Source organism: Streptomyces sp. NPDC047000 (genome assembly GCF_040644295.1).
In the GTDB taxonomy this organism is placed as follows: Bacteria; Actinomycetota; Actinomycetes; order Streptomycetales; family Streptomycetaceae; genus Streptomyces.
The window spans coordinates 460133-517803 of the sequence record NZ_JBEYWE010000001.1; the positions used below are offsets into that span (position 1 = coordinate 460133).

General features: G+C 71.4%; 42 protein-coding genes and 1 pseudogene (2 of these 43 running past the window's edge). 18 read left to right on the forward strand and 25 right to left on the reverse strand.

From position 1 onward, the window contains the following. Window positions 1-2023 carry the 5' portion of an ATP-dependent Clp protease ATP-binding subunit gene (locus ABZ862_RS01880; protein ID WP_360950564.1) on the reverse strand. The gene continues 533 nt to the left of window position 1, outside the view, so only the first 2023 of its 2556 coding nucleotides appear in the window; its start codon is at window positions 2021-2023; the stop codon falls past the left edge of the window. 249 nt (window positions 2024-2272) lie between these two features. Continuing rightward, complete coding sequence (map, locus tag ABZ862_RS01885; protein ID WP_360950567.1) at window positions 2273-3049, reverse strand: type I methionyl aminopeptidase; 777 nt, start codon at window positions 3047-3049, stop codon at window positions 2273-2275. Between the two features lie 55 nt (window positions 3050-3104). Here map and ABZ862_RS01890 point away from each other — a divergent pair, with 55 nt between their 5' ends. The 7 genes from ABZ862_RS01890 (at window position 3105) to ABZ862_RS01920 (ending at window position 12638) form a co-directional block, all read left to right on the forward strand. Beyond that, on the forward strand, window positions 3105-3356 hold the full coding sequence (locus ABZ862_RS01890) for a helix-turn-helix transcriptional regulator (RefSeq protein ID WP_360950570.1): 252 nt from the start codon (window positions 3105-3107) through the stop codon (window positions 3354-3356). A gap of 288 nt (window positions 3357-3644) precedes the next feature. Then, window positions 3645-5411: a hypothetical protein gene (locus tag ABZ862_RS01895; protein WP_360950573.1), complete on the forward strand. Its 1767-nt coding sequence runs from the start codon at window positions 3645-3647 to the stop codon at window positions 5409-5411. Window positions 5412-6133: 722 nt separating this feature from the next. Next, entirely contained in the window at window positions 6134-6976 is an 843-nt protein-coding gene (locus tag ABZ862_RS01900) for a nitrilase-related carbon-nitrogen hydrolase (RefSeq protein WP_360950576.1), read from the forward strand. Beyond that, complete coding sequence (locus tag ABZ862_RS01905) at window positions 6973-8256, forward strand: aspartate aminotransferase family protein (RefSeq protein WP_360950579.1); 1284 nt, start codon at window positions 6973-6975, stop codon at window positions 8254-8256. Before ABZ862_RS01900 ends, ABZ862_RS01905 begins: the two co-directional genes overlap by 4 nt. Window positions 8257-8470: 214 nt before the next feature. Further along, a complete protein-coding gene (hydA, locus tag ABZ862_RS01910) occupies window positions 8471-9871 on the forward strand; it encodes a dihydropyrimidinase (protein WP_360950582.1) in 1401 nt (466 codons plus the stop codon). Window positions 9872-9890: 19 nt separating this feature from the next. After that, a complete protein-coding gene (locus tag ABZ862_RS01915; protein WP_360950585.1) occupies window positions 9891-10916 on the forward strand; it encodes a TIGR03842 family LLM class F420-dependent oxidoreductase in 1026 nt (341 codons plus the stop codon). Window positions 10917-11102: 186 nt separating this feature from the next. After that, a complete protein-coding gene (locus ABZ862_RS01920; protein WP_360950588.1) occupies window positions 11103-12638 on the forward strand; it encodes an NCS1 family nucleobase:cation symporter-1 in 1536 nt (511 codons plus the stop codon). Between the two features lie 33 nt (window positions 12639-12671). Here the strand turns inward: ABZ862_RS01920 and ABZ862_RS01925 are convergent, their stop codons facing one another. Further along, window positions 12672-13361 carry a hypothetical protein gene (locus ABZ862_RS01925; RefSeq protein WP_360950591.1) on the reverse strand — a complete coding sequence of 230 codons (690 nt, stop codon included), beginning with the start codon at window positions 13359-13361 and terminating at the stop codon, window positions 12672-12674. 235 nt (window positions 13362-13596) lie between these two features. Further along, complete coding sequence (locus tag ABZ862_RS01930) at window positions 13597-14424, reverse strand: thioesterase family protein (protein WP_360950594.1); 828 nt, start codon at window positions 14422-14424, stop codon at window positions 13597-13599. 197 nt (window positions 14425-14621) lie between these two features. On the opposite strand from ABZ862_RS01930, the gene ABZ862_RS01935 reads away from it, so the two are divergent. The 4 genes and pseudogenes from ABZ862_RS01935 to ABZ862_RS01950 all read left to right on the forward strand — a co-directional run bounded on the left by ABZ862_RS01935 (window position 14622) and on the right by ABZ862_RS01950 (window position 19498). After that, the gene (locus ABZ862_RS01935) at window positions 14622-16469 is read left to right on the forward strand and encodes a gamma-glutamyltransferase (RefSeq protein WP_360950597.1); all 1848 of its coding nucleotides are present in this window, start codon (window positions 14622-14624) and stop codon (window positions 16467-16469) included. A 97-nt stretch (window positions 16470-16566) separates the two neighbouring features. After that, the gene (locus ABZ862_RS01940) at window positions 16567-17463 is read left to right on the forward strand and encodes an inositol monophosphatase family protein (RefSeq protein WP_360950602.1); all 897 of its coding nucleotides are present in this window, start codon (window positions 16567-16569) and stop codon (window positions 17461-17463) included. A gap of 46 nt (window positions 17464-17509) precedes the next feature. Then, window positions 17510-18940 (forward strand): NAD(P)/FAD-dependent oxidoreductase, encoded by a 1431-nt coding sequence (locus tag ABZ862_RS01945; protein ID WP_360950605.1) that lies wholly within the window; start codon window positions 17510-17512, stop codon window positions 18938-18940. A gap of 40 nt (window positions 18941-18980) precedes the next feature. Then, a pseudogene (locus tag ABZ862_RS01950) lies at window positions 18981-19498 on the forward strand (O-acetyl-ADP-ribose deacetylase). Window positions 19499-19574: 76 nt separating this feature from the next. Here the strand turns inward: ABZ862_RS01950 and ABZ862_RS01955 are convergent. After that, entirely contained in the window at window positions 19575-19766 is a 192-nt protein-coding gene (locus tag ABZ862_RS01955; RefSeq protein WP_360950608.1) for a hypothetical protein, read from the reverse strand. Window positions 19767-19876: 110 nt separating this feature from the next. Further along, window positions 19877-23044: a DNRLRE domain-containing protein gene (locus ABZ862_RS01960; RefSeq protein WP_360950611.1), complete on the reverse strand. Its 3168-nt coding sequence runs from the start codon at window positions 23042-23044 to the stop codon at window positions 19877-19879. 535 nt (window positions 23045-23579) lie between these two features. On the opposite strand from ABZ862_RS01960, the gene ABZ862_RS01965 reads away from it, so the two are divergent. Then, entirely contained in the window at window positions 23580-31319 is a 7740-nt protein-coding gene (locus tag ABZ862_RS01965) for a ricin-type beta-trefoil lectin domain protein (RefSeq protein WP_360951400.1), read from the forward strand. 89 nt (window positions 31320-31408) lie between these two features. On the opposite strand, the gene ABZ862_RS01970 is transcribed toward ABZ862_RS01965, so the two are convergent. The 3 genes from ABZ862_RS01970 to ABZ862_RS01980 all read right to left on the reverse strand — a co-directional run bounded on the left by ABZ862_RS01970 (window position 31409) and on the right by ABZ862_RS01980 (window position 33122). Next, complete coding sequence (locus ABZ862_RS01970) at window positions 31409-32119, reverse strand: hypothetical protein (RefSeq protein WP_360950614.1); 711 nt, start codon at window positions 32117-32119, stop codon at window positions 31409-31411. 302 nt (window positions 32120-32421) lie between these two features. Further along, a complete protein-coding gene (locus ABZ862_RS01975) occupies window positions 32422-32841 on the reverse strand; it encodes a PIN domain-containing protein (RefSeq protein WP_360950617.1) in 420 nt (139 codons plus the stop codon). Next, complete coding sequence (locus tag ABZ862_RS01980) at window positions 32838-33122, reverse strand: hypothetical protein (protein ID WP_360950620.1); 285 nt, start codon at window positions 33120-33122, stop codon at window positions 32838-32840. Before ABZ862_RS01980 ends, ABZ862_RS01975 begins: the two co-directional genes overlap by 4 nt. Window positions 33123-33389: 267 nt before the next feature. On the opposite strand from ABZ862_RS01980, the gene ABZ862_RS01985 reads away from it, so the two are divergent. Continuing rightward, window positions 33390-34871, forward strand: a complete 1482-nt coding sequence (locus ABZ862_RS01985; RefSeq protein ID WP_360950623.1) for an AlkA N-terminal domain-containing protein — start codon at window positions 33390-33392, stop codon at window positions 34869-34871. A 29-nt stretch (window positions 34872-34900) separates the two neighbouring features. Next, complete coding sequence (locus ABZ862_RS01990) at window positions 34901-35383, forward strand: methylated-DNA--[protein]-cysteine S-methyltransferase (protein ID WP_360950626.1); 483 nt, start codon at window positions 34901-34903, stop codon at window positions 35381-35383. Window positions 35384-35584: 201 nt separating this feature from the next. On the opposite strand, the gene ABZ862_RS01995 is transcribed toward ABZ862_RS01990, so the two are convergent. After that, the gene (locus tag ABZ862_RS01995) at window positions 35585-36436 is read right to left on the reverse strand and encodes an aldo/keto reductase (protein ID WP_360950629.1); all 852 of its coding nucleotides are present in this window, start codon (window positions 36434-36436) and stop codon (window positions 35585-35587) included. A 39-nt stretch (window positions 36437-36475) separates the two neighbouring features. Beyond that, entirely contained in the window at window positions 36476-37504 is a 1029-nt protein-coding gene (locus ABZ862_RS02000) for an alcohol dehydrogenase catalytic domain-containing protein (protein ID WP_360950632.1), read from the reverse strand. 211 nt (window positions 37505-37715) lie between these two features. Between ABZ862_RS02000 and ABZ862_RS02005 the strand changes: the two genes are divergently transcribed. After that, window positions 37716-38609, forward strand: a complete 894-nt coding sequence (locus ABZ862_RS02005; protein ID WP_360950635.1) for a helix-turn-helix transcriptional regulator — start codon at window positions 37716-37718, stop codon at window positions 38607-38609. Here the strand turns inward: ABZ862_RS02005 and ABZ862_RS02010 are convergent. Beyond that, window positions 38606-39352 (reverse strand): Sir2 family NAD-dependent protein deacetylase, encoded by a 747-nt coding sequence (locus tag ABZ862_RS02010; protein ID WP_360950638.1) that lies wholly within the window; start codon window positions 39350-39352, stop codon window positions 38606-38608. The two genes, ABZ862_RS02005 and ABZ862_RS02010, sit on opposite strands and share 4 nt — an antisense overlap. 255 nt (window positions 39353-39607) lie before the next feature. Between ABZ862_RS02010 and ABZ862_RS02015 the strand changes: the two genes are divergently transcribed. Beyond that, a complete protein-coding gene (locus tag ABZ862_RS02015; protein WP_360950641.1) occupies window positions 39608-40453 on the forward strand; it encodes a DUF5707 domain-containing protein in 846 nt (281 codons plus the stop codon). A gap of 86 nt (window positions 40454-40539) precedes the next feature. Here ABZ862_RS02015 and ABZ862_RS02020 read toward each other — a convergent pair whose 3' ends face one another. Together ABZ862_RS02020 and ABZ862_RS02025 are read right to left on the reverse strand one after the other, a co-directional pair. Further along, window positions 40540-41040: an NUDIX hydrolase gene (locus ABZ862_RS02020; RefSeq protein WP_360950644.1), complete on the reverse strand. Its 501-nt coding sequence runs from the start codon at window positions 41038-41040 to the stop codon at window positions 40540-40542. An 84-nt stretch (window positions 41041-41124) separates the two neighbouring features. Next, the gene (locus ABZ862_RS02025) at window positions 41125-42231 is read right to left on the reverse strand and encodes an ADP-ribosylglycohydrolase family protein (RefSeq protein WP_360950647.1); all 1107 of its coding nucleotides are present in this window, start codon (window positions 42229-42231) and stop codon (window positions 41125-41127) included. A 170-nt stretch (window positions 42232-42401) separates the two neighbouring features. Between ABZ862_RS02025 and ABZ862_RS02030 the strand changes: the two genes are divergently transcribed. Next, entirely contained in the window at window positions 42402-43556 is a 1155-nt protein-coding gene (locus ABZ862_RS02030; RefSeq protein ID WP_360950650.1) for a glycerate kinase, read from the forward strand. A 199-nt stretch (window positions 43557-43755) separates the two neighbouring features. On the opposite strand, the gene pssA is transcribed toward ABZ862_RS02030, so the two are convergent. The 9 genes from pssA to ABZ862_RS02075 all read right to left on the reverse strand — a co-directional run bounded on the left by pssA (window position 43756) and on the right by ABZ862_RS02075 (window position 54789). Beyond that, window positions 43756-44577, reverse strand: a complete 822-nt coding sequence (gene pssA, locus ABZ862_RS02035; RefSeq protein ID WP_360951403.1) for a CDP-diacylglycerol--serine O-phosphatidyltransferase — start codon at window positions 44575-44577, stop codon at window positions 43756-43758. Between the two features lie 22 nt (window positions 44578-44599). Then, window positions 44600-45256 (reverse strand): phosphatidylserine decarboxylase, encoded by a 657-nt coding sequence (locus ABZ862_RS02040; RefSeq protein WP_360950653.1) that lies wholly within the window; start codon window positions 45254-45256, stop codon window positions 44600-44602. A 187-nt stretch (window positions 45257-45443) separates the two neighbouring features. Further along, window positions 45444-46649 carry an acyl-CoA dehydrogenase family protein gene (locus ABZ862_RS02045; protein ID WP_360950655.1) on the reverse strand — a complete coding sequence of 402 codons (1206 nt, stop codon included), beginning with the start codon at window positions 46647-46649 and terminating at the stop codon, window positions 45444-45446. Between the two features lie 3 nt (window positions 46650-46652). Next, complete coding sequence (locus ABZ862_RS02050) at window positions 46653-47165, reverse strand: MaoC family dehydratase (protein WP_360950658.1); 513 nt, start codon at window positions 47163-47165, stop codon at window positions 46653-46655. A 4-nt stretch (window positions 47166-47169) separates the two neighbouring features. Next, entirely contained in the window at window positions 47170-48135 is a 966-nt protein-coding gene (locus ABZ862_RS02055) for a CoA ester lyase (RefSeq protein WP_360950661.1), read from the reverse strand. Next, the gene (locus tag ABZ862_RS02060; RefSeq protein WP_360950664.1) at window positions 48132-50192 is read right to left on the reverse strand and encodes a protein meaA; all 2061 of its coding nucleotides are present in this window, start codon (window positions 50190-50192) and stop codon (window positions 48132-48134) included. Before ABZ862_RS02060 ends, ABZ862_RS02055 begins: the two co-directional genes overlap by 4 nt. Window positions 50193-50220: 28 nt before the next feature. Then, the gene (gene ccrA, locus ABZ862_RS02065; RefSeq protein ID WP_360951407.1) at window positions 50221-51558 is read right to left on the reverse strand and encodes a crotonyl-CoA carboxylase/reductase; all 1338 of its coding nucleotides are present in this window, start codon (window positions 51556-51558) and stop codon (window positions 50221-50223) included. Window positions 51559-52004: 446 nt separating this feature from the next. Next, entirely contained in the window at window positions 52005-52817 is an 813-nt protein-coding gene (locus tag ABZ862_RS02070) for a TetR family transcriptional regulator (protein ID WP_360950667.1), read from the reverse strand. Window positions 52818-52983: 166 nt separating this feature from the next. Next, window positions 52984-54789, reverse strand: coding sequence for a 3-hydroxybutyryl-CoA dehydrogenase (locus ABZ862_RS02075; RefSeq protein ID WP_360950670.1), 1806 nt, complete (start codon window positions 54787-54789; stop codon window positions 52984-52986). Between the two features lie 400 nt (window positions 54790-55189). On the opposite strand from ABZ862_RS02075, the gene ABZ862_RS02080 reads away from it, so the two are divergent. Further along, window positions 55190-55780: an adenylosuccinate lyase gene (locus ABZ862_RS02080; protein WP_360950673.1), complete on the forward strand. Its 591-nt coding sequence runs from the start codon at window positions 55190-55192 to the stop codon at window positions 55778-55780. Window positions 55781-55891: 111 nt separating this feature from the next. Here ABZ862_RS02080 and ABZ862_RS02085 read toward each other — a convergent pair whose 3' ends face one another. After that, on the reverse strand, window positions 55892-57514 hold the full coding sequence (locus tag ABZ862_RS02085; protein ID WP_360950676.1) for an alpha/beta hydrolase: 1623 nt from the start codon (window positions 57512-57514) through the stop codon (window positions 55892-55894). Between the two features lie 135 nt (window positions 57515-57649). Continuing rightward, window positions 57650-57671 carry the end of an Rv2578c family radical SAM protein gene (locus ABZ862_RS02090; protein WP_360950679.1) on the reverse strand. It continues 1058 nt past the right edge of the window, so the window shows 22 of its 1080 coding nt (coding positions 1059-1080); the start codon falls outside the window, past its right edge — the gene reads right to left on this strand; its stop codon occupies window positions 57650-57652.

Sequence of the window (57671 nt, forward strand, 5' to 3'; positions counted from 1 at the left end):
CGTCGGTCAGGCGTCCGTCGTCGAGCACCTGGAGCAGGATGTTGAAGACGTCGGGGTGCGCCTTCTCCACCTCGTCGAGCAGCAGCAGCGCGTACGGGTGCCGGCGCACCGCCTCGGTCAGCTGACCGGCCTCCTCATGGCCGACGTAGCCGGGCGGGGCGCCCACCAGACGGCTGACGGTGTGCCGTTCCTGGTACTCGCTCATGTCGAGCCGGACCATGCGGTCCTCGCTGCCGAACAGCGCCTCGGCGAGGGCGCGGGCCAGTTCCGTCTTGCCGACGCCCGTCGGGCCGAGGAACAGGAAGCTGCCGATCGGCCGGTTCGGGCTGGCGAGCCCGGCGCGGGAACGCAGCACCGCCTCGGAGACGGCGCGCACCGCCTCGTCCTGCCCGATCACCCGCCGGTGCAGATGCTCCGCCAGGCCCAGCAGGCGTTCCTTCTCCTCCTGGGTGAGGCTGCTGACCGGGATGCCGGTCAGCCGGGACACCACCTCGGCGACGGCCTCCGCCGTGACCTCCAGATGCTGTCCCTCGTCGGCCTCGCCGTCCCCGGCCGCCTCGGTGATGCGCCGCTTCAGCTCCGTGATGCGGTCGCGCAGCCGGGTCGCCTCCTCGTACTGCTCGTCGGCGACCGCCTGGTCCTTGTCCCGGGTGAGCTGCTCGGCCTCCTGCTCCATGGCCCGTACGTCCGTGCCCTTGGTCCGGGAGCCCAGCCGCACCCGGGCCCCGGCCTGGTCGATGAGGTCGATCGCCTTGTCGGGCAGCCGCCGGTCGGTGAGATAGCGGTCCGACAGCTCCACCGCCGCGACCAGCGCCTCGTCGGTGTAGCGGACCTGGTGGTGGGCCTCGTAGCGGTCGCGCAGCCCGCGCAGGATCTCGACGGTGTCCGGGGCGCTCGGCTCCGGCACCAGGATCGGCTGGAACCGGCGGGCCAGTGCCGCGTCCTTCTCGATCCGCCGGTACTCCTCGAGCGTCGTCGCGCCCACGACGTGCAGTTCGCCGCGGGCCAGGGCGGGCTTGAGGATGTTGCCGGCGTCCATCGAGCCGCCCTCGCCGCCCCCGCCGGCGCCGACGACGGTGTGCAGTTCGTCGATGAAGACGACGAGCTGGTCGGAGTGGGTGCGGATCTCCTCGACGATGGTGTTCAGCCGCTCCTCGAAGTCGCCCCGGTAGCGGGTGCCGGCGACCACCCCGGTGAGGTCGAGGGCCACCACCCGCCGTCCGCCGAGGATGTCCGGCACGTCCCCGTCGGCGATCCGCTGCGCGAGCCCCTCCACCACGGCGGTCTTGCCGACGCCCGCGTCGCCGATCAGCACCGGGTTGTTCTTGCCGCGCCGGGAGAGCACCTCGATCGTCTGCTCGATCTCCTCCTCACGGCCGATCACCGGGTCGATACGGCCCTGCCGGGCGAGTTCGGTGAGATCGCGGCCGTACTTGTCCAGCGTGGGTGTCCCGGTGGGGCGGCGGGCCTCCGGCCGGGGCGCCGCCGCCTCCGGTGCCTCGGGCGGCAGCCCGGCGGCGGCGAACCGGGAACTGTGCAGGATGTGCCCCGCCGCCGAGTCGGGGTTCGCTGCGAGCGCGCTCAGCACGTGCTCGGGGCCGATGTAGCCCGCGCCGCTGCCCCGGGCCAGCTCGTGCGCGTCCAGCAGGGCGCGCTTGACGGCCGGGGTCAGGGACAGCGTGGTGGGCGGCGCGGTCTCGTCCGGGCGGTGCCGGGCGGGGCCCGACCGCTCGTCGATCTCCGTCGCCAGCGAGTCGGGGTCCGCGCCCGCCCGGGTGAGCAGGCTCCGGGTCGGCTCGGCGGCGAGGGCGGCACGCAGCAGATGCTGGGTGTCCAGGTCCCGGCTGCCGTGCTCGGCGGCGTACTGGGCGGCGCCGCGCACGAGTTCCCTGGCCGGCTGGCTCAGCAGCCGGCCGATGTCGATCTGGCGGGGGCCGGGGCGCGGGCCGCCGAAGAAGCGGGCGAAGAATTCCTGGAAGGGGTCGGGGCCGTAGCCCTCCGGGCCGGTGAAGCCGCTGGTCATGGCGTTCCGTTCCGTTCCGTCGACTGCCGGTTCGGTTCGCGCACGCGGGTACCCGGCCCGTGCCGGACTCACACCGATCCGGCTGCCCCGTGCCCGTAGACCACCATGGCATGCCCGGTGGAGAGCGGCATGTCGTGCTCCGGCCGCCTTCCGGGGCCGTCCGCCGGCGGCCTTCCCGGCTTGTCAGCCGCCGGCCTTCCAGGTGCGTCCGCCGTCCGGGCCGCCCGCCTCCGGGGCCTGCGGGGACGGTCAGCCGTCGTCCCGCGCCGTGAGGATCCGCGGGCCCGACTCCGTGATGGCGACGGTGTGTTCCGCGTGGGCGGCGCGCGAGCCGTCGTCGGTGCGCAGGGTCCAGCCGTCCGGTGCCGTGTGCCAGTCGTCCCGGCCGCTCGCGATCAGCATGGGCTCGATGGCCAGCGCCATGCCGGCCCGCAGCGGCATCCCCCGGCCGGGGCGGCCCTCGTTGGGCACCCCCGGGTCCTCGTGCATACGGCGGCCGATGCCGTGCCCGCCGAAGCCGTCCGGGATGCCGTACCCGGCGGCGCGGCAGACCGTGCCGATCGCGTGCGCGATGTCGCCGATCCGGTTGCCGACGACGGCCGCCCCGATCCCGGCGGCCAGCGCCCGCTCCGTCGTCTCGATGAGCCGCAGGTCCGCGGGGCGCGGCGTGCCGACGGTGAAGCTGATCGCCGAGTCGCCGACCCAGCCGCCGAGCTCGGCGCCGAAGTCGGCGGAGACCAGGTCCCCGTCGCGCAGCCGGTAGCCGTCCGGGATGCCGTGCACGATCGCGTCGTTCACGGAGACGCAGAGCACCCCGGGGTAGGGCACCGGGGCGAACGAGGGCCGGTAGCCGAGGAACGGCGAGGTCGCGCCCGCCTCGCGCAGCACGTCCCGCGCCACGGCGTCCAGTTCCAGCAGGGAGACACCGATACCGGCGGCCTTCCGTACGGCCGTGAGGGCCCGCCCCACGACCTGTCCGGCCTCGTGCATCGCGTCGATCGACGCATCCGTCTTGAGTTCCACCATGCCAATTACTATACCGGTCTGGTCGGTATTTGTTTACCGGTATTAGAATAGTGGCATGGTCCGGAACCCCCTCACCCCCGAAGAACGCGAACGCGGCGAGCGCCTCGGGCGGCTGCTGCGCCAGGCGCGGGGCGGTCGCAGCATGACGGAGATCGCGGCGGGCGCCGGCATCTCGGCGGAGACCCTGCGGAAGATCGAGACCGGCCGCGCCCCGACGCCGGCCTTCTTCACGGTGGCGGCACTGGCGCGGACGCTGGGCCTGTCCATGGACGAACTCGCGGGGCTGTGCGTGCCGGTGACGGTGTGACCCGGAGCGCAATACCGGGGTCCGCCGAGGGCTCCGACGGGATTCCGGTGGCGTGAACTGACCGGTTCTGGAGGTTTTCACCCCCCGATCCTGTGGAGTTTGGTGAGGTCCGCGGGGTTTGGTGAGATTCGGGGGGCCTCTGGACCTGGGCATATGTGGCGGGTGTACGTTACGTTCTGGCAGGGAGGGCGCACTCTGCGTCCAGGCCGCAAACCCTTCGTAGCCCTCCTGTAACGCTACTGGTGTTTGCTACGGAGCGGAGAATTCCGGTCTTGCGGGAGATATGCGATGACAGTGGACCAACTCTCGCAGCAGGTACGGGAGTTCGCGAACTACCTGGACGGTCTGCTCGGGCGGCTGGATCAGGGCGCCGGCTGGTGCGCGGTGTTCTGGCAGCGCGACCCGGACGGCATGCGGGCCTGCCTCGGCGGCCGTGAGCTGCCGCCCTGGGACGTCGTCGAATCGCTCCTGCAGGATCTGGCCAACGTCTACGGCCCCGACGTCGCCCTCCAGGAGACCGAGCGCGCCGGGAGCCTGCACCGGGCCGCGGTCACCGCGCACGACAGCCGCCCCGGCGGCCGTGAGGCCCTCGCGGACCGGCTCGACATGATGCTCCGCGAGCAGCAGACGTCCGGCGAGCGGCAGGCCGAACTGGGCCGGATGCTGGCCGCCGCCACCACCCGCGAACAGGCCGACGCCCTCCGCCTCGACCTCGCCTGGGCCACCGACGACCACGAACGCGCCACGGCCCGCTGCGCCGAACTCCGGGCCCGGCTGCGCGGCCTGGACCACCGCACCGGCGCCGGGCAGGCCCCGCCCGTCGGCGGTACGGGCGGCGACCGCACCGACGGCGCACGCCCCGGGATACCGCGCCGCCGCGAGGCGCGCGGCGGCGGCCAGGGGGCGGCCGGTGCCACCCCCGCGCCGTCCGCCGCGGCCTCCGGGCCGATGGCCCCCTCCGGCGCGTCCGCGGCGCCGCGGCGCGACGGCGCCGACGCGCAGTCCGGCGCGATCGACTGGCGTGCGGCACGGCGTGCGGCCGAGGGCTGGTGGGCCGCGGAACTCGACGCCTCCGAGGCCGGCACCGTCCATGACGCCGCGGGAACCGGCCCGGAGGAGCGGGGCTACGACTTCCCGGCCCCCGCCCTCGAACCGGGCGGCTCACCGTCCGCCGCGCAGCCCGACCCGCAGCCCGTTCCCGACGCGGCCGGGCAGTCCGGGCACCGGCGGGGCGGGTCCTTCCCCGCCGGGCCTTCCGAGCAGCAGCCCGCACCGGACGCCGCCGCCCCGGCTCCGGCACCGTCCACCACGTCCCGCGCCGCCCGTGCCGCCGCCCGTACCCTGCGCGGCGCCCGCTTCGCCGGAGGCGGGGGCGGGGCGCGCCCCGCAGCGGCACCCGATGCCTCCGACGCCGTACCGCAGCAGGCCGTTCCGGACCCGCACCCGGACGCCGTCGACCAGCCGGTGCCCGCCGCGCTCCAGCCGGAGCCCGCCGCCCAGCAGCCCGGCCCCGCCCTCCCGGACACGGAGGACGGCCGCGCCGTCCGCGACACCGTCACCGCCCTGCTGCGCCTGCGCGGCGAGGGCCGTACCGGTGAGGCGCACGCCCTGCTCGTCGAGGCCGCGTACTGGCCCGCCGCCCGCTTCCCGCTGCTCGCCGGCCAGATGCACCACGCCGGGCTCGGCGCCGACTGGGCGACGCTGCTGTGGGAGGCCGCCTCGCTGCCCATCGACCTGCTGGTCGCCGCCGCGGACGCGCTGGTCGAGGCCGGACGGGAGGACGACGGGCAGCAGATGCTCCGCCAGGGCGTCGCACGGCCCGCCGCCGAGATCGGCGGCGCGGTACTGGCCCTGGTCGCCGAGAACCGGGACCGCGAGGTGAGCGAGCTGCTCGACGCGTACGTCCGGGTCCGCACCCCGGAGGAGGCCGCGCGCAGCGTCGACGCCGACCCGCGGCACCTGGTGCCACTGCTGCTGGCCGCCGCCCGCGGGGTCTCCGACGAGCGCCACTGGGACGTGCTGCACGCCCTGCGCGTCGCAGGCCACACAGTCTGACCGGCCCACCCGGACACGGAGGACCGACGGGCGGCCGGATCCCCGGCACCCCCGGCCCGACCGCCCGCGCGGATGGCTCGGCCGCCTGACGGTGGGCGGATCGCCCGGAGGCACGGCCCCGCCGTGACCGCCAGGCCGCCCGGCCGTGTGTCCTGACTGCTCGAGCGCGCCGTTCGACGGTCTGTCCGGCGGTGTGTGACCTGCCGCCCGCGCGGGCGACTCGGCAGCCTGACCGGTCTGCTCGGCCTGGCGGCGGCCGGGATGCCCGGCCGCACGCTCTGGCCGCTCGAGCGCGCCGCTCGACGGCCTGACCGGCGGTGTACGGCCTGACCGCCCGTGTGGGCGGCTCGGCCCGGGGGATCCGCACGGACTGACGGTGGCCGGAGTGCGCCGTGACGGTCCGGGCGGCCGGGTGCGGCCCGACCACCCGCGCGGGCGGCCCGGCGGTCCGTGCGGCCGGACGGCCGTCGGGTGCCGGACCTGCCGGTCCGGGCCGCCCGGACGCGGTCCGGCCTGCCTGGCCGGGAGGCATCCGGGCGAGGGGGGACCGCCGACGGGCCCCGCGGGCACCCGCTGCTCACCCTTTGGAGTGCGAAACATGATCGACTCTGCGGCTTAACGACGATGGTCTTGGCAAGCCCGTCGCGGGGGCTTACGTTCGTGCCTCTACCGCCTGCTTCTACGGGCGTAGAGGTGCTGGCGTCCCGTCGAAGGAGCAGCTCATGGCCAACGTCGTACGCGCCGCTCTGGTCCAGGCCACCTGGACCGGCGACACCGAGTCCATGGTCGCGAAACACGAGGAGCACGCCCGTGAGGCCGCCCGGCAGGGCGCGAAGGTCATCGGGTTCCAGGAAGTCTTCAACGCCCCCTACTTCTGCCAGGTCCAGGACCCGGAGCACTACCGCTGGGCCGAACCCGTGCCCGACGGCCCGACCGTGACCCGGATGCGGGCCCTCGCCAGGGAACTCGGCATGGTGATGGTCGTCCCGGTCTTCGAGGTCGAGCAGTCCGGCTTCTACTACAACACCGCCGCCGTGATCGACGCCGACGGCAGCTACCTCGGCATGTACCGCAAGCACCACATCCCGCAGGTCAAGGGCTTCTGGGAGAAGTACTACTTCAAGCCGGGCAACGCCGGCTGGCCGGTCTTCGACACCGCCGTCGGCAAGGTCGGCGTCTACATCTGCTACGACCGCCACTTCCCCGAGGGCTGGCGGCAACTCGGCCTGAACGGCGCCCAGCTGGTCTACAACCCGTCCGCCACCTCACGCGGCCTGTCGGCCTACCTCTGGCAGCTGGAGCAGCCCGCCGCGGCCGTCGCCAACGAGTACTTCATCGCCGCCATCAACCGGGTCGGCCAGGAGGAGTACGGCGACGACGACTTCTACGGCACCAGCTACTTCGTCGACCCGCGCGGCCAGTTCGTCGGCGACACCGCCAGCGACAAGGCCGAGGAACTCGTCGTCCGCGACCTCGACTTCGGCCTCATCGACGAGGTGCGGCAGCAGTGGGCGTTCTACCGCGACCGCCGCCCCGACGCGTACGAGGGGCTGGTCACGCCGTGAACGAACTCCACGCCCGGCACCGCGACGTCCTGCCCGACTGGCTCGCGCTCTACTACGACGACCCGCTGGAACTCACCCACGGCGAGGGCCGCCACGTCTGGGACGCGAGCGGCAGGAAGTACCTCGACTTCTTCGGCGGCATCCTCACCACGCTGACCGCGCACGCCCTGCCCGAGGTCACCAAGGCCGTCGCCGAGCAGGCCGGGCGGATCATCCACTCCTCCACGCTCTACCTCAACCGGCCGATGGTCGAACTCGCCGAGCGGGTCGCCCAGGTGAGCGGCATCCCCGACGCGCGGGTGTTCTTCACCACCTCCGGCACCGAGGCCAACGACACCGCCCTGCTGCTCGCCACGGCCTACCGGCGCAGCAACACCGTCCTCGCGATGCGCAACAGCTACCACGGCCGCTCCTTCAGCGCCGTCGGCATCACCGGCAACCGCAGCTGGTCCCCGACCTCGCTGTCGCCGCTGCAGACCCTCTACGTCCACGGCGGCGTCCGCACCCGTGGCCCGTTCGCCCACCTCGACGACGCCGCCTTCACCGCGGCCTGCGTCGCCGACCTCGAGGACCTGCTCGGCCACTCCCGGTCGCCGGCCGCCCTGATCGCCGAACCCGTCCAGGGCGTCGGCGGGTTCACCTCACCGCCCGACGGCCTGTACGCGGCGTTCCGCGAGGTGCTCGCCGAGCGCGGGATCCTGTGGATCTCCGACGAGGTGCAGACCGGCTGGGGCCGCACCGGCGACCACTTCTGGGGCTGGCAGGCGCACGGACGGAGCGGCCCGCCCGACATCGTCACCTTCGCCAAGGGCCTCGGTAACGGCGCCTCCATCGGCGGTGTGATCGCCCGCGCCGAGATCATGAACTGCCTGGACTCCAACAGCATCTCCACGTTCGGCGGCACCCAGCTCACCATGGCGGCGGGCCTCGCCAACCTGACGTATCTGCTGGAGCACGACCTCCAGGGCAACGCCCGCCGTGTCGGCGGCCTCCTCATCGAGCGGCTGCGGGCCGCCGCAGCGCAGCTCCCCGGTGTACGGGAGGTGCGCGGACGCGGGCTGATGATCGGTGTCGAACTGGCCCGGCCCGGTACCGACGAGGCCGACCCGGCCGCGGCGGCCGCCGTGCTGGAGGCGGCGCGTGAGGGAGGACTGCTCATCGGCAAGGGCGGCGGACACGACACCAGCGCCCTGCGCATCGCACCACCGCTGTCCCTGACGGTCGCGGAGGCCGAGGAGGGCGCCGCGATCCTCGAACAGGCGCTGCGCAGCGTGCGGTAGCCGCACCGCCGCCCGCCGGAGGGACATTGCGCCGGGCGGCCGTCCCGGCGGCCGGACGTCCTGTCCGGAGGTCCCACCGCCGGGCGCCGGGGCCGCCCGCCCTTCCGGCGCCCTGCGGCACATCCCAGCCCGGCCCGACCGGATCCGCCCTCCGGCCCCCCGGACCGCCCCCGCCCGAGCGCATCCGCCCCGCCCGACCGGAAGGAGAGCGAGCATGAGCAGTACCGTCATCCGCGGCGGCCTGGTCATCACCGCGTCCGACGAGATCCACGCCGACATCCTGATCGAGAACGGCCGGGTGGCCGCCCTCGCCGCCGTCGGCACCCCGGCCGCCGAGGCGTTCACGGCGGAGAGGGTCGTCGACGCGACCGGGAAGTACGTCATCCCGGGCGGGGTCGACGCCCACACCCATATGGAGCTGCCGTTCGGCGGCACCTTCGCCTCCGACACCTTCGAGACCGGCACCCGGGCCGCGGCCTGGGGCGGCACCACCACGATCGTCGACTTCGCGGTGCAGACCGTCGGCCGTTCCCTGCGCGAGGGCCTGGACACCTGGCACGCCAAGGCGGAGGGCAACTGCGCCGTCGACTACGGCTTCCACATGATCGTCTCCGATGTGAACGAGGACACCCTCAAAGAGATGGACCTGCTGGTGGAGGAGGGCGTGACCTCCTTCAAGCAGTTCATGGCCTACCCGGGGGTGTTCTACAGCGACGACGGCCAGATCCTGCGCGCCATGCAGCGCTCCGCCGACAACGGCGGCCTGATCATGATGCACGCCGAGAACGGCATCGCGATCGACGTGCTGGTCGAACAGGCCCTGGCCCGCGGCGAGACCGACCCGCGTTTCCACGGCGAGGTCCGCAGGGCGCTGCTGGAGGCCGAGGCCACCCACCGTGCCATCCGGCTCGCCCAGGTCGCGGGCGCCCCGCTGTACGTGGTGCACGTCTCGGCGACGGAGGCGGTCGCCGAGCTGGCCAGGGCGCGGGACGAGGGCCTGAACGTGTTCGGCGAGACCTGCCCGCAGTACCTCTTCCTGTCGACCGACAACCTCGCCGAGCCGGACTTCGAGGGCGCCAAGTACGTGTGCAGCACGCCGCTGAGGCCCCGCGAGCACCAGGCGAGCCTCTGGCGCGGCCTGCGCACCAACGACCTCCAGGTGGTGTCCACGGACCACTGCCCCTTCTGCTTCGCCGGACAGAAGGAACTGGGCCGCGGAGACTTCTCCAAGATCCCCAACGGGCTGCCGGGCGTGGAGAACCGGATGGACCTGCTCCACCAGGCCGTCGTCGACGGGCACATCAGCCGCCGCCGCTGGATCGAGATCGCCTGCGCCACCCCGGCGCGGATGTTCGGCCTCTACCCGAAGAAGGGCACCATCGCCCCGGGCTCCGACGCCGACATCGTGATCTACGACCCGCACGCCGGGCAGGTGATGTCCGCCGAGACGCACCACATGAACGTCGACTACTCGGCGTACGAGGGCAAGCCGGTCACCGGACGGGTGGAGAGCGTGCTCTCGCGCGGCGAACCCGTCATCACCGAGCGGGAGTACACCGGACGCGCGGGCCACGGCGTCTACACCCCGCGCTCCACCTGCCAGTACCTCCACTAGGAAGGGCGCCACAGACGTCATGGACTTCGGACTCGTCCTGCAGACCGACCCGCCGGCCTCCCAGGTCGTCAGCCTGATGAAGCGGGCCGAGCGCAACGGCTTCACCCACGGCTGGACCTTCGACTCGGCCGTGCTGTGGCAGGAACCGTTCGTGATCTACAGTCAGATCCTGGCGAACACGACGAAGTTGAAGGTCGGCACGATGGTGACCAACCCCGGCACCCGCACCTGGGAAGTCACCGCCTCGTCCTTCGCCACCCTCAACGACATGTTCGGCAACCGCACGGTGTGCGGCATCGGCCGCGGCGACTCCGCGATGCGTGTCGCGGGCCGCAAGCCCAACACCCTGGCCCGGATCAGCGCGGCCATGAAGGTCGTCCGCGCGCTGGGCCGGGGCGACGAGGCCGACCTCGGAGGTACGGTGGTCCGCTTCCCGTGGATCAAGGAGGGCGCCGAACTCCCCGTCTGGATGGCCGCGTACGGCCCCAAGGCCCTGAAGATGGCCGGTGAGGAGGCCGACGGCTTCATCCTCCAGCTTGCCGACCTCTACCTCACCGAGTACATGGTCAAGGCCGTGAAGGACGCCGCCGCCGCGGCCGGCCGCGACCCTGCCGAGGTGACCGTCTGCGTCGCCGCCCCGGCGTACGTCACCGAGGACGACTCGCCCGCCGCGCTCGCCCATGCCCGCGAGCAGTGCCGCTGGTTCGGCGGCATGGTCGGCAACCACGTCGCCGACCTGGTCTCCCGCTACGGCGAGCACTCCGCGCAGGTGCCCGAGGAACTCACCGACTACATCAAGTCCCGCCAGGGCTACGACTACTCCCACCACGGGCGCAGCGGCAACCCGGACACCGAGTTCGTGCCCGACGAGATCGTCGACCGGTTCTGCGTCATCGGCCCCGTCGAGCGGCACATCGAGAAGCTCGAGGCCCTGCGCGAGCTCGGCGTCGACCAGTTCGCCGTCTACGACATGCACGACGCCCGGGAGGCCGTCATCGACGCCTACGGCACGAAAGTCATCCCGGCCCTCAACGGCACCGGCTGACCCGCCGCCGCAGGCCCCGCCGCACCACCCCACCCGAACAGCACCTCCTGCCACCCCGCCCGAACCCCGTCCCCGCCTGCACCCCCCTTCGTGTCACCCAGGGCATTCGAGTCACCCCGGAACCCGTCCCCACGGCGCCGCCCGCACGGCCACGCTTCCCGGTCCACCTCACCGATTGGCCTGCCCATGACCGAAACCGCTCCCGCGGCCATACCCCCGGCCGCCCAAGTCACCCTCCCCGACGGGCGCGTGGAGATCGCCCCGGGCACCGCGCAGCCGACCGGCCCGTACGCCAACGCGGACCTGCTGCCGGTGCCCGTCGGCCGACGCACCTGGACCACGTACAACTTCGCCGCCCTCTGGGTCGGCATGGCCCACAACACGGCCTCCTGGACCCTGGCCTCCGGTCTCATCGCCGTCGGCATGGACTGGAAGCAGGCGGTGTTCACCATCGCCCTGGCCAACCTGATCGTGCTGGTCCCGATGCTGCTCACCGGGCACGCCGGCCCCAGGTACGGCATCCCCTTCCCGGTCTTCGCCCGCGCCTCCTTCGGCATCCGGGGCGCCAACCTCCCCGCTGTCGTAAGGGCGTTGGTGGCGTGCGGCTGGTTCGGCATCCAGACCTGGATCGGCGGTGAGGCGATCTACTTCCTGGCCGGCAAGCTCATCGGCGACGGCTGGGCGAACGCCACCGAGATCGGCGGGCACGCCTGGACCATGTGGCTGTCGTTCGCGGTCTTCTGGGCGATCCAGGTCGCCGTCATCTACCGGGGCATGGAGACCGTCCGCCGCTTCGAGAACTGGGCGGCGCCCTTCGTGCTCGTCGGCGCGTTCGTGATGCTGGGGTGGATGAGCGGCAAGGCGGGCGGCCTCGGCCCGCTGTTCGACCAGCCCTCCCGGCTGGGCTGGGGCGGCGACTTCTGGAAGCTGTTCGCACCGTCCCTGATGGGCATGATCGGCTTCTGGTCGACGCTGTCCCTCAACATCCCCGACTTCACCCGCTACGGCAGGAGCCAGAAGGCGCAGACCCGCGGCCAGGCCCTCGGACTGCCCACCACCATGACGTTGTTCGCCTTTCTCTCGGTGCTCGTCACCTCCGGCTCGCAGGCCGTCTACGGCAAGCCGGTCTGGGACCCGGTGCAGCTCGCCGCCCGGACGGACAACGTGGTGGGCCTGCTCTACGCCCTGGTGACCGTGCTGGTGGCGACCCTGTCCGTCAACGTCGCGGCCAACCTGGTCTCCCCGGCGTTCGACTTCTCCAACATCGCGCCCCGCAGGATCAGTTTCCGCGCCGGCGCGCTCGTCACCTGCGTGCTCGGCGTGCTGATCTTCCCGTGGAAGCTGTACGCCGATCCGCAGGGCTACATCTTCACCTGGCTCGGCCTCGTCGGCGGCCTGCTCGGCACGGTCGCCGGCATCCTCATCGCCGACTACTGGATCCTGCGCCGCGGCCGGCTCGACCTCACCGACCTCTACCGGGGCGGCGGCGGCCGGTACTGGTACGACGGCGGCTGGAACTGGCGGGCGGTCGCCGCCTTCGTGACCGGAGGCGTCCTGGCCGTCGGCGGCGCCGACTTCCACCCGCTGCTCGACGGCCGCCCGATCACGGCCCTGTCGTCCCTGGCCGACTACGGCTGGGCGGTCGGCCTGGGCACCTCACTGGTGCTGTACACGGCACTGATGCTGCTCACCGGCAAGAAGCCGCAGCCCGAAGAAGGGTGACGGCACGTCAGTCCGGCCGCCGGCGGAGGACGGTCAGCCCTTCCGGCCGTCCTCCAGCGCCGCCACCGCGTCCTTCGCGGCCTTGATGGCACCCTTGTTGATGACGTCGGTGCTCGGTGCCTTCTTCGTCTCGAAGTCGCTGCCGTTGTAGGTGACCGTCACCAGCGCGTTCGACACCTGGGCGAGCACCACGCCCTCCCGGGTCTGCTGCTTCGACTCGGTGGTCAGGTTCACCACCGAGTACCCCGCGTTGCCGAGCCCGGGGACCGCCCCGCCGCCGCTGCGCTCGGCGACCCGGTCCTTGTACTCCTTCTGCGCCGCCGCGTCCGAGGCGGTGATCTCGTAGGAGACGTCCAGCCACCGGTAGTCGTAGCCCTTGAGCGCGTTCCACGAGCAGGTGCGGCGCACCGTCGTGTCCGTCGACGGGATCTCCTTGCCGGCCGTCTTGGCTCCCGGCACCAGCGACTTGACCGTGCCCGCGGTGATGCCGGTGCACGGCGCGGGGGAGTCGGCGTACGTCTTGGTGACCGCCGCGGCCGAGGGGGCGGTGGAGGTCTGCTGCTGCGTCGCGGTCCCCCCGTCGGAGGCGTCGGAGGCGGACTTGTGGTCCGGCGTCGCCGACGCGGCGAACGGGCCGGACGTCAGCGCCCATCCGGCCGCGGCGAGCACGACTACGGGAGCGATGCGCGCGGACAGAGCGAGCGGCAAAGGAAGATCACGCACGGGCGCACTTCTCGTGGGGGACGGGGTGCGGAGCGGGTCCGCACCGCGGACGGGACGCCAGTGTCACACGAGTTGCCATGAGGCGAAAAGCTCGAACGGATTCTGTCTCTCTGCGTACTCACCCGGTCACCGTGAACTGCCGTACACGGGCCGTGTATCCGCTTATGTCCGACACTGTTCCCCTCCCGGGCGGGGCCCGGGGCCGGTCCTCGGCCGGGTGCGGCCCGCGCCGCCGTCAGGTTCCGGGCGCGGGACGGACGGTGAGCAGCTGCTCGGCCCGGCCGACCGGCCCGTCCACATCGTGCAGGACGGTACTGGTGAGCCCTTGACCGGACGGCCCGAACGTCACCGACGTGTCGAGCCCCGTCCACGGTCCGCGCGGGGCACGGTGCAGATGCACCGTCAGATCGACGTTGGGGAACGACCAGCTGCCGGGCGGCTGCCGTACGGCGATGCCGTTCGCGGTGTCGACCAGCGCGAGGAACGACGCGAGCGGACCCGCCCCGGCCCCGGCGACCAGTTCCAGCGGAGTGCGCACCCAGACGGTGGCCCGGCCCGGCCGGGGCGGCGTGAGCGGACGGACGTCCAGGGAGGCGATGTAACCGCCGGGCCAGACCTCGGTCATCGGCCACGGCTCCAGCCCGTCCGGCGGGGTGAGCGGCCCGTCGGCGCCTCCGGCGACCGCGGAGGTGTCGTACGCCGCCAGGAACCAGGCGCGCGCCCGCACCACGTCCCGCGCGCCGATGCGGACGACCGCCTCGACCAGCTCGATGGTGCGGCCCGGCCGCACGGTCTCCACCCGGATCTCGCACTCGTCCAGCGCGGGCCGCCCCAGGATGTCGTAGCAGATCCGCGACAGCAGCAGTCCCGGGTCCGCGCCCGAGGCCGCCCGGTGCCGCTCGATCGCGTGGACGACGAGCCCGCCCAGCGGGCTGAAGTGCTGCTCGTCGGCCGTCCAGGCCCCGCCCGCGTGCGCCGTCGGCTTGTAGCGGTGCTCGTCGGTCTGCTCGAAGTAACTGCCCGGCGCCGGAGACGTACCGGGAGACGTGGTGGGGGTGCGCACCGGCCGTATCTCCTCACTGCTCGCCCGCACGACGAACGGTCCGTGGACGAACGATCCGTGGACGAACGGTCCATGGGCGAACGGTCCGTACCGGACCCTAACCCCGCTCACCGGCCGTACCCGTCCGGGATCCCGCGTGAGAAAGTGCACACGTCGGCCATCGCGACGGCAGTGGTCAGAGAGGCGGCAGGCGACCGATGACGTTCACCACCCGTCCCACGCTCCAGGGCACCTTCGGCATGGTCTCGTCCACCCACTGGCTGGCCTCGCAGTCGGCGATGGCCGTGCTGGAGGACGGCGGCAACGCCTTCGACGCCGCCGTGGCCGCCGCGTTCGTGCTGCACGTGGTGGAGCCGCACCTCAACGGCCCGGCGGGCGAGGTCCCGGTCGTCCTCGCCCCGGCGGGTGGCCCGGTGCGCGTGCTGTGCGGTCAGGGCGTCGCCCCGGCCGGAGCCGGCATCGCGCACTACCGCTCCCTCGGCCTCGACCTCGTCCCCGGCACCGGCCCGCTGGCCGCCGCCGTGCCCGGCGCCTTCGACGCCTGGATGCTGCTCCTGCGCGACCACGGCACCAGACCCCTGCCCGACGTCCTGAAGTACGCCATCGGCTACGCCGAGCACGGCCACCCGCCCGTGGAGAACCTGGGCGCGACCGTCGAGAGCGTACGGCCGCTCTTCGAGACGGAGTGGACCACCTCGGCCGAGGTCTACCTGCCCGGCGGCGTCCCGCCCCGCCCCGGCCGCCTCTTCCGCAACCCCGCCCTCGCCGCCACCTGGCGGCGACTGCTCGCCGAGACCGCCGGGGCGGGCGGCCGGGAGGCCCGGATCGACGCCGCCCGCGAGGTGTGGCGCACCGGATTCATCGCCGAGGCCCTGGTACGGCAGTCCGGCCACCCCACCCTGGACACCAGCGGCGGCCACCACACCGGCACCCTCACCGCCGCCGACCTCGCCGGCTGGTCCGCGAGCTACGAGGCACCGGCGACGTACGACCACCACGGCTGGACCGTCTGCAAGGCGGGCCCCTGGAGCCAGGGCCCCGCCTTCCTCCAGCAGCTCGCCCTGCTCCCGCCCGACCTGCCCCCGTACGGCTCCGCCGACCACATCCACCTCCTCACCGAGGGCTGCAAACTCGCCATGGCCGACCGCGAGGCCTGGTACGGCGACGCCGCCGACGTCCCGCTCGACGACCTCCTCTCCGACGCCTACAACGCCGGGCGCCGTACGCTGATCGGCGAGCGGGCGTCGTACGACCTGCGGCCCGGCGCCCCCGGCGGCCGCACCCCGCGGCTGCCCGCCCTCGCCCACCTCGTCGCCCACGGCACACCGGGCTTCAGCCCGATGGGCGCCGGTGAGCCGACCGTCGCGCGGTACGACGGGAGCGACCCGGCGTACGGGAGCGACCCGGCGCACGAGCCGCAGGTCGCCGACGACGGTGCCGTGCGCGGTGACACCTGCCACCTCGACGTCGTCGACCGCTGGGGCAACATGATCGCCGCGACGCCCAGCGGCGGCTGGCTCCAGTCCAACCCCGTCGTGCCCGAGCTCGGCTTCCCCCTCGGCACCCGGCTCCAGATGGCCTGGCTGGAGGAGGGCCTGCCCAACTCGCTCACCCCCGGCCGCCGCCCCCGTACCACCCTCACCCCGACCCTCGCCCTGCGCGGCGGCGTCCCGGTCCTGGCCTTCGGCACCCCCGGCGGCGACCAGCAGGACCAGTGGCAGCCCCACTTCTTCCTCGGCCTCGTCCAGCGCGCCCCGGTGCGCGGCGGCCTCGACCTCCAGGGCGCGATCGACGCCCCGAACTGGCACACCGACGGCTTCCCCGGCTCCTTCCACCCGCGCGGGATGCGGCCCGGCAGCCTCACCGTCGAGGCCCGCACCGACCCCGGGACGGTCGCCGCGCTGCGGCGGCGCGGACACGACGTCACGGTGGCCGACGGCTGGTCCGAGGGACGGCTGTGCGCGGTGGCCCGCGACCCGGAGAGCGGCATCCTGTCCGCGGCGGCCAATCCGCGCGGGATGCAGGGCTACGCGGTGGGGCGGTGAGCCCGCGACAAGGGACGAGGGCGGGATTTCACGCCGATTCCACCCGGTGTGAACCGGGTGGGCAGGGAATGTCAGTGGCGCGTGTTCTCATGGAACCATGATCGGACAGAACGAAACCATCGAAGAGTTTCTCGTACACCGCTCGGCCGACGTGGCGGAGGCGGTCCGCAAGGCCGCCGCGGCCGAGATCATGCCCCGCTTCCGGCGGCTCGCCGAGGACGAGGTCGACCAGAAGAGCGGCCCGCACGACCTGGTGACCGACGCCGACCGCCTCGCCGAGGCATACCTCACCGAGGTCCTCGGCAAGCTGCTGCCCGGCTCCGTCGTGGTCGGCGAGGAGGCCGTCCACGCCGACCCGGCGACCTACGAGGCCCTCCAGGGCGACGTACCCGTCTGGATCGTCGACCCGGTCGACGGAACCCGCCAGTTCGTGCACGGCGACCCGGGCTTCTGCACCCTCGTCGCGCTCGCCCACCGAGGCGTCCTGCACGCTTCCTGGACCTACGCACCGGTGCCGGACGAACTCGCCACGGCCGTCCGCGGCGGCGGCGCCCACCTCGACGGCGAGCGGCTGTGGGCCGGACCGCCCGCCCCCGGCCGCGACCTCGAAGTGGCCACCTCCCACCCCGACTTCACCACCGACGACCAGAAGCGCGCCCTGCTCGGCCTGTGGACCGAGGGCATCGCACCCCGCCCCTGCGGCTCGGCGGGACTGGAGTACCTCGCCGTCGCACGCGGCGCGTCGGACGCGACCGCGTTCTCCTGGGAGGCGGCCTGGGACCACGCGGCGGGCATCCTCCTGGTCGAAGAGGCGGGGGGCGCCCATCTCACCCTCACCGGCGAGCCGTTCCGCATCACCGGCGGCAACGCCCTGCCGTTCACCACGGCCAGGGACGCGGCCACGGCACGGCGCATCGCGGAACTGCTCGGGGCGGAACTCCTCGGTGCGGAAAGGGCCTGGCGGCACGGCGACCAGACCCCCGGCATATCCTGACCCCCAGTGACCGTCGGCTGACGAAGGGGTTCCGAAGGTGCCGTCGATGCTCGATGCGGTCGTGGTGGGAGCGGGACCGAACGGCCTGACGGCCGCCGTGGAACTGGCCCGCCGCGGCTTCTCCGTCGCCCTCTTCGAGGCCCGCGACACCGTGGGCGGAGGAGCGCGCACCGAGGAACTGACCCTGCCCGGCTTCCGCCACGACCCCTGCTCGGCGGCCCATCCCCTCGGCATCAACTCGCCCGCGTTCCGCGCCCTCCCGCTGGAGCGCTACGGCCTCCGGTGGCTGCACGCCGACCTGCCCATGGCGCACCCCTTCCCGGACGGCACGGCCGCCGTGCTGTCCCGCTCGGTGGCGCGTACGGCGGCCTCCTTCGGACCGCGCGACGCGGGCACCTACCGCAGACTGGTGGCCCCGTTCCTGCCCCACTGGGACACCCTGGTCCGCGACTTCATGTCCCTCCCGCTCACCGCGCTCCCACGCGACCCGCTCACCCTCGCCCGCTTCGGCCTGACCGGACTCCCGCCGTCGACCGTCCTGATGCGCCGCTTCCGCGACGAGCGGGCGAAAGCCCTGTTCGCGGGCCTCGTCGCCCACGTGATCTCCCCGCTCGACGGGTTCGCCACGAGCGCCGTCGGCCTGGTCTTCGCCCTCGCCGCACACGCCCGCGGCTGGCCCGTCGCCCGCGGCGGCTCCCAGGCCCTCTCCGACGCGCTCGCCGCGTACCTGACGGACCTGGGCGGCGCCGTCCACACCGACTACGAGGTCAAACGCCTCGACGACCTGCCACCGGCGCGCGCCTACGTCTTCGACACCTCACCCACCGCCCTGGCCCGCATCGCGGGCTTCGGCGGCCACTACGACCGCTACCGGTACGGCGCCGCCGCCTTCAAGGTCGACTACGCCCTCGACGGCCCGGTGCCCTGGACCGCCCCCGAGGCCCGGATCGCCACGACCGTGCAACTCGGCCCGACCAGCCGGGAGATCGGCACCGCGCTGCGCGCCGCGTCCCGCGAGGGCCGGGCACCCGACGTACCGTTCCTGATCACCGTCCAGCCGTCCGTCGCCGACCCCACCCGGGCCCCCGAGGGCAAACACACCTTCTGGGCCTACGGCCACGTCCCCGGCGGCTGGACCGGCGACCTCACCGACGCCGTCGAACGGCAGCTGGAGCGCTTCGCCCCCGGCTTCCGCGACCGCGTCCTGGCCCGCGCCGTCGCCGGCCCGCCCGAACTCGCCGCCCGCAACGCCAACTACGTCGGCGGCGACATCGCCACCGGCGCCGCCTCCGGCCTCCAGCTCCTGCTGCGCCCCCGGCTGTCCCTCTTCCCCTACAACACCCCGCACCCGGCCGTCTTCCTCTGCTCCTCCGCCACCCCGCCCGGCCCCGGCGTGCACGGCATGTCCGGCCACAACGCGGCGAAGGCGGTATGGCGCAGACTGCGCCGGCAGTCCGACCGGACGGCGGCACGATAACGGGTTGCCCACCGGCCGCGGAACCGGGTACCAGACCGGTATGACCACCACGACCATCACCCTCGTCCGGGGCGACATCACCCGCCAGTCCGTCGACGCGATCGTCAACGCGGCGAACTCCTCCCTGCTGGGCGGCGGAGGCGTGGACGGCGCGATCCACCGGCGCGGCGGCCCCGCGATCCTGGAGGCGTGCCGGGCCCTGCGCGCCGCGCACTACGGCAAGGGCCTGCCCCCGGCCAGGCGGTCGCCACCACCGCGGGCGCCCTGGACGCCCGCTGGGTCATCCACACCGTGGGCCCGGTCTGGTCCCCCGCCGAGGACCGCTCCGCCCTCCTCGCCTCCTGCTACCGCGAGTCCCTCCGCGTCGCCGACGGCCTGGGCGCCAGCACGGTAGCCTTCCCGGCGATCTCCACCGGCATCTACGGCTGGCCGATGGACGACGGGGCGCGTATCGCGGTGGAAACGGTACGCAGCACGCCGGCCCCGGCGGTGACGGAGGCCAGATTCGTCCTCTTCGACGACCGCGCCTACGAGACGTTCGCCCGCCGACTCGGCTGAGGGACGCCGCGCTGGATCCCCTGTCGGTGGCCGGGCCGGAGAAGTCCGGCCCGGCCACCTTGGCGTGCCTGCCTTGTCAGGCGTCCGGACCGAGGGTGGTCAGGTCGAGGGCGCTGGTGACGGCCTGGTAGCCGTCGGTGGTGAGGTTGACGTGGTCGCCGGTGTCGAAGTCGGACGGTGCGGTGCCGCTGCCGAGTTTGAGAGGCAGCGGCTCTGTGGTGGCCGTACCGCATGACCACGTCGTACCGCAACGATCAAGAACCGTCATGAGCCGCCGCCGGACTCCGCGAGTTCAAGGGTGAGGCCGATGCCGGATTTTCGGCGGTCCCACCCCGGCCGCCCCCGAGGGGACGGCCGGGGCCCGCCGGCACGATGACGTCAGCCGAAGGCCTTGACCGTGTTCCAGTTCACCGTCAGGACGACCCGTACGGGGGCGTTCGTGTCGGTCCGTGACGGGTGGTAGATCCGCGTGTAACCGTCGGAGGCCAGGCGCGCCCAGATGTCCGGGACGCCGTCGCCGTTGACGTCGGGGATGCCGATGGCCGTGGGCACGTCGGCCTCGGTCCAGTTGACGCCGTACGCCTCGTCCTTGCCGGTGAGGGAGCTGGCGGCCAGCTTGAGCGACTCCAGGTCGACGCTGCCCGCCACGGAGCCGGGCTTGCCCTGGCGGTCGTACATGTTGCCGTTGTCCAGGTTGCGCCACAGCAGGTCGGGAGTGCTGTCGCCGTTGATGTCGGCGACGTTGACGACCTCCCGGCGTGCCCAGGCGTCGGCGTTCATCTGTGTCGCCGTCTGGAAGCCGGCGCCGGTGTACCCGGACAGTGTCCACAGTCCCGGGCCGGCCCGCAGCACGAGGTCGGGCAGCTTGTCGCCGGTGATGTCGCCGGTGGCCTTGATCTGGGTCCACGTCGAGGGCGCCGGGGCGTTCGACGGAAGGCGGACCTCCAGGCGCTGGGTGACGTCGAAGCTGCCGTAGCCGTCGCCCGGGTAGAGCCAGAAGCGGCCGTCGGGGGAGACCGCGAACAGGTCGGTGGAGCCGTCACCGGGGTAGGTGTCCTGGTAGTGCGCGATCAGAGCGGCCTTGCCCGTGGCCGGGTCGTACCAGTAGCCCTGGGGATCGGCCTGTTTGTCACCGTCGTACGAGGCGGCGAGTCCGTTGTACAGGTCGCCGTCCGCGCCGCCCGTGTAGGTGCGCAGGTTGCCGTCCGCGTTGACGATCAGCAGGTCGGGCAGGTCGTCACCGGTGGTGTCCACGGGGCCGTCCGCTTTGTCGCGCGGCGGCACGTAGAACGTGTAGTCGGTGCGCTTGCTGGCGTTGCCTGCGGAGTCGTAGGCGTAGACCTGCAGGGTGTTGGGGCCCGCGTGCGCGGGCGGGAGCGCGGGCAGCGTGGCGGTGCCGTTCGTGGCCGGCACATAGACCGGGTTGTTGCCCTCGATCGACCAGCGGAACTGCGCCGCGCCCTCGGAAGCGAAGGTCACCGCACCCGTGCCGCCGAACTTGACCGTGGCCCAGGTCTGGCCGTCGTCCGTGGTCTCGGGGAAGACGTCGCTGTCGACGCTGGGCGGGGGAGGCCCGCTGCCGTCGACGACGACCTGGCAGGGGGCGGTGCCCGGCGGGAAGTACGTGGAGACCAGGGAGGGAGAGCCGGAGTCCTCCGCGCGCACGTCCCAGTAGTACGTGGCCGTGTCCTCCAGCGGGAACGTGGCGGGGATGGGCAGAGAGGCGTAACCGGCGGAGTTCGGGGTGGCCAGGGTTCCGGCCGGGGCAGTGCCGCCTTTCTTCCAGAAGCGGAAGCGCAGCTTGCTCAGGTTGTCGTCGGGGTCCTTGGCGGTGGCCGACAGCGTGAGGGTCGTCTTGCCGACGGTCACGCCGCTGGTGGAGCAGACGCCGCCGGGCGTGGACTTGCCGCCCGTGGGCTCGGAGGGGGGCCGGTTGTAGACGACCTCCATGGTGGCGCCGGTGGCATTGAACTTGCGCCAGGTCTGCACGTCGGACTCGCTGGTGGCGCGCATCCCGAAGGTGATGTTCGCCCAGCCCTTGTCCGCGCCTTCCTGAGCGGCGGCCTTGACGTTGAACGCCTCGTACTCGTCGGGGCAGGAACCGGAGGACCAGCCGTGCGCGAAGGACTTCCTCTGCAACTCCGTGGTCCAGCTCGGCTGTTTGTTCCAGGTGGTGCCGGAGGAGATGGCGCCGGTCAGATAGAACTGGAACTCGCGGGCGGTGCACGACCAGGAGTGGTTGTTGAGCACCTTGAAGGTGGCGGAGGAGATCTCCGCGTCCTTGAGACCGGTGCTGTAGTTCATCCGCCAGAACGAGCGGGCGGTGCCGCCGGTCTCGTTCTCGTGGCCGACCCGGGCGTCGGAGGTGCCGGAGGAGAAGTTGGTGCCGTTCCAGAAACTGGAGTTCGGATAGGGCTTGTAGGCCACGGTCCAGGCCAGCCAGCCACGGTTCAGCGTCGGATCGACGAACACCGGGTACTGCGTGTCGTCGCCCGTGAACAGGCCGGTCCGCGCGACGTTCAGGTCGAGCCGGGTGTTTCCGGTGTTGTCGCCCCGCAGCTCGACGGGCATGGGGGCGCTGTGGGTGCCGGGCTCGATGCCCGTCAGACCGGACAGCCTCAGGACGTCGGAGGGGGTGGCGACCGAGGTGCGCGGGGTGCCCTTGCCCTCGTCCGGTTCGGGGTCCCGGCCGGCGGAGTCCCAGGCGAACGGAGTGGGGATGGAGCCGAGTTCCTTGCCCGACCTGTCCTGGACGAGGATCCGGCCGGTGGCGGCGTCGTGGTGGAAGACCGCCGTGGCCGAGCGCAGACCGTAGGCCACCGTCGCGAGAGCCTCGGACCGCGCGGCCTCCTTGTCCTTCACGATCAGGAGCTGGGCGAAGCCGCCCTCCTCGCGCGCGACGAGCAGCAGGTCCACACCGGGCAGTACCTCGGAGTACAGGGCACGCGGGCCGTCGAGGACGGGCTCGGGCAGGGCGCCGGGCCATGTGTAGGCGATGGTGTGCCGGCCGAAGTCGACCTCGGCCAGGACCGTGTCCCGGCTCTGCGGGCCCTCGGCGAGGGGCCGACGGGTGAGCGAGCGGTCGGCGTGCGCGGGTTCGGTGCCGCTGGAGAAACGGACCGGGAGCGCGGCGTTGACGGGCTGGACACCCAGGTCGCGCGGGGCGTTCCTCACCCGGTGCAGCCGGTTGTCGATCGGCGCCCACGTGCCCGCCGCGGTCTTCGCCCGGGTCGGCGTGGCCGTGATGCGGGTGCGCAGCCTGCCGTCCGGCTGCGCCCAGGTCTGGGACGTGGCGGTGGTGGCGGTGTCGACGAGCACCCGCTTGCGGGTACGCCTCGCCTCGGCCTGGGCGGCCGCTTCGTCGCGGGGGCCGGTCGACGCCGACCGGGCGTCGGTGGCCTTGCGGGCTTGCGCGGGTGAGGTTCCGTCAGGCTGCCACCACGGCAGCAGCGAGACGGTCAGGGCGGCCAGTACGAGGCCGATGGCGAGGGACAGCCTGGTGCGCGTGCGCACGAAGCGGCTGAGGAAACGAGGCGGCGCGGACACGGCGGCGGTCTACTCCCGTGTGGACCAGGCGGACGGGCATGGGCGCACACACGGTCACACACTCCTCACAACACGTCCACAGGTAAGAAATTTATAAATTCGTGACACTTGCTTGGTGAACGTTTGACCGGTAATTGACCATGTGTCATCTGCGGCTTTTGATCACCCGGACTGGGTGTATAGGGCACTGAAATCGTGGACTCGTCTATTTTTTGCATTGTGTGACGAAGCGTCAGTCATATCCCGTGTGGCAGATCACATCAGGTCCGGGAGCCGGACATGAGGCGATCTTGAAAAGCGTGGCGGCCATGACAGAAGGTTCGGGCGCCATCTGTCTTTTTCGCATGCCTTGGTGGGGTCGACGCGTATGCGTGCTCAAAGTCCACCGTCGTGGCTGAGGCGGCAACGCCCGGTCAGGACGGAGTCACAACGACGGCGCCGCCGGCGAAGCCGCGTGGCGACCGTCCTGCTGCTGTCATCCGCTTTGCTGGTGAGCAGTCTCAGCGCGGAGGCGTGGGCGATACCCGGCCCGGGCATGACCCGCGAGGAGGTGAAGCTCCCCGACCTGCCCGAGCCCGTCACACTGGACGCCGACGAGCAGGCCGAGAAGAACCTCACCACCGCGGACGAGGTCCCCATCGTCCCCTACACCCCGGTCGCGGTCACACCGTGGACGCAGGACAGCGGCGTCGCCCCCCTGAAGGCGGACACCGCGCCGGGCACCATGGTCCCGGTCGACGACCTGCCGATCGCGGTGGGCGTACCCGCAGGCACGGACCCGGCCGCGATCGACGGTGACTGGAAGGTCGACCTGGCCGCGCCGACCGCGTCGCAGGACGCGGGCGTCTCCGGCCTGATCATGAAGGTCACCCCGCCGGCCGACGCCGACCCGGCCGCCCAGGTCGCGATCGACGTCGACACCACCGGCTTCGCCGACCTGTACGGCCCCCAGGCCGCCGAACGCTTCGGCCTGGTCCTGCTGCCGGACTGCGTCATGGACGCCCCCGACACCGGCGACTGCGCCACCGACAGCGGTGTGACCACCCTGTCGGGCAAGAGCGAGAAGCGGCCCGAGCGGCTGCGCAGCTCGGTCAAGGTCGTCCCCGCGGCCAAGGCGCCGACGAGGACCAAGGCCGCGAGGAAGGCCGCCCAGCGTAAGATCCTCACCGGTACCGTGCCGGTCGGCGAGCTGCTCGGCGGCACCGCGGGCACGACCGCCTCCGGGGCCTCGGCGCGGACCGCGTCGTACCGCGGTGGCGACGTGCTGCCCGTGGTGGACGCCTCCCGTCCGCAGGTCATCGGTGCGATGGACACGGGAGCCTCCGCGAGCGGCGACTTCACCGCCTCCCCGCTGCTGTCGTCGGGCGCCTGGGCCGCCGGCTCCTCGTCGGGCGCGTTCACGTACTCCTACGACGTGCAGGTGCCGGAGACCGCGGGCGGTCTGGCGCCGAAGATATCCCTGGGCTACTCCTCCCAGTCGGTGGACGGCCGGACGTCGGCGACGAACAACCAGGCCTCCTGGATCGGCGACGGCTGGGACTACAACCCGGGTTCGATCACCCGGACGTATGCCAACTGCCGCGAGGACTCCAAGAAGGACGGCTCCAACAACAAGACGCACCGCACCGCGGACCTGTGCTGGGGCTCGGACAACGCGACCCTGTCGCTGGGCGGCATGACCACCGAGCTGGTGTGGGACAAGGCCCAGGGCAAGTGGTTCACCGCCAACGGCGACGGCTCGAAGATCGAGCGCCTCACCGACGCGGACAACGGCAACGGCGCCCACGACGGCGAGTACTGGGTCGTCACCACCCGGGACGGCACCCGCTACCACTTCGGCCTGAACAAGCTGCCGGGCTGGACCTCGGGACAGCCGGTGACCGACTCCGTGCTGAACGTGCCGGTCTACGGCAACCACGAGGGCGAGGACTGCTACAAGGCCGGGGACTGGGCCCACTCGTGGTGCACCCAGGGCTGGCGGTGGAACCTCGACTACGTCGAGGACATCCACGGCAACGCCATGTCCCTGTGGTGGAACAAGGCGCAGAACCACTACGCCCGCAACTTCGACTTCAAGGCCCCGGTCGTCTACGACCGTGACGGCTGGCTCGACCACATCGACTACGGCCAGCGCAAGGACACCCTCTTCTCCGCGACCGCCCCGGCCCGGGTGACCTTCACCGTCGCCGAACGCTGCCTGCCCGAGGGAGACCTGACCTGCTCGGACGCCAACTTCGAGGACAAGGACCCGGGCAAGTACCGCATCTGGTACGACACCCCGGCCGACCTGAACTGCAAGCAGGTCACCTCCACCTACAAGACGAAGTGCTGGAACGCGGGTCCGTCGTTCTGGAGCCGCAAGCGACTGACGCAGATCCAGACCTCCGCGCAGCGCCGTACCGACACCACCGCCCGCCAGGTCGTGGACCGCTACGCGCTCACCCAGAACTTCCCGGTCCTCAAGACCGGCCCCAACACGGCCCTGTGGCTGGAGTCGGTGCAGCGCACCGGCTACGCGCGCAAGGGCAGCACGGACGCGAGCGTCACCATGAACGCGGTGCGTTTCGAGTCCGACCCCGAGGACATGCCCAACCGGGTGATGCGCCCCGACGACCCGCGCCCCAGTTTCTCCCGGCTCCGGATCGGGCGGGTCATCAACGAATACGGCGGCGAGACCGTCGTCACCTACAAGAAGCCCGAAGGCGACTGCGCCACCGGCACCGGCCTGCCCGGCAAGTCCGACACCGCCGCTCTGAAGGCGAACACCCGGCTGTGCTACCCCTCGTACTGGTCCCCGGACCCCGAGGTCGAGGACATCGACTGGTTCCACAAGTACGTCGTGGAGTCCATCGAGGAACTCCCCAACGTCGACGGAGCGTTCGCGACCAAGACGGCCTACGAGTACAAGAACCCGGGCTGGAGGCGCGCCGACGCCGAGTTCACCAAGAAGTCGACCCGCACGTACTCGCAGTTCGCGGGCGTCGAGCAGACCACGGTGATCACCGGCACCGACGACGCGTCGATCGGATCCAAGAAGTCGAAGGCGGTGACGAGGTTCTTCCGCGGCATGGGTGACACCGTGTCGGTGAAGGACATCACCGGCACCGAGATCGCCAAGGACCGCGAGCCCTTCGCCGGCCTCATCGCGGAGGAACTGGACTACGACAACGCGACCGACGCCGACACCGCATGGGTCTCCCGCAGCATCACCGTCCCGGAGGCCACCGAGCTGGCTCACCGCGACCGCGACGACGGCCTGGACCCGCTGCGCGCCTGGCGCGTCACCGAGCCGGACGAGATCGCGTACACCAAGTCCTCCGGCTCCAACAGCGACGACCCCCGCACCGAGCGGGTCGTCAGGACCCACACCACCTACGAACCGGACCACGGTCTGCCCGTGCTGGTGGAATCACTCGGCGACACCGGCAGGACCGGCGACGAGTCGTGCACCAGGTCGGAGTACGTCCACAGCACCGCCAAGAACCTCATCGGCCTGACCAAACAGGTCCTGGTCTCCCCGACCACCTGCGCCGCCGCCGACTTCTCAGACCTGTCCACGCTCACCGGCACCCGGACGGCGTACGACAACCAGGACTACGGCGTCGCCCTCTCCGGCACCACCAAGGGCGAGGCGTCCGAGACCTGGTCGGTCAACGGCACCGGCACCGGCTGGCAGTCGGACGGCACGACCGAGTTCGACGCCGTCGGCCGCGTGACCCGCACCACCGACCAGGACCACAAGACCGCCGGTCTGATCACCTACGACCCGCCCTCGGGCCAGGTGTTCAAGGTCACCGAGACCAACGCCCTCGGTCACTCCGAGGTCCGCGAGATCGAGCCGGGCCGTGGCACCACCACGAAGACGACCGACGCGAACGACCACGTCACCCAGGCCGAGTTCGATCCGCTGGGCCGTCTGGAGAAGGCGTGGGCGGCGGACCGTACCCCGTCCGACACCGCCGTGCCCGACTTCCGCGCCGTCTACACCGTGCCGGAGTACAAGGAGGGCGCGGAACGCAAGCCGTCCTACGTCACCACCTACACCCGCGGCTACGACGACCGCGTCGACACCTCCGTCACCCTCTACGACGGCCTCGGCCGTGAGCGGCAGACCCAGGAGGAGGCCGACGGCGGCGGCCGGCTGATCACCGACACGCTGTACAACAGCTCCGGTGAGGTCTGGCAGACCAACAACGCCTATCTGACCTACGAGGCCAAGGCGGGTGAGCTGTTCACCCCGCTCGCCGACACGGCCGTCCCCAACATCACGCGCTACACCTACGACGGTTCCGGCCGTGTGCTGAAGGAGACGCCGGTCCTCAAGGTCGAGGACCCGCTGACCCACGAGTCCTCCTCCCAGCCCGTCGAGGAACGGGCCACCCGCTACGAGTACGGCCTGGACTGGTCGAAGGTCGACAACCCGACCGGCGCCTCCGACTACCGCGTCTACACCGACGCGCTCGGCCGTACCTCCCGGGTCGACACCTTCGACCCGGACGCGTCCGGCGGCTTCACGTCGATGAACTACGAGTACGAAGCCCGCGGTTACCTGGTCAGGGCGTACAACTCCGCCGACAAGACCCACCCGTGGACGTGGTCCTACGACCACCGCGGCCGCCAGGACTCCGCGACCGACCCCGACACCGGTACCGCGTACACCACGTACGACCACCACGACCGTGTCCTCACCACGAAGAACGCCCGCGGCATCGTCGTCTGGAACGGCTACGACGAGCTGTCCCGGCCGACCGAACAGCGCCTGGACAGCTCGTCCGGCACCCTGCTGGCCGGATTCGCCTACGACCTGGCGCCGGGCGGCAAGGGCATGCCCTACGCTGCCACCCGCTACACCGACGGCCAGGCGTACACCCAGCAGGTCAACGGCTACACCAAGGACTACCAGCCGACCTCGACCACCCTGGCCCTGCCCGCCGCCCTGGCCTCCACCTGGGGCCTGGAGCCGTCGTACACGTACTCCTACCAGTACAGCGACAACGGCATGCTGGAGGAGTCCACCCTGCCGAAGGCGGGCCGGTTCGGCTCCGAGAAGCTCGTCGTCCGCTACAACAAGGACGGCAACCCGCTCTCCGTCTCCGGCAAGGACTGGTACGGCTCGGAGACGGTCTACGACCCCTACGGCCAGGTGCTGCGCTCCACGCTCGGCGCCCAGCCCTACCGGGTGTGGACGCAGTCGACGTTCGACGAGTCCAGCGGTGAACTGAAGGACCAGCAGGTCTACCGCGAAGGCAGCGGGGACAAGTCGGTGGTCTCCGGCAACCTCGTCTCCAAGCGGTCCTACTCCTACGACCCGTCCGGCAACGTCACCTCCATCCAGGAGGCGGCCACCGGCATCGACGAGCGTCAGTGCTTCGTCTACAACCCGCTGGGCGAGCTGAAGACGGCCTGGACCTCCAAGGACCAGACCTCCTGCGCCGGCCCGAAGAACACCGACGGCACGCTCAACGTGGCCGCAGGCAAGGACGGTTCCGGCTACTGGCAGGAGTACGACTACGACCTCCTCGGCAACCGGACCGGGCTGACCGAGAAGAACCTCGCCGGTGACACCGCCAAGGACGCCACCACCACCTACGCCTACGGCAAGGCCGACGGCACCCAGCCGCACACGCTGACCAAGGTGTCGAAGACCTACACCACGCCGGCCGGCGCGCAGGTCAAGGCCGAGGCGACGCGCCTGTACGAACTCACCGGCGAGACCAGGTCGGTCACGTCCGTCGAGAACGGCGACAAGCAGGAGCTGACCTGGACCTACGACGGCCAGATCGACCGGATCAAGGGCGCGGGCGCCGGCGGCAGGACCCCGTACGTGGGCCTGGCGGACAAGTGCCTGGACCTCAAGGGCGGCCTGGCGGTCGCGGCGACGGCGATCCAGCTCTACGCCTGCAACACCTCTCCGGCGCAGAGCTGGCGCTTCACCCCGACCGCGGGGGCGGCGCAGACCGATCCCGACCGGGGCACGCTGAACGTCTATGACAAGTGGTGTGTCCAGCCCGCCGGCAACACGGCCGGGGCGGCTGCCCAGTTGCAGAAGTGCGACGGCTCGGCCGGCCAGGAGCTGAAGCGGAACGCCTCCGGCCAGCTCACCCATGTCGCCTCGGGCCTGTGCCTGGCGGTCAAGGACGCCGCGTCCGCGGACTCCACCCCGATCGTGCTGGCCGCGTGCGACAGCACGAAGGCGGCACAGCTGTGGGCGCCGCAGAACGACACCCGCTACATCTACGGCCCCGACGGCTCCCGCCTGCTGAAGATCAAGGGCAAACAGGCCACGCTGTACCTGGGCGAGACCGAGGTCACCGTCCAGCAGGGCGGCGTGCTGGTGGGCACCCAGCGCACCTACGAGGCGCCTGGTGGCGCGGTCATGCGCTACGCCAACGGCAACGGCAGTGAGCGCCTGGTCGCCCTCGCTAGCGACCACCAGGGCAGCATGTACGCCGAGATCGTCCTGGACGGCGACATGCCGGTGCGGATCCGCAAACAGGACCCGTTCGGCAACCAGCGCGGCACGGACACGGCAGGGGTGAACCTCCAGAGCCACACCGGGTTCCTGGGCGGCCCGACGGACGACGCCTCGGGCTTCGTCCCGCTGGGTGCCCGCCTCTACGACCCGGTGGTCGGACGCTTCCTGTCCGCCGACCCGGTCCTCGACCTCAACGACGTCCTCCAGTCCAACGGGTACTCCTACGCGCACAACAACCCGGTGACGATGTCCGACCCGTCGGGTCTGGCCATCTCGCTGTCCGCCTCCGAGCGGGCCGCGGCCCTCGCGGGCGCGGGTCTGTCGGCGGCCCAGGTCGCGCAGGCGCAGTCGATGATGGGCAAGTCCATGACCTCGGTGATCCTCGCCGTGGCGTGGGAGACGCTGAAGGACTTCATCGGCATCAACGACGCCATCGCCTGCTTCGGCGGTGACATGTGGTCCTGCGTCAGCATCGCGGTGGACGCGATCCCGTGGTCGAAGCTCGGCAAGATCCCGGCCGTCATGAAGGCCGTCAAGCGCACGATCAAGGCGGTCGAGTCGTTCCGCGCGGCCAAGAAAGCCGCCGAGCTTGTCCTGAGGGCGGCGAAAGCGGCCGAACGCATGGCCCTGAGAGCGAAGAAACTCGCGATCGAGCGGGCCAAGAAACTGGCGGCGCAACGCGCCAGGAAGAAAGCCGCGGAAGCCGCGAAGAGAACCGCCGACAGAGCCCTGGCGGCAGCCAGGAAGACCGGCAACCGCGTCCAGAAGCAGGCCCAGGCCAAGGCGGCCCCGAAGGTGTCGTCCCACGGCTCCGGCGGCGGTGGCGGCGGCGGCAAGGGCGGCTCCAAGCCAGGCGGCAGGTCCGGCGGCTCCGCCAAGAGCGACGGCGGCACCAGCGGCAGCGGAGGCTCGGGCAAGGCCGACGGCGGTGGCGGGACGTGCAACAGCTTCGTCCCGGGGACCAAGGTCCTGATGGCCGACGGCACCACCAAGCCGATCGACCAGGTCAAGGCCGGCGACAAGGTCGTCGCCACCGACCCGAAGTCCGGTGAGACCCGGACCGAGACCGTCACGGCCGAGATCAAGGGCCAGGGCCTGAAGCACCTCGTCAAGGTCACCGTCGACACCGACGGCAAGAAGGGCACGAAGACGGCCCAGGTCACCGCGACCGACGGCCACCCCTTCTGGGTCCCGGCACTGCGCACCTGGATCAAGGCCACGGACCTCATGTCCGGCGAGTGGCTGCGCACCAGCGCGGGAACGTACGTCCAGATCACGGCGGTACAGCGGTGGACGGTCCAGGACACCAGGGTCCATAACCTGACGGTCTCCGACGTCCACACCTACTACGTCGTGGCCGGAGCTACGTCGGTTCTCGTCCACAACACCAGTGGACAGGCATGCGAAACCTGGACTGCGGATCAGGGGCATGTGACCTCTGGAGTACTGGATGTCCAGGTCGATCAGGTTCCTTTGGGAAGCGGCCCGGACTCCGGCGGGTTCCTCAGTGCGGACGACAAGGCCGCTGACGGAGTTACCAAGGTCGTCGACTGGCGCTCCATCCCGGGTATGACGCACGAGAACCGTCACCACGTTGAGATGCAGGCCGCCGCGTATATGAGGCTCAACAATCTTCAGTTGGGCCGCCTCTACGTCAACCACCCCGACGGTGTCTGCGGCTACTGCGACGGACGCTATTACCAGGGCGGAGTCAATATCGAGGATGCTTTGCCGATGGGCGCGCAACTCTGGGTCACCGTGGCCGGCAGAACCACCCGTTATATCGGAAACCGAAGATGAACCTCGGTGATCCAGCATGACAATCTGCCGGTGGAGCGTGTGGATGCTCCACCGGCAGACGTTTTTCAGGCGGTGGTTATCTGGTTCTTTTAGAAGGGAGGTGGTTCAAACCGTTCGTCTGCTCGTTCTTCGAAGCGTGGCCTTGCGAGAATGTACGGTTCGATGCCGATGCCGTATTTCATGAGATCGATGCCGGGAGCGGCGGCGACGGTGAACATCCATCTTTCCTGGCCGGGTGGTGCGTAGCCGATCGGTGGCGGCGCCACCCTGGTCAGTGCGTCGGCGCTGCACAGCCAGCGTGTTGATGGAGCCTCGTTGACCACGGGCGTGAAGGGCAGAGCGGCAAACTGATTCGATGTATAGGGCTCGAGCACTTCCGTCGGTATCACAGCGGAGAACTTGTTCTCCGCTCCCACGAGTGCCTCGTGGACGGTGCGGTGCAGCAGGAATCGCTCGAGGTTCTCGCCGGTCGGCCGCCACTTCTCGGAAGTGTTCGTGCGGTCGAAGACCTGTCGGTCAGTCGATTCAGGATCCACGGCCCAGTAATAGCCTTGCTGGTTCTCGACCCAGAAAACCAGCATCCCGTCGGCGGCCCTTCTCAGGGCTGTCAATTTTACCGGATAATCTTGGAACCTGACCGGTACGCCTGTCGATGTAGCTGCTTCGTGCCACTCGATTAGTTCAGGCGGGACGTTTTCACACTTCGGAAGGGTAGGTTCCGGGGATCCGCCGGACGTGCCGTACCAGCGCCGGAGGAAACGCCGGACGCTGTTGCTTCGGGGGTGCAGGAGCTCTTCCACACAGGGATCGTACGGTCGCCCCCGGCCGTGGTGCAGTCGAGCGGTGACTGGCGGCCGCCACCTCCTGCGGCGGCCCTCGGCCTCACGCGATCATTCCCGGTCAATCGCGGGAACGACGAAGCCCTGAGCCGCACCCGCTCCCGCTACTGCTGCTTTGGGCGTCAGCCCGTCCCCCTGTGTGTACCGCGTGACCACGTCGTACCGCAATGATCAAGAACCGTCACGAGTCACCGCCGGACTCCCCGAGTTCAACCTGAGTGGGAATCTGGGGAAAACCGTGGGTGTTGCCGTCGCCGCTGCCGTCAGTCCAGGTCGGGAAGCAGGGTGAAGTAGTCCGTGTGCTTGGGCTGGACGACGGTGAAGTGACGGCGGTCGAGGGTGGCGACGCGCCGGGCTCCATGGCGTTCGGCGACCGCGATCACGGAGGCGTCGACCGCTCCGAGGGGGAGGCTGCCGTACTGCTCGATGAGTTCACCGACGCGGAGGAGGTCGTCGGGGGTGACGTTGTCGAGCTCGAAATGGCCGCCGGCCACGTGGTCGATGAACGTACGTTCCACGCGTGGCCAGTGCTCCAGTTGCCAGCTGACCTCGGCCAGGACGGTGGAGGGCAGGATCTTCCGGCCTCGGAGTCGGGAGAAGAAGTCCACGCAGCGGGCGTGGTGGTTGTCCCTGGCATTGAAGAACGCGACGAGTGGTCCGGTGTCGAGGATGGTGACGGTCACCCGGCGGCACTCCCGCGCCGGTCGCCGCGGGCTGCGATGTAGGCGTCGTGATTCTCCGCGTAGTCGGCGGGGGCGTCGATGCTGCCGGCGAGAGCGAGGAAGCTGGCCGGGAGCAGGTCACCCTCGTCGTCCGCCTCGTCGTTGTGCTCTTCCGCTCGCGGCGGGAGGACGTCGGCGAACTCTTCGTCCTGGCTGATGATCAAGCGGAGGCGGCGGGCCTGCCGAGGACTGAGGTGTTCCACCGCGTACCGCAGGTCTTCGTAGTCACGTGCTGCCGTCATGGCTCAAGTCTGGCATGTAGGCCCCTTCGGCGTCGTGGGGCAGCGACCTTTGCCTCCCCAGCCGCGCAGGCGGACAGCCCGAAGCCGGGACCTGGCGTACGGGATTGGCCTGCGGCGATTCGACGGGCCCGGCCTTCCCGACCCCGCGGTGCGCGTCGCCGGCTCCGCGACGGCCGGCCACCGAGCGGGGCCGAGGCGGTGGGGCCCGGACAGGCTGATGTCGGATTTCCGCCAGCCCCGCCCCTCCCGGTGCCGGATCCTGGACGTATGCACACCGGAATGCACACCGACAGGGAGCGCTGTGTCCGTGCCGTCCAGTCCAAGGACGCGCGGTTCGACGGCTGGTTCTTCACCGCCGTCCTGACCACCCGCATCTACTGCCGCCCGAGCTGCCCGGTCGTCCCGCCGAAGCCCGGGAACATGGTGTTCCACCCGAGCGCCGCCGCCTGCCAGCAGGCGGGTTTCCGGGCCTGCAAGCGCTGCCGTCCCGACACCAGCCCCGGCTCCCCGGAGTGGAACCACCGCGCCGACCTGGTCGCCCGCGCCATGCGGCTGATCGCGGACGGTGTCGTGGACCGCGAGGGCGTCCCCGGCCTGGCCGCCCGGCTCGGCTACAGCACCCGGCAGATCGAGCGACAGCTCCTCGCCGAGCTCGGCGCCGGACCGCTGGCCCTCGCCCGTGCCCAGCGTGCCCAGACGGCCCGGCTGCTGATCGAGACGACGCCGCTGCCCATGGCGGAGATCGCCTTCGCGGCGGGCTTCGCCTCCATCCGCACCTTCAACGACACCGTCCGCGAGGTCTACGCCCTGACCCCCAGCGGTCTGCGCACCCGGGCCCCGCGCACGACGGCGCCGACGGCCCCCGGCACCCTCGCCCTCCGCCTCCCCTTCCGTAAGCCCCTCAACCCCGACAACCTCTTCGGCCACCTCGCGGCGACCGCGGTACCGGGCGTCGAGGAGTGGCGGGCAGGGGCGTACCGCCGCACCCTGCGGCTGCCCTACGGCCACGGCATCGTGGCGCTCACCCCGCAGCCCGACCACATCGCCTGCCGGCTCTCCCTCAGCGATCTGCGCGATCTGCCCGTCGCCATCAGCCGCTGCCGCCGGATGCTGGACCTCGACGCCGACCCGGAGGCCGTCGACGACCGGCTGCGCGCCGACCCGGACCTGGCGCCGCTCATCGACAAGGCTCCCGGACGCCGGGTGCCGCGCACGGTCGACGAGGCGGAGTTCGCCGTGCGGGCGGTGCTGGGCCAGCAGGTCTCGACGGCCGCCGCCCGCACCCACGCCGCCCGCCTGGTCACGGCGCACGGCACCCCCGTGGACGATCCCGAGGGCGCCCTGACCCACCTCTTCCCGACCCCCGAGCAGCTTGCTTCCGCCGCTCCCGACACCCTGGCGATGCCCCGGACCCGCCGCACCACCTTCACCACCCTGGTGGACCAACTGGCCTCCCGGAAAATCCACTTGGGCGTGGAGAGCGACTGGCCGGAGACCCGCGCCCGCCTCCTCGCACTCCCGGGCTTCGGCCCCTGGACCGCCGACGTCATCGGGATGCGGGCCCTCGGCGACCCCGACGCGTTCCTCCCCACCGACCTCGGCGTCCGCCGCGCGGCGAAGGGACTCGGACTGCCCGCCACTCCGGCGGCCCTCACCGCCCGTGCCGCCGCCTGGCGTCCCTGGCGGGCGTACGCGGTCCAGTACCTCTGGGCGGCCGACAGCCACCCGATCAACTTCCTCCCCGCGTGAGCGGTTCCACGGACGACGAAGGACACGGCATGAAGCAGCACACCGTCACCGACAGCCCCTACGGCCCCCTCACCCTCGTCGCCGACGACGGCGTCCTGTGCGGCCTCTACATGGTCGGCCAGCGACACCGCCCACCGGAGGAGACCTTCGGCGAACGCGACGAGTCCCTCTTCGCGGAGGCGGAGGCCCAGCTGAAGGCGTACTTCGCGGGCGAGCTGAAGGAGTTCACCCTCGAACTGCGCATGAACGGGACCGAGTTCCAGCGCCGCGTCTGGGACCAGCTCCGTCTCATCCCCTACGGCGAGACCCGCTCCTACGGCCAGCTCGCCCACGCCCTCGGCAACCCCGGAGCTTCCCGCGCGGTGGGCCTCGCCAACGGCAGGAACCCGATCGGCATCATCGTGCCCTGCCACCGCGTGGTCGGCGCGAGCGGCAGCCTCACCGGCTACGGCGGCGGCCTGGACCGCAAGCAGCGCCTGCTGTCCTTCGAGAACGGAACGGCCCTGTTCTAGGGCATCGGAACCGGTGGGCGCACACGCTGAGGTGTCGCGTGTTCCGGCTCGGACGGCCGAGGTTGGTCACGACCAGGCGGGTGGCGGTCCTGCCGCGGAGGCCGAGGGCTTCGGTGAACCGTTGGACAGAGTCGGGCCGGACGGGTGCCCCGGGCGCTTGCCGCAGGACACCCGCGGCCGACGGCGGGCGGCTGATGCCGCTCAGCCGTCCAGACGGTGCCCGGCGAGCCGGGTGACCATCTCGGGATCGCGGTGGTCGAAGAACAGGGAGCCGCCGGTGTCGAGGGTGGCGATCCGGGCCATCTGCTCGTCGGTCAGCCGGAAGCCGAAGACGTCGATGTTCTCGGCCATGCGCTCGGCGCGCACCGACTTGGGGATGGCGACGACGCCGCGCTGGGTCAGCCAGCGCAGCACGACCTGCGCGACCGACTTGCCGTACTCCTTGCCGATCTCGGCGAGCAGCGGGTTGGCGAACAGGTCGTTCCTGCCCTCGGCGAAGCCGCCCCAGGACTGGATCTGTACCCCGTGCTCACGCATGAGGGCCTGGTAGTCGGCCCGCTGGAAGAAGGGGTGGGTCTCGACCTGGTTGACCGCCGGGGTGATCTCGTTGTTGACGATCAGGTCGATCAGCCGGTCGGGGTAGAAGTTGGCGACGCCGATCGCCCTGGCCGTGCCCTCGCGGTTGAGCGCCTCCATGGCGCGCCACTGGCCGTAGACGTCGCCGAAGGGCTGGTGCATCAGGTACAGGTCGAGGTGGTCCAGGCCCAGCTTGTCCAGGGACGTCTCGAACGCGCGCTTGGTGTTGTCCTCGGCGGGGGCGTCCTGGACCCACAGCTTGGTGGTGACGAACAGTTCCTCGCGAGGGATACCGCTGGACCCGATGGCGCGGCCTACGGCTTCTTCGTTGCCGTAGGCGGCGGCGGTGTCCAGCAGGCGGTAGCCGGCGGCCAGCGCCTCGGAGACGGCGCGCTCGGTGTCCCCGGCGGGGATCTGGTAGACGCCGAAGCCGAGGAGCGGCATCTCGACGCCGTTGTTGAGGGTGACGGTCTGCATGAGCCGGATGTCCTTCGATGTGCGGGTGGGAGCGGGTGGTCAGGGGCGGATGAGTGCCTTGAGGACCCGGCGGTCGGCCATGGCCCGGTAGGCGTCCGGTGTCCGGTCGAGGGGGAAGGTCTCGTCGAAGACGCGGCCGGGGGTGATGGTGCCGTCCAGGACGTCGGGCAGCAGTTCCGGGACGTAGGCGCGGGCGGAGCTGGCGCCGCCGGTCAGGGTGATGTTGCGCATGAACCCGGCCGGGCCCATCGGCCCCTGCTCGTACTGCGGGACGCCCAGGCGGCTGATGGTGCCCCCGTCCAGGACCGCGCCGAGCGCGGTGTCCAGGGCCGGGCGGGTGCCGACGGCCTCGATCACCTTGTCCACGCCGCCGGTCAGCTCGCGGATACGGGCGATACCCTCCTCGCCGCGCTCGGCGACCACATCGGTGGCGCCGAACTCGCGGCCCAGGCCGGTGCGGGCCTCGTGGCGGCCGGCGAGCACGATCCGCTCGGCACCGAGCCGCCTGGCGGCGATCACCGCGCACAGGCCGACCGCGCCGTCCCCGACGACCAGCACCGCGTCGCCGCGGCCGACACCCGCGGTGACGGCGCCGTGGTGGCCGGTGGTCATCACGTCCGACAGCGCCAGCAGCGACGGAAGCAGCGCGGAGTCGGCGGCCACCGGCAGCCTCACCAGCGTGCCGTCCGCGTACGGGACGCGGACGGCTTCGCCCTGGCCGCCGTCCACGCCGTCGAAGCCGTAGCGGCCGCCGTTGCGGCACGAGATGTGCAGACCCTTGGCGCAGTAGTCGCAGGTGTTGTCGCTGTAGGTGAACGGGGCGACGACCAGGTCACCGGTCTTCAGGCCGGCCACGTCCGCGCCGGTCTCCTCGACGACGCCGAGGAACTCGTGCCCCATGGGGCGGCCGGTGCCGGTGGCGGGCATGGCCGCGTAGGGCCACAGGTCGCTGCCGCACACGCACGCGGCCAGCGTGCGCACCACCGCGTCGGTCGGCCGGACGATCTTCGGGTCGGGCCGGTCCTCGACGCGGACGTCGCCGGCTCCGTACATCACTGCTGCACGCATGAGGGGTGCTGCTCCAAACTGGGGGTCGTACCGGGCGGTGCGGGTGATCGGCGTTCGAGCATCTGCGCCTGGGCGACGGCGAGAGTGCCGACGTCCTCCTCATCCACCTTGGCCCGGATTGCTCCGCTGTGGCAGGGCGGGCTCTTCGGGGGTCATGACAGGGCCCCCCTCCCGTCCGTGCGGCGGGTGCCCAGCGGGTGAGACTGGAGTCATGGCATCCGAGAGCGCGCACAGCGAGGGCGCCGAGCTGGGCCGCTACCTGCGCGCCCGCCGCACCCAGACCAGCCCCGAACACGTCGGCCTCACCGTCGGTACCGGCATCCGCCGCACCCCCGGCCTGCGCCGCGAGGAACTGGCCACCCTGGCCGGCATCAGCATCGACTACTACGTACGCCTGGAACGCGGCAAGGAGACCCGCCCCAGCCCCGCCGTCCTGGACTCCCTCTCCCGGGCCCTGCACATGGACGACCAGGAGCACCAGCACCTGCGCGATCTCGCCGCCAGAGCCGCCCGCTACGCCCCCGAACCCCCGCCCGCGCCCAGCCGCACCGTGCGCCCCCACCTCAAGCTGCTGCTCGAATCACTGCGCCCGAACCCGGCCTACGTCATCAGCCGCAGCATGGAGATGCTCGCCTGGAACCCCGGCGGCCTCGCCCTGTACGCGGGCCTGGAGGACTGGCCGGCCAGACACCGCAACCTCGCCCGCTACCTCTTCCTCCACCCGGCCGCGCGTGAACTGTTCCCGGACTGGGACCGCCAGATCACCGCCTGCGTCGCCCGGCTGCGCGCCGTCGCCGGCACCGCCCCCGACGCCCCCGACCTGACCAACCTGGTCGGTGAGCTCCTCCTCAAGAGCCCCGACTTCGCCCGGCTGTGGGAACGCTACGAGGTCACCGGCCGCAAGCCCGTACAGAAGACCTTCCACCACCCCCGCGTCGGCGCGGTCACGCTCACCTCCCAGTCCATGCAGCTGGAAGGCACCCCCGGCCAGCGCATCGGGGTCTACACCGCCGTCCCCGGCACCCCCGACCACGACGCCATGACGCTCCTCGACATGACCGCACCCGCAACCGCGCCCAGCCAGGAGATCCCATACAGGCACTAGCCGCGGTCGCTGTTGCCGACGCCGCTCAGGTCGCGCAGCAGCGCGGGCAGGGCGGTGCCGATGGGTTCGCGTACGACCTCGTCGGCGAGGCCGTCGTACGGGGTCGGCTCGGCGTTGACGATGACGAGGCGGGCGCCGTGGTCGGCGGCGACGCCCGCGAGCCCCGCGGCGGGCTGCACCTGGAGGGTGGTGCCGACGGCGATGAAGACGTGGCACGCCTTGGCGATCGCGGCGGCCTGCCCGAGGACCACCGGGTCGAGGCGTTCGCCGAAGTAGACGGTCGCCGACTTCAGGATGCCGCCGCAGTCCAGGCAGGGCGGGTCGGCCTCGCCCGCCTCGACCCTGGCGATAGCGTCCGCCATGGGTCCCCGGGCATGGCAGTCCGTGCAGATGACACTGCGGGCCGTGCCGTGCAGCTCCAGCACCTTGCGGTCCGGCATCCCGGCGAGCTGGTGCAACCCGTCCACGTTCTGCGTGAGCACCCGCACGGGCACCCCGGACTTCTCCAGCTCGGCCACCGCCCGGTGCGCGGCGTTCGGCTCGGCCCGCAGCGTCCGGTTCTGCCGCCGCATCTGCCACGACCGCCGCCGGATCTCCGGGTCGCCCATGTAGTACTCGTAGGTCACGAGCTTCTCGGCGTCGGGATCCTTCCGCCACAGCCCGTTGGGGCCCCGGTAGTCGGGGATGCCGGAGTCGGTGGAGATGCCGGCACCGCTGAGGATGGCGACGAGGGGGTGGCTCATGGCTCCGAGGGTAGGACGGGAGCGGATCGGCAGGCGAGTGATTTCCGGGCTGTGACGGTCACCGGCAGCACGCTCGTCCGGTGGGGCGAATGGTGGCAGCGGGCTGGGCGAGTTCCGCTGGAAATTTCTTGATTCCCGGTGCAACCATCTCCTTCCGTTGCCTGTCTGTACTGGTGAGTCGCTCGACTCGGAAAACGAAACAGGGCCCGGAATCCGGAAGGGGTTCGCGGGCGCCTGATCAGACGTGGGGAAAACATGCGTATACACGCCTCTGTCGGCATCGTGACCGCCGCGTTGGCTCTCTCCTCCTTAGCCGTTCCCGCCGCGCAGGCCGCATCCGGCCCTGCGGCCAACCCTTCGAAGCCCGCGGCGTTCGCGTCCGTGGCGAAGGATGTGTCGCGGGGCGACACGGCCATCGTGAGTTCCAGCGTCGGCGGCGCCAACACCATCGTGATGGGCGCCACCCAGAAGAAGACGGTCACGATCACCGTGACCGCCACCGACGACTCCGGCATCCAGGACGCCTTCGGCTTCCTGTGGCACGGCCCGAGCCTCGGTCACGCCGACGGCGTCCTGGGGCCGGACATGAGCAAGGCGCAGGTCGGCGACTGCTACAAGGTCACCGCGAAGATGTCGGCCTGCGAGGTGAAGGTCGTCGTCGACGCGAAGAGCGACCTCCACCGGTCCGACGCCCTCGCCGGCACCTGGCACATCTGGGCCGGCGCCGTCGCCAACGACGGCGACTACGTCGTGCACCAGGCCTACGGCACCGCCCAGGTGCAGCGTGCGGCGCAGCTGACCCTCGACGCCGCCCCTGAGCCGGTGAAGAAGGGCAAGACCCTCACCGTCACCGGGCGCCTGACCCGCGCGAGCTGGGCGCAGGGCAAGAACGTCGGTTACGCCGGGCAGTCGGTGAAGCTGCAGTTCCGCAAGAAGGGCAGCAAGACCTTCACCAAGCTCAAGACGGTCAAGACGGACAGCAAGGGAAATCTGAGGACCACCGTGAAGGCCACCGTGGACGGTGACTACCGGTACGAATTCCACCAGAATTCCACCACCTCGTGGGGCTCTTCGCGTCTCGATTTCGTAGATGTGAAGTGATACCGCGCCCGGCCCCGGTGAATTCCGGGGCCGGGCTGTGCGGGCGGTCCGGGAATTCACCGGGTCGCTTTCGCGTGACCCGGTTTTCACACGACCCGGTGGCCGTTCTCCAGTTCCGCCGTGCCCGCCCCGGTCGCCAGGACGTCCAGGGCGGTGTGGACGCGGTGGCCGAGGGCGCCGGGGAGGTGGGCGGTGAGGTCGTCGCGGGGGACCATGCGCCAGGACAGCAGCTCCTCCTCCTGGAGGCGGATCGCCGCCAGGTCGGAGTCGGTGAGGACCCCGCCGTCGTAGAGGTACGCCACCAGCGGCGGCCGTCCCGCGCCGTGCACCCAGTCCACCGCCAGCAGCCGGCCGAGCGTCACGTCGAGGCCGATCTCCTCGGCGGTCTCGCGGCGCGCGCCCTGGCGCGGGGTCTCGCCGTCGTCGGACTCGACCGTGCCGCCCGGCAGCCCCCAGCCCTCCCGGTAGTTCGGCTCGACGAGCAGGACCCGCCCCTCGGCGTCGCGGAACAGGGCGGCCGCCCCGACGAGGACACGGGGCAGGCCCGCGAGGTACGCGGCGAAGTCTGAAGCGGATGTCGAGGTCATGGCGGAAGGCTATCCGTCGGTCGTGGACCGACTCCCGAACGGGGATTCGCCGATCAGTTCGGCCAGGGCACGGCAGCAGGCCCGTCAGCCGGCGGAGACGGTGGACTCGGCGGCCAGCCGTGCCGTCCGTGCCGCCAGGTCGCTGATGGCCGCGCCGTCGAAGCCGAACACCGCGCTGCGGACCGTGTCCTCCAGCGGGTCCTTCCACTGCGGCCCGATCGCCGCCGCGCCGCGGTGCACCCCGGCCACCGAGCCCGCCGTCGCGCCGTTGGAGTCGGTGTCCAGGCCGCCGCGCACGGTGAGGGCGAGGGTGCGGGTGAAGTCGCCGGCGCCGTACAGCAGCCCGGCGGTGAGCACGGCGGCGTTCGGGACGGTGTGGATCCAGCCGAGGCCCGCCGTCTCCTCCGCCAGCGTGGTGAGGGTGTCCTCCCAGCCCATGCCGGTGTCGTGCAGGGAGACGACGCGGCGGACGGTGCGGGCGAGGCGGCTGCCCGCCGGGATCACCGTCAGCGAGGTGTCCAGGGCGTGCCGCGGCGTCGGCGCGGTGAACGCCGCCGCGATCAGCGCCGCCGCCCACATCGCGCCGTGGACGCCGTCACCGGTGTGGGAGAGCGCCGCGTCGCGGCGGGCCAGGGCGGCGGCGCGCTCCGGGGCGCCGGGACAGGTCCAGCCGTAGACGTCGGCGCGGATCAGGGCGCCGATCCACTCCTGGTACGGGTTCTCGTACGTCGCCGTCAGCGGCGGTCTCAGCCCGTTCGCGAGGTTGCGGTAGGCGGCCCGCTCCGCCGTGAACGTCTGCAGATACGGCAGTCTCAGCAGCCACAGCTCCCCGACCTGCTCGGTGGTGAAGTCGAAGCCGTGGGTCTCCAGCAGGTGCAGGCCGAGGATCGCGTAGTCGACGTCGTCGTCGCGGCAGCTGCCGTGGATCCGGCCGCGTACGCACTCCCGCCACTCGGGGCGCAGCGGGAAGGTGTCCTGGCTGTCCGCGGGAGGCTCCGGCAGGTAGTCCGTGAGGGGCAGGGCGGCGGTGCGCCGCAGGTAGCGGTCGATGCGCTCCCGGGTCCACACCTCGCCCTGCTCCACCGGCTTGCCGAGCATGTTGCCCGCGATCCGGCCGAGCCAGCCGCCGAGGATCCGGTCGGTGAGGTCCGCTTCGCTGCCCATGCCGCCCACCTCGCCCACAGGGGTCATGTCTACGGTCTACCCGATCCCGGGACGGGGCGCCCCTCCGTCAGTCGTGGCGCACAGGTGATTCGAAGGGTTCTGACGGAGTATGACGTCGGGGGCGTCCGCCCGTTACTGTCGCTGCGGCGCGGCCGGCCCCCGCAGGGCGAGGGGCCCGAGAGCGAGGGGTAGGCAAAGTGGCGGACGCTTCAGTGGCGGGCGGGACCCGGCGGGTCCTGATCGCCGCGGACAAGTTCAAGGGCTCGCTGACGGCCGTCGAGGTCGCCGAGCGGGTCACGGCCGGTCTGCGGAGTGTCGTACCGGACCTGGAGGTGGCGGCGCTGCCCGTCGCCGACGGCGGTGACGGCACGGTGGCGGCGGCGGTCGCCGCCGGTTTCGAGCGCCGGGAGGTACGGGTCGCCGGGCCGCTGGGCGACGAGATCACCGCCGCGTTCGCGCTGCGCGACGGCATGGCGGTGGTGGAGATGGCCGAGGCGAGCGGGTTGCAGCGGCTGCCGGCCGGGGTGTTCGCGCCGCTCACCGCGTCGACGTACGGCTCCGGGGAACTGCTGCGGGCCGCGCTGGACGCGGGGGCGCGGACCATCGTGTTCGGGGTCGGCGGGAGTGCCACCACGGACGGCGGTGCGGGCATGCTGACGGCGCTCGGGGCGCGGTTCCTGGACGAGGAGGGCGAGCCGGTGCCGCCGGGGGGCGGGGGGCTCGCGGAGCTGGTCCGTGCCGACCTGTCGGGGCTGGATCCGCGGCTGCCGTCAGTGGACCTGGTCCTCGCGAGCGACGTCGACAATCCGCTCACCGGTCCCAAGGGTGCCCCCGCCGTCTACGGCCCGCAGAAGGGAGCCTCGCCGGACGACGTCGAGCTGCTGGACGCGGCACTGGCGCACTACGTCGAGGTGCTGGAGACGGCGGCCGGCTCGCGGGCGGTGGAGTGCGCGGTCGCGCCGGGGGCGGGGGCCGCGGGGGGTGTCGGGTACGGGGCGCTGCTGGTCGGGGCGCGGTTCCGGGCCGGTATCGAGGTGATGCTGGACGTGCTGGGCTTCGGGGCGGCGCTGGAGCGGGCGGATCTGGTGATCACGGGGGAGGGGTCGCTGGATGCGCAGACGCTGCACGGGAAGGCTCCCGCGGGGGTCGCGGCGGCTGCGCGGGCGGCGGGGAGGGAGGTGGTGGCGGTGTGCGGGCGGCTGGCGCTTCAGCCGGTCGAGCTGGGGCTTGCCGGGATCCGGCGGGCGTATCCGCTCACGGGGGAGGAGCCGGATGTGGGGCGGTGCTTCTCCGAAGCGGGGCCGATCCTCGAGCGGGTGGCGGCGAAGGTGGCGCGGGATTTCCTGCTCTGACCGGAGGGTTCTTCGCCCCCGCCGCCCCTTCCCGTCCCGTCTCTGGGGGCTGCGCCCCCAGACCCCCCTTGTCGGCCCTTCGGGCCTCGTCCTCAAACGCCGGACGGGCTGAAAGCCAGCGCCCCCGGGGTGGGAACGGGAAGGGGCGGTGGGGGCGGAAAACCGCCCCCACCGCCCCTTCGCCAGGGAACCGGAACCGCTACGGCAGCTGCGCGGCGCGCGCCTCGCGGCGGTTGTCGCGGAAGTTGTTGACCCGGCGGGCCGTCGCGAACAGGGGGATCACCGCGCCCATGACCAGCTGCAGGGCGCAGCCCGTCTGGAGGAGGAGCTGTCCGCTCGGCGCCTCGAACGCCCACGCCGCCAGCAGCCCCATGGACAGCACGATCCACGACAGCATGGCGCCCGCGAGGCGCCCCCGGGGCTTCGGGTACTCGACCCGGCTGACCATCAGCCACGCCGTGCCGAGGATCGCCAGCAGCGTCGCCACGAAGGGCAGCTCCAGCAGCACGATGGAGACCACCGTCAGCGCCCCGAAGGGCGAGGGCATGCCCTGGAACATGCCGTTCTTCACCGTCACGCAAGAGAAGCGTGCCAGTCTCAGCACCACGGCCAGGAGGACGACGATCGCGCCGAGCGCCGCGACCCGCTGGTGCGCGTCGTCGGCGACCATGCCGTAGACGAGGACGAAGTACGCCGGCGCGAGGCCGAAGCTGATGAGGTCGGAGAGGTTGTCCAGCTCGGCGCCCATCGGGGAGGAGCGCAGCTTGCGCGCGACCAGACCGTCGAAGAGGTCGAAGACGGCGGCGCAGAGCATGAGGATGACGGCGGTCGCGGCGCTGTGCCGCGCCATGCCCGCCGACTCGTCGTGACCGGTGAGGTGCGGGATCAGGATGCCGGTGGTGGTGAAGTACACCGCCATGAAGCCGCACGTCGCGTTGCCGAGGGTGAGGGTGTCCGCTATCGACAGGCGCAGCGAGAGAGGCATCTCCTCCTCGTCGTCCAGGTCGTCCGCCTCGGGCACCCAGCCCGTCTGTGTGTCCGGATCAATCACGGTCAATGCGAGTCACCCCAGCCACGGTCTTCTGCCCGACCTCGACAGCCACCTCCACGCCCTCGGGCAGATAGAGGTCGACACGCGAGCCGAACCGGATCAGACCGATGCGGTCGCCCTGCTCGACCTTCGTGCCCTGGGGGAGATAGGGCACGATACGGCGGGCCACCGCGCCGGCGATCTGGATCATCTCGATGTCGCCGAGTTCGGTGTCGAAATGCCAGACTACGCGCTCGTTGTTCTCGCTCTCCTTGTTGAACGCGGGAACGAAGCCGCCCGGCACGTGCTCGACCGAGGTCACCGTGCCGGAGAGCGGGGCGCGGTTCACGTGGACGTTGAGCGGGGACATGAAGATCGCGACCCGGGTACGGCCGTCCTTCCACGGCATGATGCTCTGCACCACACCGTCGGCGGGGGAGATGACCCGGCCCGTGGCGATCTCGCGCTCGGGGTCGCGGAAGAACCACAGCATGCCCGCCGCGAGCGCGGTGGCGGGCACGGCTACGGCCTTGGCGGCGCCGGAGCGGCGGGCGCGGGCCAGGCTGAGGGCTGCGGTGGCGACGGTCGGGAGAAGCCACGGCGATGCTCCGCGCGCGAGGCGTAGGCCGGCCAGGCTGTCGCGAGGTGCAGAGGTTTGGCTGTGGGGCATGGATGACCTTCGTAGCGGATGATGCCGCGCGGTTTCGAAATCAGGGGACGGCGGCTTTCCCGCGATCGTAGCGGCTAAACGCCACAACTGGGTAAGGCGGGCAACCGAGTCGACGGCCGAAGAATGCCGACCGGACGCCTACGGGGTGTGACCCGCGTCTCGCGGAAAACACCCCGTAACCGGACTTTCACCCCTGGAAGCGGTACTCCTCGAGCAGCCGGCGCCCGATGATCATTTTCTGGATCTCGGCGGTGCCCTCGCCGATCAGCAGCATCGGGGCCTCCCGGTAGAGGCGCTCGATCTCGTACTCCTTGGAGAACCCGTAGCCGCCGTGGATGCGGAAGGCGTCCTCCACGACCTCCTTGCAGTACTCGGAGGCCAGGTACTTCGCCATGCCGGCCTCCAGGTCGTTGCGCTGGCCGGAGTCCTTCTTGCGCGCCGCGTTCACCATCATGGCGTGCGCGGCCTCCACCTTGGTGGCCATCTCGGCGAGCTTGAACTGGATGGCCTGGTGCTGGGCGATCGGCTTGCCGAAGGTGTGGCGCTGCTGGGCGTACCGCACGCCGAGTTCGAAGGCGCGCTGGGCGACGCCGCAGCCGCGGGCGGCCACGTTGACGCGGCCGACCTCCACGCCGTCCATCATCTGGTAGAAGCCGCGGCCGGTGGTGCCGCCCAGGACGCGGTCGGCGGGGATCCGCAGCCCGTCCATGATCAGCTCGGTGGTGTCGACCCCCTTGTAACCCATCTTGTCGATCTTGCCGGGGATGGTCAGACCGGGCCGGACCTCGCCGAAGCCGGGCTCCTTCTCCACCAGGAAGGTCGTCATCGACTTGTGCGGGGCCGTGCCCTCGGGGTGTCCTTCGTCACTGCGCACCAGCACGGCGACCAGGGACGAGGTGCCGCCGTTGGTCAGCCACATCTTCTGACCGGTCAGGACGTACTCGTCGCCCTCTTTGACCGCCTTCGACGTGATGGCCGACACGTCGGAGCCGAGGCCCGGCTCCGACATCGAGAACGCGCCGCGCACCTCGCCGAGCGCCATGCGCGGCAGGAAGGTGTCCTTCTGCTCCTGCGTGCCGTGCTGCTTGAGCATGTACGCCACGATGAAGTGCGTGTTGATGATCCCGGACACCGACATCCAGCCCCGGGCGATCTCCTCCACGCACAGCGCGTAGGTGAGGAGGGACTCGCCCAGGCCGCCGTACTCCTCCGGGATCATCAGCCCGAACAGGCCCAGCTCCTTGAGACCGTCGACGATCTGCTGGGGGTACTCGTCGCGGTGCTCCAGTTCGGTGGCGACCGGGATGATCTCCTTGTCGACGAAGTCACGGACGGTGGAGACGATCTCCTGCTGGACGTCGGTCAGTGAGGCGGTCTGGGCGAGACGGGCCATGGCTTACTTCTCCTGCTCCCTGAGCTCGGGGCGGCCGGGCTGCTCGCCGCCGCGCTCCTTGATGTACGTTTCGGTCGGCACCATCACCTTGCGGCGGAACACGCACACGAGCGTGCCGTCCTGCTTGTAGCCCTTGGTCTCGACGTGGACGATGCCCCGGTCGTTCTTCGACTTCGACGGCCACTTGTCGAGCACCGTCGTCTGGCCGTAGAGCGTGTCGCCGTGGAAGGTCGGCGCCACGTGCCTCAGCGACTCGATCTCCAGGTTGGCGATCGCCTTGCCGGAGACGTCCGGGACGGACATGCCGAGCAGCAGGGAGTAGATGTAGTTGCCGACCACGACGTTCTTGCCGAAGTCCGTGGTGCTCCCGGCGTAGTTGGCGTCCATGTGGAGCGGGTGGTGGTTCATGGTGAGGAGGCAGAAGAGATGGTCGTCGTACTCCGTGACCGTCTTTCCGGGCCAGTGCTTGTACACCGCCCCGACCTCGAACTCCTCGTAGGTCCGTCCGAACTGCATGGTCCTACGCCTCCGGGATCTCGAACGTGCTGGTCCGCTTCATGCCGGCGGCCCGGCCCTTGCCCGCGATCACCAGCGCCATCTTGCGGCTGGCCTCGTCGATCATCTCGTCGCCGAGCATCGCCGAGCCCTTCTTCCCGCCCGCCTCTGACGTGCAGTAGTCGTACGCGTCGAGGATCAGCTCGGCGTGGTCGTAGTCCTCCTGGGAGGGCGAGAAGATCTCGTTGGACGCCTCGACCTGGCCAGGGTGCAGCACCCACTTGCCGTCGAAGCCGAGTGCCGCCGCCCGCCGGGCGACCTCGCGGTAGCCGTCCACGTTGCGGATCTGGAGGTAGGGGCCGTCGATCGCCTGGAGGTCGTTGGCGCGGGCGGCCATCAGGATCTTCATCAGGATGTAGTGGTAGGCGTCCGCCGGGTAGCCGGGCGGCTGCTCGCCCACGACCAGCGACTTCATGTTGATCGACGCCATGAAGTCGGCCGGGCCGAAGATGATCGTCTCCAGGCGCGGGCTGGCCTCGGCGATCTCGTTGACGTGGTTGAGGCCCTGGGCGTTCTCGATCTGCGCCTCGATGCCGATGCGGCCGACCTCGAAGCCCATGGTCTTCTCGATCTGCGTCAGCAGCAGGTCCAGCGCGACGACCTGCTGGGCGTTCTGGACCTTCGGCAGCATGATGCAGTCCAGGTTCGGCCCGGCGCCCTCGACGACCGTCACGACATCGCGGTACGTCCACTCGGTCGTCCAGTCGTTGACGCGCACGACCCGCGTCTTGCCCGTCCAGTCACCCTCGTTGAGGAACTTGACGATGGTGTGCCGCGCCTCGGGCTTGGCGAGCGGCGCGCACGCGTCCTCCAGGTCCAGGAAGACCTGGTCGGCGGGCAGGCCCTGGGCCTTCTCCAGGAAGCGCGGGTTCGAACCGGGCACCGCCAGGCAGGAGCGCCGGGGGCGGAGGCGGTTGACGGGCGTGGTCATGCGGTGACCTCCAGGGGGTCGGGCAGGGGGTCGAGCTTGTTCGCGGCGCGTATCTCGTCGACGATGCGGCCGATGATGCCGGTGATGTCGAAGTCCTTCGGGGTGAACACCGCGGCCACTCCGGCGGCCCTCAGCTGTTCGGCGTCCCCGCCAGGGATGATGCCACCGGCGATCACCGGTATATCTGTGGCACCGGCCACACGGAGCCGTTCGAGGACGTCCGGGACGAGCCGGGCGTGCGACCCGGACAGGACGGACAGCCCGACCGCGTGCACGTCCTCGGCGACGGCCGCGTCCACGATCTGCTCCGGGGTGAGCCGGATCCCCTGGTAGACCACCTCGAAGCCGGCGTCCCGCGCGCGGACGGCGATCTGCTCGGCGCCGTTGGAGTGCCCGTCCAGGCCGGGCTTGCCGACCAGGAAGCGCAGTTTGCCGACGCCGAGGTCCTCGGCGGTCCGCCGGACCTTCTCCCGTACGCCGGCCAGCGCCGAGCCCTCCTCGGCGGGTACGGCCACCGGCGCCGACGACACGCCCGTGGGCGCGCGGAACTCGCCGAACACCTCGCGCAGCGCGCCCGCCCACTCGCCGGTCGTCACCCCGGCGCGGGCGCACTCCAGGGTGGCCGCCATGAGGTTCTCCGTGCCCTTGGCGGCCTCCTTGAGGCGCTCCAGGGCCTTGCCGGGCCGCGGATGGTCGAAAGGCGGCCGGTACCGCGTGTCGCGCCACTCCTGGAGCGCCGCGACGACCCGCGCCTCGACGGCCGGGTCCACCGTCTGCACGGCCGTGTCGAGATCCGCGGTGAGCGGGTTCGGCTCGGTCGTCCCGAACACGTTGACGCCGACGATCTTCTCCTCGCCCGACTCGATCCGCGCCCGCCGTTCGGCGTGCGAGGCGACGAGCTGCGACTTGAGGTAGCCGGACTCGACGGCGGCCATCGCGCCGCCCATCTCCTGGATCCGCCCGATCTCCGCGAGCGACTCCTCGACGAGCTGGGCGACCTTCGCCTCGATCACGTGCGAGCCCGCGAAGATGTCCTCGTACTCCAGCAGGTCGCTCTCGTGGGCGAGGACCTGCTGGATGCGCAGCGACCACTGCTGGTCCCAGGGTCGGGGCAGGCCCAGCGCCTCGTTCCAGGCGGGCAGCTGCACGGCACGCGCGCGGGCGTCCTTGGAGAGGGTCACCGCCAGCATCTCCAGCACGATCCGCTGGACGTTGTTCTCCGGCTGCGCCTCGGTCAGGCCGAGCGAGTTGACCTGGACGCCGTAGCGGAAGCGGCGGTGCCTGGCGTCCTCGATGCCGTAGCGCTCACGGGTGATCGTGTCCCAGATACGGCCGAAGGCGCGCATCTTGCACATCTCCTCGACGAAGCGGACACCCGCGTTCACGAAGAAGGAGATGCGCCCCACGACGTCGCCCATGCGGTCCTGCGGCACCTGACCGCTGTCCCGTACGGCGTCCAGCACGGCGATCGCGGTGGACATCGCGTACGCGATCTCCTGCACCGGGGTGGCCCCGGCCTCCTGAAGGTGGTAGCTGCAGATGTTGATCGGGTTCCACCGGGGCAGGTGCGAGACCGTGTAGGCGATCATGTCCGTCGTCAGGCGCAGGCTCGGCCCCGGCGGGAACACGTGCGTGCCGCGGGAGAGGTACTCCTTGACGATGTCGTTCTGGGTCGTGCCCTGGAGCCGGGTGAGATCGGCGCCCTGCTCCTCGGCGACGACCTGGTAGAGCGCCAGCAGCCACATGGCGGTCGCGTTGATCGTCATCGAGGTGTTCATCTGCTCCAGGGGGATGTCCTGGAACAGCCGGCGCATGTCGCCCAGGTGCGCGACCGGCACGCCGACGCGGCCGACCTCGCCGCGGGCGAGCACGTGGTCGGGGTCGTAGCCGGTCTGCGTCGGCAGGTCGAAGGCCACCGACAGACCGGTCTGGCCCTTGGCGAGGTTGCGCCGGTACAGCTCGTTCGACGCCTCCGCCGTGGAGTGACCGGCGTAGGTCCGCATGAGCCACGGCCGGTCCTTCTCCCGCCGCGAAGAGGCGGGCTGACGCTCACTCATGGGCGTCCTCTCAGACGTTTCAGATGTCTCAGACGTTGCGGAAGCGGTTGATGGCGTCGAGGTGCTCGGCGCGCATCTCCTCGTCGTGCACGCCGAGACCTTCCCCCGGTGCCAGGCACAGCACACCGACCTTGCCCTGGTGGAGGTTGCGGTGGACGTCGTACGCGGCCTGGCCGGTGTCCTCCAGGGAGTACACCCGGGAGAGCGTCGGGTGGATCCTGCCCTTGGCGATCAGCCGGTTGGCCTCCCACGCCTCACGGTAGTTGGCGAAGTGCGAACCGATGATGCGCTTGAGGGACATCCACAGATACCGGTTGTCGTACTCGTGCTGATATCCGGAGGTCGAGGCACAGGTGACGATCGTGCCGCCCTTGCGGGTGACGTAGACGGAGGCGCCGAAGGTCTCGCGGCCGGGGTGCTCGAAGACGATGTCGACGTCCTCGCCGCCGGTCAGCTCGCGGATGCGCTTGCCGAGGCGCTTCCACTCCCTGGGGTCCTGGTGGTGCTCGTCCTGCCAGAACCGGTAGTCCTCGGCGGCCCGGTCGATGATCAGCTCGGCGCCCATCCGCCGGCAGATCTCCGCCTTCCGCTCGCTGGAGACCACGCAGATCGGGGTGGCGCCGCCGGCCAGCGCGAACTGGGTGGCGTACGAGCCGAGGCCGCCGCTGGCGCCCCAGATCAGCACGTTGTCGCCCTGCTTCATGCCGGCGCCGTTGCGCGACACCAGCTGCCGGTACGCGGTCGAGTTGACCAGGCCCGGCGCGGCGGCCTCCTCCCAGCTGAGGTGCCGCGGCTTGGGCATCAGCTGGTTGGACTTCACGAGCGCGAGCTCGGCGAGGCCGCCGAAGTTCGTCTCGAAGCCCCAGATGCGCTGCTCGGGGTCGAGCATCGTGTCGTTGTGGCCGTCGCTCGACTCCAGCTCGACGGACAGGCAGTGCGCGACGACCTCGTCGCCCGGCTTCCAGGCGTTGACGCCGGGGCCGGTGCGCAGCACGACGCCCGCGAGGTCCGAGCCGATGACGTGGTACGGCAGGTCGTGCCGCGCGGCCAGGTCGCTGACCTTCCCGTAGCGCTCCAGGAACCCGAAGGTGGAGAGCGGCTCGAAGATCGAGGTCCACACGGAGTTGTAGTTCACCGAGGAGGCCATCACGGCCACCAGGGCCTCGCCCGGTCCCAGTTCGGGCACCGGCACCTCGTCCAGGTGCAGCGACTTGCGCGGGTCCTTCTCACGGGTGGGGATGCCCGCGAACATCTCCGTCTCGTCCTTGTGCACGGTGATCGCGCGGTACGACTCGGGGAGCGGCAGAGCGGCGAAGTCGGCCGGCACGGAGTCCGGCGACTGGATCGCGTCCAGGATGTCCTTCACGGTCACGGTGTTGCCTCCGGCGATGAGCACCCTGAGGGAGGGGTGCTGGGGGTTACGTCGGTGTGCTGCTGAGAGGGTGAGGGTGTGCCGTCGGTCCGGCGGAGGGTGATGCGGTTCGGCAGCGCGTGGTGGCGCGGAAAGGTGCCTGTGACGCAGGCGTCCGGGCGCGCAGGGCGTGGCTTGCGGGGACAGCCGGCGTACGAGTCGTCTCTGCACGCCGGCCGCCCGGACCCCCTCAACGTATGGCACGGCGTGTCACCTCGCAAGGCACTGCGTGCCAGAACTTCCGCTCATGCGAAATCTTTACGTAACAGATGAGCGATCATCGATCGAGAGGTGCCGGAAATCTGCGCGAAACGGGCCGTTCACCTGACCGGCGCCCGGCCCGCACAGCACAACGGCCACCCGGAGGTGGCCGTTGTCACAGAGGTGAGGAGAGGGACGTCTCAGCGGTCCTTGAGCGCCGCCTCGATCGTGCGCATCACCTCGTCGAGCGGGGCGTCGGTGCGGGCGACCGTCACCAGTACCTCGCCCTGCGCCGAGACCGCCACCGGCGCGGCCTCGCGGCGTCCCGCGGTGCGCCCGGCGCCGATACCGGTGCCGAAGGTCCTGCGCACGATCGCGAAGGCGTGGTCGAGCTCGGCCTCCACATCGCCCTGCCCGTCGGCCCTGAGCCAGCGGCGCAGCACATGGTTGTGCGCGGTGACCACGGCCGACGCGGCGACCTCGGCCAGCAGCGGGTCGTCGCCGGCACCCTCGTCGGGCGCGTGCTCGTCGAAGTGGCCGAGGAGATAGCGGGTGAACAGCCGCTCGTAGCGGGCCACCGACGCGATCTCCGCCTCCCGCAGGGTGGGCACCTCGCGGGTCAGCTTGTAGCGGGCGACCGAGATCTCCGGCCGCGCCGCGTACATCCGCATGACCTCCTTGATGCCGCGGCACACCGTGTCGAGCGGATGCTCGTGCGACGGGGCCGCGTCGAGGACCGCCTCGGCGCGGACCAGGGTGTCGTCGTGGTCCGGGAAGATCGCTTCTTCCTTGGAGCGGAAATGCCGGAAGAAGGTGCGCCGGGCGACCCCGGCGGTGGCCGCGATCTCGTCGACGGTGGTCGCCTCGTACCCCTTGGTCGCGAACAGCTCCATCGCGGCTGCCGCCAACTCCCGGCGCATCTTGAGGCGCTGCGCGGCGGCGCGGCTGCTCGCGGCACTCTCCGGCGCGTCGGGCGTAGCGGGTGTACGTGCGGACTTGGCGGGCTGGGACATGCCCCGAACGTACTGCATGTGCGCAGCGTGCCGTGCAGGTACGAGCCTTCCCCCGCCGCCACCGCCCGGCGGGGGAGAGCCGGTCCGGGGCACCGGGGGCGGACAGCCCGGTCCGAGCAGGCCGCCCCAGTCCCCGGCCGCCCGGAACCGGTCGTCCGGGCGCCCCTTACCGGCGGGCATACTCGCGGAAGCCGCGGCCCGTCTTGCGGCCCAGGCAGCCCGCCGCCACCAGATGCTCCAGCAGCGGTGCCGGGGCCAGGCCGGGATCGCGGAACTCGCGGTGCAGGACCTTCTCGATCGCGAGGGAGACGTCCAGGCCGACCACGTCCAGCAGCTCGAACGGGCCCATCGGATAGCCGCCGCCCAGCCTCATCGCCGCGTCGATGTCGTCGAGCGTCGCGTAGTGCTCCTGCACCATCTTGACCGCGTTGTTGAGGTACGGGAACAGCAGCGCGTTGACGATGAACCCGGCCCGGTCCCCGCAGTCCACGGCGTGCTTGCGGATCGTGGCGCACACCTCGCGGACCGTGGCGTGCACGTCGTCGGCCGTCAGCACCGTGCGGACCACCTCGACCAGCTTCATCGCCGGGGCCGGGTTGAAGAAGTGCATGCCGATCACGTCCTGCGGACGCGTGGTGGCCCGCGCGCAGGCCACCACGGGCAGCGACGACGTGGTCGTGGCCAGCACCGCGCCCGGCTTGCAGACCTTGTCCAGCGCCGCGAACAGCTGCCGCTTGACCTCCAGGTCCTCCGCGACGGCCTCGACGGCCAGGTCCACCTCCGCGAACGCGTCCACGGAACCCGCCGCCGTGATCCGGTCCAGGGTCAGCGCGGCGGCCTCCGCCGTCATCCGGCCCTTGTCGACCGAGCGGGCCAGCGACTTGCCGATCCTGGCCCTGGCGGTCTGCGCCTTCTCCTCGGTACGGGCGGCCAGGACGACGGCGTAGCCCGCCTTCGCGAAGACCTCGGCGATGCCGGAGGCCATGGTGCCGGAGCCGGCGACACCGACCGAGCGCACCGTACGGCCCTGCCCGCGCCCGGCGCCCTCCAGCGGCGTCAGCGCGTCCCGCACGACGCCGGCGCCGCCCGGGGCCTCGTAGGTGTAGAAGCCCCGCCCGGACTTGCGGCCGGTCAGGCCCGCCTCGCTGAGCTGCTTGAGGATCGGAGCCGGGGCGTGCAGCCGGTCACGGGACTCGGAGTACATCGCCTCCAGGACCGTCCGCGCGGTGTCGATGCCGATCAGGTCCAGCAGGGCGAGCGGGCCCATCGGCAGCCCGCAGCCGAGCCGCATCGCGGCGTCGATGTCCTCGCGGGAGGCGTACTTCGCCTCGTACATCGCGGCCGCCTGGTTGAGGTAGCCGAACAGCAGCCCGTCGGCGAGGAAACCGGGCCGGTCGCCCACCGCGACGGGCTCCTTGCCCAGCTCCACGGCGAGATCGAGCACCGCGGCGACGGCCTGCGGCGCCGTCAGCACCGAGGAGACCACCTCGACCAGCTTCATCGCCGGGGCCGGGTTGAAGAAGTGCAGGCCCAGCACCCGCTCCGGGCGGGACGAGTCGGCGGCCAGACGCGTCACGGACAGCGCGTTGGTACCGGTCGCGATGATCGCGTCCGGCCGCACGACGCCGTCCAGTTCACGCATCACCTGCTGCTTGATCTCGTACGACTCCGGGACCACCTCGATGACGAGGTCGGCGTCGGCCACGGCGCGCAGATCCGTCGTGGTGCGCAGCCGGGCCAGCAGGTCCACCCGCTGCTGCTCGGTCAGCCGGCCGCGGGCCACGGCGCGCGCCGTGGACGTCTCCAGGACGGCGACGGCCTGCGCGGCCGCGGCCTCGCTGACGTCGACGCCGATCACGTCGCGGCCGGCCTTGGTGAGCACCTCGGTGATGCCGGTGCCCATCGTGCCGAGGCCGACGACGGCGACGGTCCTGATGGGGGACAGGGAAGGGTCGGACTGGGGAGCGGCCATCGCGGGACTCCAGGAATGAGGGTGACGACTGGAAGGACGCCCCGGCACGCCGCAGACGAGCGGCGCACCGGGTGCGTGAGGAGTGCGGGTGTTGCCGGGCTGCCGGGGCCTGCCGGACGGGCAGGCCCGGACGCACACGCCCGGTGCCGTCGGACGGGGCGCGCACACGCCCGTCCCCACGGCGGATCTCCGACCGGCCCTGTCCCGGGCCCTGTCGTACTGCGGTACGCACGTACCGGACCGACTGCACTCGCGGTGGCTGCGTCACCAGGCCACCACAAGAAAACGCGAGTGGGTGACTCGCTCGTCTGAGCTTAACCGATGGGTAATGAGCAGACCAGACCCCGGTGTGATCGATCACGCCCCACGCCGGGGTGCCGAAGTTCTAGGGTCGGGGACCATGGACGAAGAGTTGCGATCACTCACGGAACGCTTACGGCGCGAGGCGGCCGCCTCAGGGGTGCCGGGCGCGTCGGAGGCCTGCGACCGGCTCGCCGCGACCGACGGCACCGAGGATCTCGCCCGGGTCCTCACCGCGCCGGGACAGCCCCTGTGGGCCCGGGAACTGGCCGCCTTCCGGCTGGGCACCGCCGGGGACCGGCGGGCCTTCGAGGCCCTCGTCCTCCTCCTCAACCACCGCGACCCGCCGCGCTGCGCCTCCGCCGCCCGGGCCCTCGCCCGCCTCCGGGACCCCCGCACCGCGCGGGCGGCCGCCGCCCTCGCCACCAACGAACTGCGCGTCGCCTACGCCCTCCAGCCGGTGCGGCTGCTCGTCGAGCTCCGCGCCCCGGAATCCGTCCCCGCCCTGATCACCACCCTGCGCCGCCGCCTCACCCCGCACGACCCCTACCACCGGGTCGCCCTCGCCTGCGTGGAGGGGCTGGGCGCCCTGGCCGACGACCGCGCCGTACCGGTCCTCACCGAGGCCCTCGCCCATCCCGCCCTGGCTCAGGCCGCGGTGCACGCCCTGGCCCGCATCCCGCACCGGTGACGTGCCGGCCCGCGCCCTGTCCTGTGACGGACCACGGCTGTGACAGCGCCCCCGGCGGTCCGCCGGGGGCGCTGCTTCACAGACTCCCTGCCCCGGGTGCCCGCCCGGCTGTCAGCCGCGCGGGCCGAGCAGGCCGTGCAGGCCCAGGTCGTGTGCGACCGCGCCGTGCGACGCCGTGCCGGACACCGTCGCCGCGGTCGTGGTCCCCGCCGCCTTCGCCGTGCTCAGCGGTTTCGGGTCGGGCAGCTTTTGGCACACCGCGTCGGCCACGCCGCTGCCGTGCGGCACCGTGCCCTGGGACAGGTACGCGGACAGATACGCGTCCAGGCAGCTGTTCCCGCTCAGCGTGATCCCGTGGTTGCCGCCGCCCTGCTCGACGACCAGGCTGGAGCCGGCCAGCAGACGGTGCACGGTCACGCCGCCCTCGTACGGGGTCGCCGCGTCGTCGGTGGCCTGGAAGAGCAGGGCCGGGGGCAGCTTGCCGTTGGCGATGTTCACCGGCTTCAGCGTACGCGTCGGCCAGAACGCGCACGGCGCGTTGAACCAGGCGTTGTTCCAGGTCAGGAACGGCGCCTTCGCGTACGCCGCCCAGTTGTCCGTGCGCCAGCGGTTCCAGTTCCGCGGCCAGGCGGCGTCCCGGCACTGCACCGAGGTGTAGACGCTGTAGTTGTTGTCGCCGGAGGCGTCGACCGCGGCGAAGCTCTCGTACGCCTGGACCAGCGGCTCGGTGTTCCTGTCGTGGACGTAGGCGGCGAACGCCTCGGCGAGGTAGGGCCAGTAGCCGTTGAAGTAGCCGCCCGGCAGGAAGGTGTCCTCCAGTTCGGACGCGCCCACCTTGCCGCCCGCCGGCTTCTTCGCCAGGGCCGCCCGCATCGCGTACCACTCGGCCTCGATCTTCTCCGGATCGGTGCCCAGCCTGTACGTCGTGTCGTACTTGGCGATCCATGCCATCAGCGCGCGGTGCCGGTCGTCGAACGCGTGGTCCTGGCCGAGGTTGTCGCCGTACCAGACCCCGGTCGGGTCGACGATCGAGTCGAGGACCAGGCGGCGCACCCGGTGCGGGTACAGCTTGGCGTAGACCGCGCCGAGGTAGGTGCCGTACGAGTAGCCGAGATAGCTGATCCTCTTCGCGCCCAGCGAGCGGCGGATCGCGTCCATGTCGCGTGCGCTGCTGACCGTGTCGATGTACGGCAGCAGGTCGGCGTACTTCCTGCCGCAGGCGGCGGCGAACGACCTGGCGCGCTCCAGGTCGGCCTTCTCGACGGCCCGGGTCGACGGCACCGAGTCGGGGCGCACGGGGTCGGAGAAACCCGGCACGCAGTCGAGGGCCGGTTCGCTCGCGCCCACCCCGCGCGGGTCGAAGCCGATCACGTCGTACTGCGAGGCCGTCGACGCGGGCAGCGACGAGGCCACGAACCCGGCGAGCGTCAGACCGCTGCCGCCGGGACCGCCCGGGTTGACCAGCAGCGGGCCCTGGTAGGTCTTCGCGGTGTGCGGGACGCGGGAGAGGGCCAGGGTGATCTGCCGGCCGCCCGGGTCCGTGTGGTCGAGAGGCACCTTCAGTGTCGCGCACTGGAGCGTCGGGTACTCCTCCGTGCCGCACGTCTTCCAGGTGGGCCTCGCCGCCGGGACGGCCGCCGCGGTGTGCGGTGCGCTCGCGTCGGCGGGGACGGCCGTGAACGTACCGGCCACGACGACGGCGACGCCGCACAGCACCGCTGCGCGTCTTCTCATGGGTCCTCCCGGGACGAAGGGAACGTCGGACCGCGGCTGCCGCAGTCCTCGACGCATCGTCCCGGAAAGGCCGCCCAAGAGAGCGTGTTCTGGTGATATTGACTCAATTGGACTGTCAGATAGGCTCTAATGGCCTCATGTCAGCATCAGTTGGACC

Bases quoted from the DNA above. Each gene is read 5' to 3' on its own strand.
- ABZ862_RS02010 (WP_360950638.1), bottom strand. From the start codon at position 39,352: ATGAGCCACCCCCTCGTCGCCATCCTCAGCGGTGCCGGCATCTCCACC.
- ABZ862_RS01965 (WP_360951400.1), top strand. From the start codon at position 23,580: ATGACCCGCGAGGAGGTGAAGCTCCCCGACCTGCCCGAGCCCGTCACA.
- ABZ862_RS01935 (WP_360950597.1), top strand. From the start codon at position 14,622: ATGACGTTCACCACCCGTCCCACGCTCCAGGGCACCTTCGGCATGGTC.
- ABZ862_RS02060 (WP_360950664.1), bottom strand. From the start codon at position 50,192: ATGAGTGAGCGTCAGCCCGCCTCTTCGCGGCGGGAGAAGGACCGGCCG.
- ABZ862_RS02040 (WP_360950653.1), bottom strand. From the start codon at position 45,256: ATGCCCCACAGCCAAACCTCTGCACCTCGCGACAGCCTGGCCGGCCTA.
- ABZ862_RS02075 (WP_360950670.1), bottom strand. From the start codon at position 54,789: ATGGCCGCTCCCCAGTCCGACCCTTCCCTGTCCCCCATCAGGACCGTC.
- ABZ862_RS02055 (WP_360950661.1), bottom strand. From the start codon at position 48,135: ATGACCACGCCCGTCAACCGCCTCCGCCCCCGGCGCTCCTGCCTGGCG.
- ABZ862_RS02080 (WP_360950673.1), top strand. From the start codon at position 55,190: ATGGACGAAGAGTTGCGATCACTCACGGAACGCTTACGGCGCGAGGCG.
- ABZ862_RS01895 (WP_360950573.1), top strand. From the start codon at position 3,645: ATGACAGTGGACCAACTCTCGCAGCAGGTACGGGAGTTCGCGAACTAC.
- ABZ862_RS01920 (WP_360950588.1), top strand. From the start codon at position 11,103: ATGACCGAAACCGCTCCCGCGGCCATACCCCCGGCCGCCCAAGTCACC.
- ABZ862_RS02005 (WP_360950635.1), top strand. From the start codon at position 37,716: ATGGCATCCGAGAGCGCGCACAGCGAGGGCGCCGAGCTGGGCCGCTAC.
- ABZ862_RS02000 (WP_360950632.1), bottom strand. From the start codon at position 37,504: ATGCGTGCAGCAGTGATGTACGGAGCCGGCGACGTCCGCGTCGAGGAC.
- ABZ862_RS01945 (WP_360950605.1), top strand. From the start codon at position 17,510: ATGCTCGATGCGGTCGTGGTGGGAGCGGGACCGAACGGCCTGACGGCC.
- ABZ862_RS02050 (WP_360950658.1), bottom strand. From the start codon at position 47,165: ATGCAGTTCGGACGGACCTACGAGGAGTTCGAGGTCGGGGCGGTGTAC.
- ABZ862_RS01955 (WP_360950608.1), bottom strand. From the start codon at position 19,766: ATGACGGTTCTTGATCGTTGCGGTACGACGTGGTCATGCGGTACGGCC.
- ABZ862_RS02015 (WP_360950641.1), top strand. From the start codon at position 39,608: ATGCGTATACACGCCTCTGTCGGCATCGTGACCGCCGCGTTGGCTCTC.
- ABZ862_RS02025 (WP_360950647.1), bottom strand. From the start codon at position 42,231: ATGACCCCTGTGGGCGAGGTGGGCGGCATGGGCAGCGAAGCGGACCTC.
- ABZ862_RS01890 (WP_360950570.1), top strand. From the start codon at position 3,105: ATGGTCCGGAACCCCCTCACCCCCGAAGAACGCGAACGCGGCGAGCGC.
- ABZ862_RS02020 (WP_360950644.1), bottom strand. From the start codon at position 41,040: ATGACCTCGACATCCGCTTCAGACTTCGCCGCGTACCTCGCGGGCCTG.
- ABZ862_RS02070 (WP_360950667.1), bottom strand. From the start codon at position 52,817: ATGTCCCAGCCCGCCAAGTCCGCACGTACACCCGCTACGCCCGACGCG.
- hydA (WP_360950582.1), top strand. From the start codon at position 8,471: ATGAGCAGTACCGTCATCCGCGGCGGCCTGGTCATCACCGCGTCCGAC.
- ABZ862_RS01995 (WP_360950629.1), bottom strand. From the start codon at position 36,436: ATGCAGACCGTCACCCTCAACAACGGCGTCGAGATGCCGCTCCTCGGC.
- ABZ862_RS02085 (WP_360950676.1), bottom strand. From the start codon at position 57,514: ATGAGAAGACGCGCAGCGGTGCTGTGCGGCGTCGCCGTCGTCGTGGCC.
- ABZ862_RS01900 (WP_360950576.1), top strand. From the start codon at position 6,134: ATGGCCAACGTCGTACGCGCCGCTCTGGTCCAGGCCACCTGGACCGGC.
- ABZ862_RS01940 (WP_360950602.1), top strand. From the start codon at position 16,567: ATGATCGGACAGAACGAAACCATCGAAGAGTTTCTCGTACACCGCTCG.
- map (WP_360950567.1), bottom strand. From the start codon at position 3,049: ATGGTGGAACTCAAGACGGATGCGTCGATCGACGCGATGCACGAGGCC.
- ABZ862_RS01985 (WP_360950623.1), top strand. From the start codon at position 33,390: ATGCACACCGGAATGCACACCGACAGGGAGCGCTGTGTCCGTGCCGTC.
- ABZ862_RS02045 (WP_360950655.1), bottom strand. From the start codon at position 46,649: ATGGCCCGTCTCGCCCAGACCGCCTCACTGACCGACGTCCAGCAGGAG.
- ABZ862_RS01915 (WP_360950585.1), top strand. From the start codon at position 9,891: ATGGACTTCGGACTCGTCCTGCAGACCGACCCGCCGGCCTCCCAGGTC.
- ABZ862_RS01980 (WP_360950620.1), bottom strand. From the start codon at position 33,122: ATGACGGCAGCACGTGACTACGAAGACCTGCGGTACGCGGTGGAACAC.
- ABZ862_RS01990 (WP_360950626.1), top strand. From the start codon at position 34,901: ATGAAGCAGCACACCGTCACCGACAGCCCCTACGGCCCCCTCACCCTC.